Annotated in this window: 69 protein-coding genes and 1 pseudogene (1 of these 70 only partly in view); 49 read left to right on the top strand and 21 right to left on the bottom strand. The window is 40.7% G+C overall.

The genetic code is table 11. The annotated features are described in order from the left end of the window. Window positions 1-479, top strand: the end of a protein-coding gene (gene pbuX, locus MKY83_RS10420; protein ID WP_278175295.1) for a xanthine permease PbuX. The gene continues 841 nt to the left of window position 1, outside the view; only the last 479 of its 1320 coding nucleotides appear in the window; the start codon falls outside the window, past its left edge; its stop codon occupies window positions 477-479. Window positions 480-541: 62 nt separating this feature from the next. On the opposite strand, the gene MKY83_RS10415 is transcribed toward pbuX, so the two are convergent. After that, window positions 542-1396, bottom strand: coding sequence for a polysaccharide deacetylase family protein (locus tag MKY83_RS10415; RefSeq protein WP_342487351.1), 855 nt, complete (start codon window positions 1394-1396; stop codon window positions 542-544). Window positions 1397-1703: 307 nt separating this feature from the next. On the opposite strand from MKY83_RS10415, the pseudogene MKY83_RS10410 reads away from it, so the two are divergent. The 7 genes and pseudogenes from MKY83_RS10410 to MKY83_RS10380 all read left to right on the top strand — a co-directional run. Continuing rightward, window positions 1704-2030: pseudogene (locus tag MKY83_RS10410) on the top strand (IS5/IS1182 family transposase); the annotation flags it as partial. Window positions 2031-2344: 314 nt separating this feature from the next. Continuing rightward, complete coding sequence (locus tag MKY83_RS10405; protein WP_265208208.1) at window positions 2345-3445, top strand: 3-oxoacyl-[acyl-carrier-protein] synthase III C-terminal domain-containing protein; 1101 nt, start codon at window positions 2345-2347, stop codon at window positions 3443-3445. Continuing rightward, window positions 3442-3951 carry an isoprenylcysteine carboxyl methyltransferase family protein gene (locus MKY83_RS10400; RefSeq protein WP_321160722.1) on the top strand — a complete coding sequence of 170 codons (510 nt, stop codon included), beginning with the start codon at window positions 3442-3444 and terminating at the stop codon, window positions 3949-3951. Before MKY83_RS10405 ends, MKY83_RS10400 begins: the two co-directional genes overlap by 4 nt. A gap of 64 nt (window positions 3952-4015) precedes the next feature. Beyond that, window positions 4016-4123, top strand: coding sequence for a Fur-regulated basic protein FbpC (gene fbpC, locus MKY83_RS10395; protein WP_306172627.1), 108 nt, complete (start codon window positions 4016-4018; stop codon window positions 4121-4123). Between the two features lie 133 nt (window positions 4124-4256). Continuing rightward, entirely contained in the window at window positions 4257-7856 is a 3600-nt protein-coding gene (locus MKY83_RS10390) for a dynamin family protein (protein ID WP_342487350.1), read from the top strand. 41 nt (window positions 7857-7897) lie between these two features. Continuing rightward, window positions 7898-8161 carry a YpbS family protein gene (locus MKY83_RS10385; RefSeq protein ID WP_342487349.1) on the top strand — a complete coding sequence of 88 codons (264 nt, stop codon included), beginning with the start codon at window positions 7898-7900 and terminating at the stop codon, window positions 8159-8161. Between the two features lie 275 nt (window positions 8162-8436). Further along, a complete protein-coding gene (locus MKY83_RS10380) occupies window positions 8437-9324 on the top strand; it encodes a 5'-3' exonuclease (RefSeq protein ID WP_106065474.1) in 888 nt (295 codons plus the stop codon). A 138-nt stretch (window positions 9325-9462) separates the two neighbouring features. On the opposite strand, the gene MKY83_RS10375 is transcribed toward MKY83_RS10380, so the two are convergent. The 3 genes from MKY83_RS10375 to MKY83_RS10365 are packed head-to-tail and all read right to left on the bottom strand — an operon-like array spanning window position 9463 to window position 10719. Continuing rightward, window positions 9463-9588 (bottom strand): hypothetical protein, encoded by a 126-nt coding sequence (locus MKY83_RS10375; RefSeq protein WP_003215584.1) that lies wholly within the window; start codon window positions 9586-9588, stop codon window positions 9463-9465. Between the two features lie 44 nt (window positions 9589-9632). Then, window positions 9633-10028, bottom strand: coding sequence for a reverse transcriptase-like protein (locus MKY83_RS10370; RefSeq protein WP_342487348.1), 396 nt, complete (start codon window positions 10026-10028; stop codon window positions 9633-9635). A 1-nt stretch (window position 10029) separates the two neighbouring features. Next, complete coding sequence (locus MKY83_RS10365; protein WP_342487347.1) at window positions 10030-10719, bottom strand: queuosine precursor transporter; 690 nt, start codon at window positions 10717-10719, stop codon at window positions 10030-10032. 94 nt (window positions 10720-10813) lie between these two features. Between MKY83_RS10365 and MKY83_RS10360 the strand changes: the two genes are divergently transcribed. The 3 genes from MKY83_RS10360 (at window position 10814) to MKY83_RS10350 (ending at window position 12021) form a co-directional block, all read left to right on the top strand. Beyond that, window positions 10814-11485, top strand: a complete 672-nt coding sequence (locus MKY83_RS10360) for a ribonuclease H family protein (RefSeq protein WP_268485322.1) — start codon at window positions 10814-10816, stop codon at window positions 11483-11485. A gap of 1 nt (window position 11486) precedes the next feature. Continuing rightward, window positions 11487-11669 carry a zinc-finger domain-containing protein gene (locus tag MKY83_RS10355; RefSeq protein ID WP_003215998.1) on the top strand — a complete coding sequence of 61 codons (183 nt, stop codon included), beginning with the start codon at window positions 11487-11489 and terminating at the stop codon, window positions 11667-11669. Window positions 11670-11838: 169 nt separating this feature from the next. Beyond that, window positions 11839-12021, top strand: a complete 183-nt coding sequence (locus tag MKY83_RS10350; RefSeq protein WP_003215507.1) for a hypothetical protein — start codon at window positions 11839-11841, stop codon at window positions 12019-12021. Between the two features lie 45 nt (window positions 12022-12066). Here MKY83_RS10350 and cspD read toward each other — a convergent pair whose 3' ends face one another. Further along, window positions 12067-12267: a cold-shock protein CspD gene (gene cspD, locus MKY83_RS10345; RefSeq protein ID WP_003215784.1), complete on the bottom strand. Its 201-nt coding sequence runs from the start codon at window positions 12265-12267 to the stop codon at window positions 12067-12069. A 259-nt stretch (window positions 12268-12526) separates the two neighbouring features. On the opposite strand from cspD, the gene MKY83_RS10340 reads away from it, so the two are divergent. Then, window positions 12527-13228: an AIM24 family protein gene (locus MKY83_RS10340; RefSeq protein ID WP_044141159.1), complete on the top strand. Its 702-nt coding sequence runs from the start codon at window positions 12527-12529 to the stop codon at window positions 13226-13228. A 34-nt stretch (window positions 13229-13262) separates the two neighbouring features. Here the strand turns inward: MKY83_RS10340 and MKY83_RS10335 are convergent, their stop codons facing one another. Both MKY83_RS10335 and metA read right to left on the bottom strand, forming a co-directional pair. Then, window positions 13263-14414 (bottom strand): diglucosyl diacylglycerol synthase, encoded by a 1152-nt coding sequence (locus MKY83_RS10335; RefSeq protein WP_342487346.1) that lies wholly within the window; start codon window positions 14412-14414, stop codon window positions 13263-13265. Between the two features lie 228 nt (window positions 14415-14642). Then, window positions 14643-15551, bottom strand: a complete 909-nt coding sequence (metA, locus tag MKY83_RS10330; RefSeq protein ID WP_003215782.1) for a homoserine O-succinyltransferase — start codon at window positions 15549-15551, stop codon at window positions 14643-14645. A gap of 138 nt (window positions 15552-15689) precedes the next feature. Between metA and MKY83_RS10325 the strand changes: the two genes are divergently transcribed. The 12 genes from MKY83_RS10325 (at window position 15690) to MKY83_RS10270 (ending at window position 26500) form a co-directional block, all read left to right on the top strand. Next, window positions 15690-17372: a formate--tetrahydrofolate ligase gene (locus tag MKY83_RS10325; RefSeq protein WP_340960866.1), complete on the top strand. Its 1683-nt coding sequence runs from the start codon at window positions 15690-15692 to the stop codon at window positions 17370-17372. A gap of 74 nt (window positions 17373-17446) precedes the next feature. Beyond that, window positions 17447-17929, top strand: coding sequence for a glutathione peroxidase (locus MKY83_RS10320; RefSeq protein ID WP_003216059.1), 483 nt, complete (start codon window positions 17447-17449; stop codon window positions 17927-17929). 13 nt (window positions 17930-17942) lie between these two features. After that, complete coding sequence (locus MKY83_RS10315; RefSeq protein WP_106067078.1) at window positions 17943-18554, top strand: HD domain-containing protein; 612 nt, start codon at window positions 17943-17945, stop codon at window positions 18552-18554. A 30-nt stretch (window positions 18555-18584) separates the two neighbouring features. After that, the gene (locus MKY83_RS10310) at window positions 18585-19721 is read left to right on the top strand and encodes a conserved virulence factor C family protein (protein ID WP_106067077.1); all 1137 of its coding nucleotides are present in this window, start codon (window positions 18585-18587) and stop codon (window positions 19719-19721) included. 306 nt (window positions 19722-20027) lie between these two features. After that, window positions 20028-21704: a dihydroxy-acid dehydratase gene (gene ilvD / locus MKY83_RS10305; RefSeq protein WP_044141166.1), complete on the top strand. Its 1677-nt coding sequence runs from the start codon at window positions 20028-20030 to the stop codon at window positions 21702-21704. Window positions 21705-21785: 81 nt separating this feature from the next. Further along, a complete protein-coding gene (locus MKY83_RS10300; RefSeq protein ID WP_003215999.1) occupies window positions 21786-22220 on the top strand; it encodes a BrxA/BrxB family bacilliredoxin in 435 nt (144 codons plus the stop codon). A gap of 66 nt (window positions 22221-22286) precedes the next feature. Beyond that, window positions 22287-23075, top strand: a complete 789-nt coding sequence (locus tag MKY83_RS10295) for a class I SAM-dependent methyltransferase (protein ID WP_106067076.1) — start codon at window positions 22287-22289, stop codon at window positions 23073-23075. Between the two features lie 234 nt (window positions 23076-23309). Beyond that, window positions 23310-23927 carry a YpjP family protein gene (locus MKY83_RS10290; protein ID WP_044141170.1) on the top strand — a complete coding sequence of 206 codons (618 nt, stop codon included), beginning with the start codon at window positions 23310-23312 and terminating at the stop codon, window positions 23925-23927. Window positions 23928-23945: 18 nt separating this feature from the next. Continuing rightward, window positions 23946-24473 carry a phosphatidylglycerophosphatase A gene (locus tag MKY83_RS10285; protein ID WP_044141171.1) on the top strand — a complete coding sequence of 176 codons (528 nt, stop codon included), beginning with the start codon at window positions 23946-23948 and terminating at the stop codon, window positions 24471-24473. A 107-nt stretch (window positions 24474-24580) separates the two neighbouring features. Continuing rightward, window positions 24581-25375, top strand: a complete 795-nt coding sequence (locus MKY83_RS10280) for a thymidylate synthase (RefSeq protein ID WP_044141172.1) — start codon at window positions 24581-24583, stop codon at window positions 25373-25375. Next, a complete protein-coding gene (gene folA / locus MKY83_RS10275) occupies window positions 25372-25857 on the top strand; it encodes a type 3 dihydrofolate reductase (RefSeq protein WP_044141173.1) in 486 nt (161 codons plus the stop codon). The genes MKY83_RS10280 and folA overlap by 4 nt, the downstream gene beginning before the upstream one ends. A gap of 19 nt (window positions 25858-25876) precedes the next feature. After that, window positions 25877-26500 (top strand): 1-acyl-sn-glycerol-3-phosphate acyltransferase, encoded by a 624-nt coding sequence (locus MKY83_RS10270; RefSeq protein ID WP_185108237.1) that lies wholly within the window; start codon window positions 25877-25879, stop codon window positions 26498-26500. A gap of 36 nt (window positions 26501-26536) precedes the next feature. Here the strand turns inward: MKY83_RS10270 and MKY83_RS10265 are convergent, their stop codons facing one another. Then, window positions 26537-27175: a hemolysin III family protein gene (locus tag MKY83_RS10265; protein WP_044141175.1), complete on the bottom strand. Its 639-nt coding sequence runs from the start codon at window positions 27173-27175 to the stop codon at window positions 26537-26539. Window positions 27176-27189: 14 nt separating this feature from the next. Then, window positions 27190-28158: a sigma 54-interacting transcriptional regulator gene (locus MKY83_RS10260; protein ID WP_265208217.1), complete on the bottom strand. Its 969-nt coding sequence runs from the start codon at window positions 28156-28158 to the stop codon at window positions 27190-27192. Between the two features lie 181 nt (window positions 28159-28339). Between MKY83_RS10260 and ilvA the strand changes: the two genes are divergently transcribed. The 7 genes from ilvA to ypmT all read left to right on the top strand — a co-directional run bounded on the left by ilvA (window position 28340) and on the right by ypmT (window position 33168). Further along, window positions 28340-29608 carry a threonine ammonia-lyase IlvA gene (gene ilvA, locus MKY83_RS10255; RefSeq protein WP_065098427.1) on the top strand — a complete coding sequence of 423 codons (1269 nt, stop codon included), beginning with the start codon at window positions 28340-28342 and terminating at the stop codon, window positions 29606-29608. 36 nt (window positions 29609-29644) lie between these two features. Continuing rightward, window positions 29645-29896 (top strand): YpmP family protein, encoded by a 252-nt coding sequence (locus MKY83_RS10250; RefSeq protein ID WP_003215729.1) that lies wholly within the window; start codon window positions 29645-29647, stop codon window positions 29894-29896. 187 nt (window positions 29897-30083) lie between these two features. Further along, complete coding sequence (locus tag MKY83_RS10245; RefSeq protein ID WP_003215944.1) at window positions 30084-30926, top strand: DegV family protein; 843 nt, start codon at window positions 30084-30086, stop codon at window positions 30924-30926. 24 nt (window positions 30927-30950) lie between these two features. Further along, a complete protein-coding gene (locus MKY83_RS10240; RefSeq protein ID WP_340911255.1) occupies window positions 30951-31541 on the top strand; it encodes an SCO family protein in 591 nt (196 codons plus the stop codon). 69 nt (window positions 31542-31610) lie between these two features. Continuing rightward, a complete protein-coding gene (locus tag MKY83_RS10235) occupies window positions 31611-32372 on the top strand; it encodes an SGNH/GDSL hydrolase family protein (protein WP_065098210.1) in 762 nt (253 codons plus the stop codon). 9 nt (window positions 32373-32381) lie between these two features. After that, window positions 32382-32948, top strand: a complete 567-nt coding sequence (locus MKY83_RS10230) for a YpmS family protein (protein WP_065098209.1) — start codon at window positions 32382-32384, stop codon at window positions 32946-32948. 22 nt (window positions 32949-32970) lie between these two features. Continuing rightward, complete coding sequence (gene ypmT, locus MKY83_RS10225; protein ID WP_044141182.1) at window positions 32971-33168, top strand: protein YpmT; 198 nt, start codon at window positions 32971-32973, stop codon at window positions 33166-33168. Between the two features lie 30 nt (window positions 33169-33198). On the opposite strand, the gene MKY83_RS10220 is transcribed toward ypmT, so the two are convergent. The 3 genes from MKY83_RS10220 to MKY83_RS10210 all read right to left on the bottom strand — a co-directional run bounded on the left by MKY83_RS10220 (window position 33199) and on the right by MKY83_RS10210 (window position 34730). Beyond that, entirely contained in the window at window positions 33199-33864 is a 666-nt protein-coding gene (locus MKY83_RS10220) for a DUF4397 domain-containing protein (RefSeq protein ID WP_342487345.1), read from the bottom strand. Between the two features lie 119 nt (window positions 33865-33983). Further along, the gene (locus MKY83_RS10215) at window positions 33984-34244 is read right to left on the bottom strand and encodes a hypothetical protein (RefSeq protein WP_044141184.1); all 261 of its coding nucleotides are present in this window, start codon (window positions 34242-34244) and stop codon (window positions 33984-33986) included. Window positions 34245-34298: 54 nt separating this feature from the next. Beyond that, window positions 34299-34730 carry a MarR family transcriptional regulator gene (locus MKY83_RS10210; RefSeq protein WP_012010292.1) on the bottom strand — a complete coding sequence of 144 codons (432 nt, stop codon included), beginning with the start codon at window positions 34728-34730 and terminating at the stop codon, window positions 34299-34301. A 137-nt stretch (window positions 34731-34867) separates the two neighbouring features. On the opposite strand from MKY83_RS10210, the gene msrA reads away from it, so the two are divergent. Both msrA and msrB read left to right on the top strand, forming a co-directional pair. After that, window positions 34868-35404: a peptide-methionine (S)-S-oxide reductase MsrA gene (gene msrA, locus MKY83_RS10205; protein ID WP_044141185.1), complete on the top strand. Its 537-nt coding sequence runs from the start codon at window positions 34868-34870 to the stop codon at window positions 35402-35404. Beyond that, complete coding sequence (gene msrB, locus MKY83_RS10200) at window positions 35401-35832, top strand: peptide-methionine (R)-S-oxide reductase MsrB (protein ID WP_065098207.1); 432 nt, start codon at window positions 35401-35403, stop codon at window positions 35830-35832. The genes msrA and msrB overlap by 4 nt, the downstream gene beginning before the upstream one ends. Window positions 35833-35883: 51 nt before the next feature. Here msrB and MKY83_RS10195 read toward each other — a convergent pair whose 3' ends face one another. Next, the gene (locus tag MKY83_RS10195; protein ID WP_113768491.1) at window positions 35884-36912 is read right to left on the bottom strand and encodes an SDR family NAD(P)-dependent oxidoreductase; all 1029 of its coding nucleotides are present in this window, start codon (window positions 36910-36912) and stop codon (window positions 35884-35886) included. 243 nt (window positions 36913-37155) lie between these two features. Between MKY83_RS10195 and MKY83_RS10190 the strand changes: the two genes are divergently transcribed. After that, window positions 37156-37878: an acylneuraminate cytidylyltransferase gene (locus MKY83_RS10190; protein ID WP_065098205.1), complete on the top strand. Its 723-nt coding sequence runs from the start codon at window positions 37156-37158 to the stop codon at window positions 37876-37878. 28 nt (window positions 37879-37906) lie between these two features. On the opposite strand, the gene MKY83_RS10185 is transcribed toward MKY83_RS10190, so the two are convergent. Continuing rightward, window positions 37907-38869, bottom strand: coding sequence for a DUF3880 domain-containing protein (locus MKY83_RS10185; RefSeq protein ID WP_065098204.1), 963 nt, complete (start codon window positions 38867-38869; stop codon window positions 37907-37909). A 15-nt stretch (window positions 38870-38884) separates the two neighbouring features. After that, window positions 38885-39286: a hypothetical protein gene (locus MKY83_RS10180; RefSeq protein WP_065098203.1), complete on the bottom strand. Its 402-nt coding sequence runs from the start codon at window positions 39284-39286 to the stop codon at window positions 38885-38887. 207 nt (window positions 39287-39493) lie between these two features. On the opposite strand from MKY83_RS10180, the gene cgeC reads away from it, so the two are divergent. The 12 genes from cgeC (at window position 39494) to MKY83_RS10120 (ending at window position 48752) form a co-directional block, all read left to right on the top strand. Beyond that, window positions 39494-39814 carry a spore maturation protein CgeC gene (gene cgeC / locus MKY83_RS10175; protein ID WP_065098202.1) on the top strand — a complete coding sequence of 107 codons (321 nt, stop codon included), beginning with the start codon at window positions 39494-39496 and terminating at the stop codon, window positions 39812-39814. Window positions 39815-39831: 17 nt separating this feature from the next. Further along, window positions 39832-41127 (top strand): glycosyltransferase family A protein, encoded by a 1296-nt coding sequence (locus MKY83_RS10170; protein WP_044141191.1) that lies wholly within the window; start codon window positions 39832-39834, stop codon window positions 41125-41127. A gap of 158 nt (window positions 41128-41285) precedes the next feature. Then, window positions 41286-42662: a sigma 54-interacting transcriptional regulator gene (locus MKY83_RS10165; RefSeq protein WP_065098201.1), complete on the top strand. Its 1377-nt coding sequence runs from the start codon at window positions 41286-41288 to the stop codon at window positions 42660-42662. 117 nt (window positions 42663-42779) lie between these two features. Then, window positions 42780-44180, top strand: coding sequence for a lysine 2,3-aminomutase (ablA, locus tag MKY83_RS10160; protein WP_003215473.1), 1401 nt, complete (start codon window positions 42780-42782; stop codon window positions 44178-44180). 2 nt (window positions 44181-44182) lie between these two features. Next, complete coding sequence (locus MKY83_RS10155; protein ID WP_012010281.1) at window positions 44183-44464, top strand: YokU family protein; 282 nt, start codon at window positions 44183-44185, stop codon at window positions 44462-44464. 79 nt (window positions 44465-44543) lie between these two features. Next, window positions 44544-44768: a YozE family protein gene (locus MKY83_RS10150; protein ID WP_044141194.1), complete on the top strand. Its 225-nt coding sequence runs from the start codon at window positions 44544-44546 to the stop codon at window positions 44766-44768. Between the two features lie 144 nt (window positions 44769-44912). Next, the gene (locus MKY83_RS10145; RefSeq protein WP_012010279.1) at window positions 44913-45593 is read left to right on the top strand and encodes a hypothetical protein; all 681 of its coding nucleotides are present in this window, start codon (window positions 44913-44915) and stop codon (window positions 45591-45593) included. 250 nt (window positions 45594-45843) lie between these two features. Continuing rightward, entirely contained in the window at window positions 45844-46014 is a 171-nt protein-coding gene (locus MKY83_RS10140) for a YozD family protein (RefSeq protein ID WP_003216084.1), read from the top strand. A gap of 50 nt (window positions 46015-46064) precedes the next feature. Further along, window positions 46065-46673 carry a phosphatase PAP2 family protein gene (locus tag MKY83_RS10135; RefSeq protein ID WP_044141195.1) on the top strand — a complete coding sequence of 203 codons (609 nt, stop codon included), beginning with the start codon at window positions 46065-46067 and terminating at the stop codon, window positions 46671-46673. Window positions 46674-46727: 54 nt separating this feature from the next. Continuing rightward, the gene (locus MKY83_RS10130) at window positions 46728-47045 is read left to right on the top strand and encodes a YodL domain-containing protein (protein WP_044141196.1); all 318 of its coding nucleotides are present in this window, start codon (window positions 46728-46730) and stop codon (window positions 47043-47045) included. Window positions 47046-47157: 112 nt separating this feature from the next. Continuing rightward, window positions 47158-47853: a purine-nucleoside phosphorylase gene (deoD, locus tag MKY83_RS10125; protein ID WP_012010274.1), complete on the top strand. Its 696-nt coding sequence runs from the start codon at window positions 47158-47160 to the stop codon at window positions 47851-47853. 68 nt (window positions 47854-47921) lie between these two features. Next, complete coding sequence (locus tag MKY83_RS10120) at window positions 47922-48752, top strand: M15 family metallopeptidase (RefSeq protein WP_044141197.1); 831 nt, start codon at window positions 47922-47924, stop codon at window positions 48750-48752. A gap of 50 nt (window positions 48753-48802) precedes the next feature. Here MKY83_RS10120 and MKY83_RS10115 read toward each other — a convergent pair whose 3' ends face one another. Both MKY83_RS10115 and MKY83_RS10110 read right to left on the bottom strand, forming a co-directional pair. Further along, window positions 48803-49054 (bottom strand): hypothetical protein, encoded by a 252-nt coding sequence (locus MKY83_RS10115; RefSeq protein WP_003216113.1) that lies wholly within the window; start codon window positions 49052-49054, stop codon window positions 48803-48805. A 92-nt stretch (window positions 49055-49146) separates the two neighbouring features. Further along, window positions 49147-49845, bottom strand: coding sequence for a class I SAM-dependent methyltransferase (locus tag MKY83_RS10110; protein ID WP_044141198.1), 699 nt, complete (start codon window positions 49843-49845; stop codon window positions 49147-49149). 151 nt (window positions 49846-49996) lie between these two features. Between MKY83_RS10110 and MKY83_RS10105 the strand changes: the two genes are divergently transcribed. Further along, window positions 49997-51382 carry a S41 family peptidase gene (locus tag MKY83_RS10105; RefSeq protein WP_044141199.1) on the top strand — a complete coding sequence of 462 codons (1386 nt, stop codon included), beginning with the start codon at window positions 49997-49999 and terminating at the stop codon, window positions 51380-51382. A 243-nt stretch (window positions 51383-51625) separates the two neighbouring features. Here MKY83_RS10105 and MKY83_RS10100 read toward each other — a convergent pair whose 3' ends face one another. From MKY83_RS10100 to MKY83_RS10090, 3 genes are all read right to left on the bottom strand, one after another. Beyond that, complete coding sequence (locus MKY83_RS10100) at window positions 51626-53119, bottom strand: sodium:solute symporter (protein WP_044141200.1); 1494 nt, start codon at window positions 53117-53119, stop codon at window positions 51626-51628. Further along, on the bottom strand, window positions 53119-53322 hold the full coding sequence (locus tag MKY83_RS10095; RefSeq protein WP_044141201.1) for a DUF3311 domain-containing protein: 204 nt from the start codon (window positions 53320-53322) through the stop codon (window positions 53119-53121). Before MKY83_RS10095 ends, MKY83_RS10100 begins: the two co-directional genes overlap by 1 nt. Before the next feature lie 237 nt (window positions 53323-53559). Beyond that, window positions 53560-54177 (bottom strand): nitroreductase family protein, encoded by a 618-nt coding sequence (locus tag MKY83_RS10090; protein WP_044141202.1) that lies wholly within the window; start codon window positions 54175-54177, stop codon window positions 53560-53562. Window positions 54178-54316: 139 nt separating this feature from the next. On the opposite strand from MKY83_RS10090, the gene MKY83_RS10085 reads away from it, so the two are divergent. Together MKY83_RS10085 and MKY83_RS10080 are read left to right on the top strand one after the other, a co-directional pair. Beyond that, window positions 54317-54649, top strand: a complete 333-nt coding sequence (locus MKY83_RS10085) for a winged helix-turn-helix transcriptional regulator (protein WP_044141203.1) — start codon at window positions 54317-54319, stop codon at window positions 54647-54649. A 75-nt stretch (window positions 54650-54724) separates the two neighbouring features. Then, on the top strand, window positions 54725-54940 hold the full coding sequence (locus MKY83_RS10080; protein ID WP_044141204.1) for a hypothetical protein: 216 nt from the start codon (window positions 54725-54727) through the stop codon (window positions 54938-54940). Between the two features lie 40 nt (window positions 54941-54980). Here MKY83_RS10080 and MKY83_RS10075 read toward each other — a convergent pair whose 3' ends face one another. Continuing rightward, window positions 54981-55454 carry a hypothetical protein gene (locus MKY83_RS10075; protein WP_003216069.1) on the bottom strand — a complete coding sequence of 158 codons (474 nt, stop codon included), beginning with the start codon at window positions 55452-55454 and terminating at the stop codon, window positions 54981-54983. Between the last annotated feature and the right edge of the window lie 53 nt (window positions 55455-55507).

The raw sequence follows: 55507 nt of genomic DNA, 5'->3' as shown, positions 1-55507 counted from the left end.
GTGGTATCTTTAATGCTTTTCCTTACACAGCCTACTCGCAAAACGTTGGGTTGATCCAGTTGACAGGGGTCAAGAAAAATCAAGTCATCGTTGTGACAGGCGCATTGCTCATGCTATTTGGACTTTTTCCTAAAATTGCTGCATTTACGACGATTATTCCAAAGTCAGTTCTTGGCGGCGCAATGGTTGCCATGTTTGGGATGGTCATTGCCTACGGTATTAAAATGCTCTCGCGTGTGGATTTTGCCAAACAGGAAAACCTACTGATTGTTGCATGCTCAGTTGGGATCGGCTTAGGTGTCACCGTGGTGCCGCAAATGTTTGAGCATCTGCCAGAATCAATCAAATTATTAACAAGTAATGGCATCGTGGTCGGCAGCTTTACCGCTATTTTGCTTCATATTATTTATCACATGATTCCTTTTAAAAAAGAAACCGGGCAGGACCTGATGGAAGAGCCTAAGAAATCTGTTGTGTAAACACTTCTCTTGGAGCTGAAAGCCCGCATCTTTTGGATACGGGCTTGTTGTGATTAGCGCTATTAATGTTGTACCGGCTGCATTGTTTCGTTAATGACTGCAAATGTATAGCCCCTTGCTTTTAGCTGTGTAATCAGGCTATCTAAATAGTTTGTGGTAGAGGGTTGATCATGCATTAAAATAACTTTTGGTTCCCATGGTTTATTTTTCTCAAACATTTGCAGTTGATTCAATACCTCTGGAACATATTGTGAGTTTTTATATCTCCAGTCAAGGCTATCAATCGTCCAATCCCAGTAAATAAAGCCATTTTGGTTTAAACGTACTTTTTGATGATATGTTAAATTTGGAACACTGCCATAGGGTGTTCTCACAAGACGGGTGTAAACGCCTGTAACAGAAGCAAGAATGCGCTGAGCTTCTCTCATTTCATTTGCGGGAGACTCACTGTTCTGATAAAAGCGGTTTATATCATGCGTCATGCCATGAAGCCCTAATTGATGTCCTTCTTGATAAAGTCTTTTCACAGCTGCTTGGTGTGCTTGGATTTGCGGTCCAAGCATGAAGAATGTCGCCTTCACGTGATGTGCTTTTAATACATTTAACAGCTGATTTGATGTAGCAGAAGGACCATCATCAAATGTTAAAAAGACCGTTTTATTCGTTGTCTGTTGGTTTGGATTGGTCTTAAAATGTGTATCCAATGTTCTTGTAGAATGATCTTTTGCTTTCAGACTGATGCTTGTGTCTCGGAAGTCACTGCTGGCAACAATTTTTGCTTGCCCATGTGTCGCCTGCAAATGGGGTTTAGACATATCCCAGATAAAAAAGAGAAACAGTGTAAGAAGCACTAAACCAATTATCTTCGAGAGAAGTATCGTGTTGTAGGGTGTCTGTTTTTTGGACACCTTTTTCATTACAATCACTCCAGTCAATTAAATTTTGTGCCGAATCATGTAGTAGATTCTATCTTTTTTCACTGTTTTTCATGGTGTTCATATTGATTAAGTATACAGGAAAAAAACGCCTTTTTATATATAATAATCAAATAAATTAGCATTTTATGGTTATTGATTTGTATTGATCAGAAAAAAAGGTGATCCATTCATGTTTAAATGAAATAATTCCGAAACGTTGATATTTATACGCTAAGATAGCATCAGATTTAACCATTAATGCGAAGCGAAGGGAGATTCCGTATGAAAGTGTTGTATAATGACGATTTCATTGAAAAAAAAGATGCTCATGTGGATATTGGAGATAGAGGCTATCAATCGCGAAAAACATGGAGAAAAGCTCTTACCCTTACAAAATAAAGAAGAAACAAAAGAGATCAAAGTCAGTACAACTAAATCAGAGATTGGCTACTATGTAAAAGGTGAACGTGAAAAGTCATTTGCTTATTCCTTTCATACAGCTTGTGATTCAAAAGGATTTATTTTTGGATCACTGGTCACAGGTGGAAATGTTCATGATACTCGTATGTTAGATTCACTCGTAAAACAGGTGACAGAGAAAATCGGAAAACTAAATGTAGACACGGTAGATGCTGAATGTCCAGCGTACCCCTTTATAATTATGTGAAAACCCCACTTTTACTTGAAGTAAAGGTGGGGTTTGTCTACGGTCTGCACTTCTCTTTTAGAGGTGTTTTTTTGCATAAAAAAAGCAGGTTCGCTTGGCTTGGAACGAACCTGTGAAGGAGGAAAACTACATCATGTTTTCACCTATATTATCCAATATTTATCAATTGTCGTCAAGACAAAAAGTTAGACGGAGGAAAATGTTTTGACTGAATTGTGACGATTTGGCATGTATATCCTTTTTTCGATAGGGGATATTAACCGAAAAAAGAGGTGAAGCCGATGGCGTATATTCTTTCAGTTGGAACGAGTCACCCGAAGCATCACGTGGATCAGAAAACCGCTGCCGAATTTGCAAGGTCTCAATTTAAACGATCGTTTAAAGATATTGACCGCCTGCTGAGAGCTTTTCAAAATGGAGAAATTGAGAGCAGACAATTTGTTCAGCCCATTGAATGGTATCAGACGCACCACTCTTTTGAAGAGAAAAACAATATCTATTTGGAAAAGGCATTGACTCATGCAAAGGAAGCGATCATACATTGTCTTCAAGAGCAGGCGTTTCTAAAAAAACCAGTCCCGGTTGAAGAGATTGATGCATTGTTTTTTATTTCAAGTACCGGCTTATCAACCCCAAGCCTTGATGCAAAGCTCATGAACGTCCTTCCTTTTTCTCCTTATACGAAACGAGTACCGATCTGGGGCTTAGGGTGTGGGGGCGGTGCGGCAGGGCTGTCTCGGGCTTATGAATACATAAGGGCATTTCCAGAAGCAAAGGTACTTGTCGTTGCCTGTGAGCTGTGCAGTTTAACTTTTCAGCCGCAAGATCAATCAAAAAGCAATTTAATTGGCACCTCCTTGTTTGGAGATGGGACGGCAGCGGTTCTTTTAGCTGGAGAAAAAGCTGCTCTTGAATATGCCCATTTAAAAACGGTCCCTAAAGTATTAAGCACGCAATCCGTCACGATGAAAGATTCTGAGGATGTGATGGGCTGGGACTTTACAAGTGACGGCTTTCGGGTTATTTTCTCCCGCGACATTCCGTCTATGATTTCCGGCTGGTTAAAAGAGCAGGTGGATCAATTTTTAGAGGAGCATGGATATTCAACTAAAGACTTGTCCGTTTTTCTAGCCCATCCAGGAGGAAAAAAAGTGATTGATGCCTATGTTGAGAGTCTATCTTTACGAGAGGATCAGCTGTTTTCTTCAAAAGAAGTACTCAAACAACACGGAAATATGTCCTCTGCCACAGTTTTGTATGTCATCAAGCATTTCCTAAAACATCAATCAGCTGAAGCGGGGGAGATGGGCCTTTGCGGTGCGCTTGGTCCGGGCTTTTCCTCAGAGCTGCTGCTTATGAAGTGGGAGGAGGTCTTGTCATGATCATTTGGCTTGTCATCGGTTTCTTCGTTTGTCAAAGGCTCATTGAAATGCTTGTGGCCAAAAGAAATGAAAAGAAAGTAAAAGCAATAGGTGCCATAGAATTTGGTGCTGGTCATTATCCCTATATGGTCGCTATGCATATGGCTTTTTTTCTCTCACTTATAGTTGAGATAAGGCTTTTACATAAAGGGCCATCCCAGTATTTTCTTGTACTGCTCCTTTTCCTGATGGCTACACAGGTCATTCGGTACTGGGCATTGTGCTCCCTTGGGACGTACTGGAATACGAAAATTTTAGTCGTGCCAAACGCAATGATTGTAAAAAAAGGTCCGTATCGCTGGTTGAAACACCCTAACTATGTAGTCGTGGCGATTGAGCTTTTGCTGATCCCGCTATTGTTTGAAGCGTATGTGACTGCCATTTTGTTTACATGTTTAAATGCATGGATGATGACTGTAAGAATTCAAACAGAGGAGAAAGCATTAAATCAGTATTTGCTAAATTAATATTGAAAATCATTATCAATTGTGCTACACTTTCATTAATGATAAGCATTCTCAATCATGAAGGATGGACGGTGATCACATGACAATGATATTCTTACTCGGTACGGTGTGTGTATATAGCCTATTAATTGGCTTCGTATTAAAAGGTGTGTCCAAAAAATCTGCTTCCTGATTTCAGTCAATTGCGACTGATCGGGCAGCAGATTTTTTTTATTTCCTCAGATGAGAAGAAAATTCTCTTTATTTTGTGTAAAATGGTATCACATACATAACTGACTTTTCTAAAAACAAAGGGGTTTATCGTCATGAAAGACTTGTCTATTCGAGATTCGCTCGTTCAAACTACAGGCGCTTTATATCAAAGCTTTCTCAAAAGGGATGATCATGAGCGCGCTGCCAAACTTGCATCGATTATCAAAAAGGAAGCAGCAGAAGAAGTATATATCGCATTTACCGGTCACTATTCTGCTGGAAAGTCATCACTTGTGAATCATCTGCTTCATGATCACATTTTGCCAACGAGCCCAATCCCTACAAGTGCAAACTTGGTCGTCGTGAGGAAAGGCGAAAGTGAAGTGCAGCTTCACACCTCTGATGGCCGTTTTGCAAAAATGAACGGCTCTTATGATAAAGAAGCAGTACAGCGTTTCTGTAAGGATGGAGAACAGATTGAGATGGTGGAAATTAGCGGTGACTATAGAGGTCTTGAAGAAAAGGTGGCACTGATTGATACGCCAGGAATTGATTCAACGGATCATGCCCACTTTATGTCTGCTGCGTCTATTCTTCATCAAGCAGATGCTCTTTTTTATGTCGTTCACTACAACCATGTTCATTCTGAAGAAAACATTCGTTTCATTCGCTCCATTAAAGAAAAAGTGCCAAATCTTTATTTCATCGTGAATCAAGTGGACCGGCATGATGAGCATGAGACAGCATTTGAAGACTACAAAAATCAAGTGGTTGACATGCTCCTTAAAGAAGGCATTGAAGAAGATCATCTATACTTTACATCTGTAACCGATGAGACGCATCCAAGAAATGAAATGATTCGTTTAATCAAAAAACTGCAAGAATTACAGACGTTGCCGAAAGCATCACTTCGGGCTTATACGGAGCAGAAAATTGAGCATGTCTTAAAAGAACACATTGACTCGTTAAAAGAAGACCTGCAAGGTGAGGAGCTTGGGTCACAGCTCCAAGAAAAAAGAAAAGAAGTAAATGAATTGGAAGCGAAAAATCACTTCATTGAAAATGGAGCCAAACAGTTAGAAAAAGAAGTATCTACTGAAGTCGAGAGCATTTTGAAAAATGCCAACCTAACTCCATTTAAAATGAGAGAACTCGCAAGCGACTATATTGAATCAAAAGCATCTGGCTTTAAAGTGGGACTGCTTTTTGCTAAAAATAAAACTGAGCAGGAAAAAGAAAAACGCGCAACTGACTTCTTAACAGATGTCAAAGCGAGAATGAAGGCAGAAGTGGACTGGCATATTGCTGAGCTACTAAAAAAAGAAGTCAAGAAACATCAACTTGGTGAAGAGTTATTAAATCAAGTGATGGCGTTTGAAACACCTGTACAAGAATCACTTCTTAAAAGTGTGATTCATCATGGAGCAACGTTCTCCAATGAATACGTACTGCAATATGCAAAAGATGCTGGCGAAGCCTTGAGAAGACAGGCTAAGCAGCAAGCGATGCCACTGATTGAACAAATGGTGGAGTCGCTGAAAGCCAAGCTTATGGAAGATAAAGCAGAGCAGCAAGTCAAATGGGTTCAGTCTGCAAAAGAGCTCCAAACGCTCGAGCAATGCATCGAAAAAAATGAACAAATGAAGCGAGATATTCAGCATGTATGGGATATTTGGCAAAATGGAACGGATGAACAGATCGAAGAAGATTGGTTTTATGCGAAAAAGAGACAAATGCAGCATGACCAGCTAAAGCAGGATCAAGCGACCATTCATCCTGAAGAGAGCGACCAAGAAAAACCGAACAAGCAGATTGATCAACCTCAAATGCGTCAGTCACAGCATGTCACGACGGCACAGTCGATTGCCCAGTTTGAGCAGCTTTCTCAGATTTTATTGCCATTAGATGCGCTCCAATCTCAAAGAAAGTCCTTTGAAAAACGAACAAAACGGCTGCAAGCGAAAGAATTCACACTCGCTTTATTTGGGGCTTTTAGTTCGGGGAAATCTTCCTTTGCAAATGCCCTCGTCTGGAGAAAGGTGCTGCCATCCTCTCCCACACCAACAACGGCAACCATTAACAAGCTGACGCGGCCGACGGAAGATCACCCGCATGAAAGTGTCAAAGTGGTATTCAAAACAGAACAGGATATATTTGAGGAGCTCAATCAGATCCTAGGATTTCCGATCTCAGAAGAAAAAGGGGAGACGTTTACATCCAAGCTCAAACGAACGCTCAAAAAAAGACAGCTTGAACAAGATCACCGCGTCATTGTTGAACATTTTTTACAAGCACATACCCGTTTCGTTGATCAGATTACGAAGCAAACGCCGCTTCATGTCACCCTTCAAGAACTGAGGCCATATGTGGCGGAAGAAGCTGTTTCTTGTGTGGTGAAGGAAGTGACGGTTTATTTGAGTACACCTCTAACAGATAAAGGGCTGACTATTGTTGATACGCCAGGCGCTAGCAGTATGAATAAGCGTCATACAGAGATCGCTTTTCAATATATGAAGGACGCAGATGCGCTTCTTTATTTAACTTACTACCAGCACTCTTTTTCGAAGGCAGATCGGTCATTTTTACGTAAGCTTGGGCTTGTAAAAGATTCATTTAGCATGGATAAAATGTTCTTTATTATCAATGCAGCTGATCTCGCAAAGGATCAAGCAGAGCTTGACACCGTCTTTGACTATGTAAAAAATGAGCTCACAAAAGAAGGCATAAGAAACCCAAACCTTCATCATGTGTCCAGTAAGGAAGAGATCGAAGGAAAGGGAGAGACAGCTTATAATCAATACGCAAAGCTTAGAAAGCAGCTCGACTATTTTATAGAGGAAGAATTAACGAAAGATGCGATCGAGCTGTTGTATTTTGAAGCACGTACGTTATGTAGAACAGTCGACAAACTGCATGCGACGCTGCATCAGTCAGAAGATGAGAAGCAAGAGGAAAAGAAAAAGATAAACGCATCCTATGAAGCAATTCTTGATCAAATGAGTCATATTAAACAATCTAAGCTAGTGACAGAAAGCGTGAAAAAGGACTTACATGAACAGCTCTATCATATTGTGCAGCGCCTATCACTATTTGCGAATGATCTGTTAAAGACAGCCTTTTATCCTGGAATATCTCAAGGGAATTTCGGACAGCAATTGAAAAAAGCACTTGAGAAGGCACTAAAGGATTATGAATTTGAATTTGTACAGGAGTTAAAGGCACTTGATATCCGGATGGAATCGTTTATTCATCAATACTTCCAAGAGGAGTGGGAAAAAGGATTGCAGGCGGCATGTGCAGAAGACCCTTACTTTTCTTTCTCACTGTCGCCGCCAGAAGAGAAAAATGCTGAGCTGAAACAAATTGAAGTCGAAGCTGAACTGACGCCATTCGAACCGCTCTTAAAGAAACAAAAATCAGCGAAAGCTTTCTTTGAACAGAATGGAAAGGCTGCGTTTATTGAAGCGATTCGAGACATTCTTCATCAGTTAACCACGAAATGGGCTGATAAAGAAAAAGAAGAATTACTGAGCAGGTACGACATGATGGTGAAGACGTCTACGGAAAGATATGAAACAGAAGCGCTCGAGCAGCTAAGTGAACAAAAACAAACATTTATCACGAGCCTAACGACAGATGCCAAAGAGCAGGCGGTTATTGAACAAGTTTATGAACAAACAACCGAATGGAAGAACCAGTTGAAAACCATTTGATTCATGGTAGACTAAATAAAAAAGAAAGCAGTTGATAGAAAATGACGAGCGTACACGAAGAGATTTCAGCACACTCACAAAAACAGCATGCTCATATTCAGTCCTTTCTTGAGCTTGAACAGAAAAGAGAACAAGCAATAGAGTCGGCTGTCGTCAAATGTGAGCAAAACGAGCCATTTACAACAGACGAGATCAACGCCATTACGTCGAAGATGAATGAGCTTGCACGAGGCGGTATTGTTCCGCTACGTAAGCTTGTGACGAATGATATGGTCAGGGAGTATGTCGAGCGGAAACAGAAGTAAAGAGTAAATCTCTCTTTTTTGGTCATCTTAATGAATGTACCGAGAAAGGGGAATGATCATGAAAAAAAAGCAACAGACAAAGCAGCAGGATGAGCGTGACCCTAAACAAAAAGACATGCCGTCCTATGCAGAAGCAGAGTCGAAAAAAATGCAATACGGTCAAAAGTAAATGGGCTGCCTCTTCTTTTCTAAAAGAAGAAGGCGCCTTTTTTATGTCTAGTTTTGCGTTCTGTGATAGAATAGGAGTATTGTTTTGAAAAAGGGAGTTTATAAGAATGAATAAACACGTACTGCTTGTAGATGGAATGGCGCTTTTGTTCAGATCGTTTTATGCAACGGCTGTCCATCGCAATTTTATGATAAATGACCACGGTGTGCCGACAAATGGAGTCAATGGCTATTTGAAGCACTTATTAACAGCTGTACAGACATTTGAGCCAACTCATATTGTGTGCTGCTGGGATATGGGAAGCCAAACCTATCGAAACGAATTGTTTCAAGATTATAAAGCGAATCGAGGAGAGGCGCCTGTCGAGCTCATTCCGCAATTCGATTTAGCAAAAGAGGCTACAGAAGAACTAGGAATTGTGAACATTGGTTTAAAGGGCTTTGAAGCAGACGATTGTATTGGTACACTTGCTGCGCTTTACGAAAAAGAAGCACGCGTGACTGTCCTAACTGGTGACAAAGATTTGCTGCAAATTTTGAATGAACAAGTGACTGTTGCCTTGATGCAAAAAGGAATTGGCAATTATAAGCATTATACAAAAGCCTTATTTGAAGAGGAAATGGGAATCTCGCCAAAGGCACTCATCGATATGAAAGCACTTATGGGAGATGCAAGTGATAATTATCCAGGTGTCAAAGGAATCGGAGAAAAAACTGCTTTAAAATTTATTCAAACATATGAAACGATTGACGGTTTGTTAGAAAATGTCCATGAACTAACGGCTGCACAGCAAAAAAAAATGCAAGCAGGATTAGAAGATTTGAAGCTTTCTCGTCTATTGGCAGAGATTAAATGTGATGTCCCGCTCAGCTGTCCAATGGATGAGACGAAAATGAACATCAATCAAGAACGTGCTGCTGCTATGCTGAGGCACCATCAAATCAAAGGAATCGAACCGATGATGAATCGTTTAAGTACAATAGAGATTAGCTAAAGCCGATCTCTTTAGCGTGTAGACAAACCCTCGCATTCGGTGTCAGGTCTGCGTTTCGGTGCTCACGAATGTTCAATTCGCTCCGCTCCGGTACTCGGCCTTCCTAGACTGCAAAGGTTTTCTATCACGCTGACAGGTTCATCTTTTTGTATTGCTTTTCTTCGCTCTATTTTCCAGCTGAGATAGTGGCTGTTTATCTTTTGTTTGCGCATCACCTTGTGGGGTTGTCCCATTTGTGACACGACCTTTATTTTCTTTATCCAATCAGTATCACCTCACACACATTAGCATAACCGAAAAAAAGCGATTCATCCTTTAGATAGGTGAATCGCTTTTCTAGCGAGCTGATCTGCTACTTGATTTTCCTTACTCGGAATCCATTTAATAAAAAATAAATCAAACTGGCTTTGAAGCTCGATCATCTCTTTGATAAAGTGCTGAAAGGCTGGATTTTTAGCAAATCCTGCATTCGCTGCCCGGTCAACTACTTGTGAATCTGTTCGAAATGAAACGGTACGCAATCCTTTTTCTACGCATATTTTCATCCCCTCGATCAGAGCAGAAAATTCTGCTTCGTGATTGCTCATGGGTTCAAGATGAATGGAAAAGGATTCAGCCTTTCCATCATATTTGATGAAAATGCCGATGCCAGAGGGACCTGGATTCCCTGCACTGGCACCGTCAATGTATATTTCTGCAGGCACATCATTTCACCCTTTCATCAAGCGGAACCATTTTTTTCGCTGCATACGCGTAAGGTGTTGCAATTGCAGCGACGATAAATTTAATGACATATGTCGTGATGAAGATTTCTATCCATACATGAAATGGATACGTGCCAAGAAAGGCAATGGTCGTGAAAATCAATGTATCAAGAAGCTGGCTAATCATCGTACTTCCGGCATTGCGCACCCAGAGCGCGCCATCGGAAGGAAATATCCGGCGAATAAACGAATATACATAAACATCTAGCATTTGACTGATGATATAAGCAGCGAGACTGCCAAGTGCAACCCTTGGCATAAAGCCAAATATGGTTTCCAGCGATGATTGTGAGATATCAGATAGAGCGGGATGGAAAAGCAATGCTTCCTGCATGACAACAGTTAGTGTTAAAAGGGTGGCAAAACCAATCCAGACAGCTTTTCTCGCTTCATTTTGTCCATATTTTTCATTCAATACGTCCGTTGCAAAGAACACACTGCCATATAAAATATTTCCAAGTGTTGCCGTTAAGCCGAATAATTCAACGGTTTTGACAACTTGTAAATTTGCGGCAACCGTCGCAAAGCCAATCCAGACAAAAAGACCCATCTTGCCAAATCCTTTATAAAATAGAAGAACAATGATAAAATTAATGATCGCAAATAAGATCCAAATACCTTCATTAAACAAGTGACATGAACTTCCTTTCTCATTGTAAAATGTAACTTTTTGATTATAGCATAACGTATGTTTACCTTAAAAGCACGGGAAGGCGATGTGATCGATGAAATTAAGAGCACACTACACAATGAAAGTGAAATCAATTGGGTCCGTTGCTTTTTACCAAGAAGATTGGTTGGAGCTAAAAGAGACCTTGAGGTTAGCAAAACATATCGACAAAAAAGAACCCCAGTCACTTCTGTCATTTGAAGATGAAAAAGGGGCTATGTGGTCTATAAAAGAGCTTGAAAAGCTAAATGAAGAATTAAAGCTTGAACCGGATCAGCTTCAAGTCTATTTTGATGCAAGTTTTCACAAAGAAACAGGTGACTCTGGTCTTGGGATTGTCATCTACTATAAGCTAGGAAAAGACGCTTATCGATTGAGAAAAAATCAGTCTTTCCAAGGGAGTACCAATAATGAAGCAGAGTATGCGGCTTTATTTGAGGCAGTGAAAGCTTTAAAACACCTGGGGGCAAGCAGAAATTCTGTCACGATTAGAGGAGATTCACTTGTTGTCATGAATCAGTTAAAAGGAGAGTGGCCTTGTTATGATGATGTACATAACAAATGGCTTGATCGAATTGAAGCGGCTTTAAAAGAGCTGAAGCTGACGCCAACCTATGAAGCCATCGATCGGAAACAAAATGCAGAAGCGGATCAGCTTGCAAGACAGATTCTTGCAGACGTCCCAATCGAAAGTACATTGAAATTAGAAGCAGACGGAGCTGAATAATGTGGATAAAAAAACAGCAGTACAAGAATTGACCGATCTTCAAGACACGTATTGTTCAGATTGTTTGATTAAGAAGCATTTTCGAAAAGAATTTGGCAAAAAATACGCCCATTCCTTTTGTATACAGCAATGCACCGTTGGAGAGAAGATAAAAGAATATGGTCAGACTCTGCTCAAAAAATAAACGGACGCACCGGTTTTCCCTGCTCAAACATTCGCTCTTGAAAAAAAACGGATAGAATGTGTAAAAAAAGAACATATTCCGAAAAATGAGCCGATATAACTATAGAAAGTTTTGGTTGAGTTACTTTTTGACTAAGTGACGGATATTAGAGGAAAAGGGGAAGGCCGGTATGAATAATAAGGAGTTCGAAACGGTATTACATCGAACATTTCAAGAGGTGTACAGCGATCTAGAGCAACTTGTAGATGTAGCAAAGAAGGGAAGACCTTTTCTCGAAAAAGATATCTCTGAAATTGAACAACGACTGAAGCAAAATATTTTAGCAATTGAAATTCAGCTGAAAATCAAATAAGAGAGGCATAAGCCTCTCTTTATTTTGCATCATTGATTTGGTTGATTAGATTTTTGTTACGTTTGCAGCTTGAGGTCCACGATTACCTTCAACGATTTCAAAAGAAACTTCTTGTCCTTCTTCTAAAGACTTGTAACCGTCACCTTCGATAGCTGTGAAGTGAACGAATACATCGTCTCCGCCTTCAACTTCAATGAAGCCGAAACCTTTTTCATTATTGAACCATTTTACTTTACCGTTTTGCATATTGCTTTTTCCTCCTAGTACTGTAGCATACCTTTTGGCATACTAAAAAAAATTTTCATCACCTAACGACTTTGCAGTTGTTAAATGATGGTTCCACTATACACCATCAAAAGTAAAGCGTCAAGCGGGAGAGCCAAATTTTGAGCAGAATGTTTGATTTTTTTTGACAAATAACAATAATAGCTAAACCGTCCCCATTTTCTGAAACTTTATGCACAGTTTGTCCGTATATAAAAAAAATATAGAAAGAGGTGCTATCATGAATCGTTATACACTCGAAGAATTTGTTCAGAATACGCAGCAGGAAGATAAGGGAGAAGGGGTCTTCGAACTTGAAACACCAAGACTTTTAGAAATTAATTTGACTGATACCATTTGGGCAAAAACAGGTTCCATGGTTTCGTACCGAGGCAAAATCAAATTTGAACGTGAGGGCGTGTTTGAACATGGCGTCTCAAAGATGTTCAAAAAAATGCTGTCAGGAGAAGGCACTTCACTCATGAAGGCAACAGGTGATGGAAAATTATATGTGGCAGATCAAGGCAAAAAAATCTCAATTCTTCGTTTGGCTCAAGGCGAATCCATTTTTGTGAATGGGAATGATTTGCTCGCATTTGAGCCTTCAGTCCGCTGGGATATCAAATTGATGAAAAAAGTATCGGGGATGATTGCAGGCGGATTATTTAATGTCAAATTAGAAGGACCAGGCCTTGCTGCGATTACGAGTCATTATGAGCCGCTCACATTGATTGTTCAGCCGGGTGACTCTGTCTATACAGATCCAAATGCGACAGTTGCATGGTCAGGGGATTTAAAAACTGAATTTGTAACAGATGTTTCATTCAAAACCTTTATTGGCAGAGGAAGCGGAGAGTCTATTCAAATGAAATTTAGCGGAAGCGGATTTGTTGTCGTGCAGCCGTTTGAAGAAGTGTACACAACAAATGGAAATCAAGGATAAAGAAAAAAGGTGTCCGTCATTGACGGACACCTTTTTATGATAATGCGCGAGCATACGTTTTGTTATTCGTGATGAGATCTGATTGCTCAACGATATCTTCCAAAATGGTTTGAGAAGAATGCTTTGAGTGAAGATTTTTCATGTTTTGTTTCATGGTTTCTAACTTTTCTTCATCTTGAAGCAAGTTGGTCACAGATTCTAAAATGTCTTCATGTCTGTTGATGACGATGGCTGCACCATAATCTTCAAAGAAATGAGCATTTTCCTTTTCTTGTCCAGGGACAGGCTTGTAAAGAATGACTGGGACGCCGATTGCAGTTGCTTCTGTTAAAGTAATGCCACCTGGTTTTGTGATCATACAATCTGTTACTCTGAACAATTCATCAATTTGTTCCACATATCCAAGCGCCTTCAATTGATCTGGATGTGCTTGTTCAAGATCGCTTAGTGATTGTTTCAGCGCTGCGTTCTTTCCGCATACAACAACAATTTGTACTTCACTGTCTAGAAGCAACGCTTCACATAATTCCTTGACATTTTTCAGTACACCATGAGCACCGGCCATAATCAGAAGAACTTTTTTGTTTGATGATAATCCATATTTTTTATAAATCTTCGATTTTGGCACGTCTGCTTCAAATTGTGGTCTAATAGGAATGCCTGTCACTTTGACATCGCTTGGACGTGTGCCGATTTCCACTAATTTTTGTTTCACATAATCGGTTGCAACATAGTACCGGTCGATGTTTTCATGTACCCAAATCTTATGAAGACAGAAATCTGTCATGACATTAAATGTCGGGATGACTTTTCCTGTTTTGTTCCGGTATTCAGGAACAACAATCATCGGGAATGTAATAATAATGATATCCGGATTGTGTAATTGAATAAGTTCATCAAGACGCTTATTTCCCATTTTTAAATAAATGTTAAATTTGCGTTTATTGTAAATTTTATCTACACCGTAATAAAACAAGCGATAAAATTGTTTCCCAATGGAAAAGCTCTTCAAGTATAAATATTGAGTCACTTCCGACACAATGGGATTTGATTCTTGATACAAATTAGAAACTACAACATGCTCAAAGCCTTGAGATTTGCACTCATCATACAGTGTTTTAGCCACCTGCATATGTCCATTTCCATAATTTGCGGTCAAGATTAATATTTTTTTATTGGTATTCAAGAATATTCACCTCAAATGTAATCAACAACAACAAAACTTCGTACGAAAACTATTAATCTCATAGGTCTACATATACATAAAGATAACATATAAACAGCGAGAGCATATCATTCGTTACGAAAGAATTAAACTAATTTTAAAAAACAACAAGACTAAATTGATAATGGAAGACAGAGCCATTTGTATTTTAACACATTTTGGCCATTTATCATCAGACTACAGTCTATTTTATTCCCAAACGTATGGTGTTTCTTGATAAACATAATAATTGAGCCAATTCATAAACAGTAAAGTGGCATGGGCTTTCCATCGATTCACTGGGACTAATGTGTCACCATCTTCTATAAAATAGTGGACAGGTTTTTGGACTGTATCATCCTTCAACAAATCTCTTTCATATTCCTGCTTCAATGTGTCCGTATCATATTCAGGATGTCCAGTTAAAAATACTTGTTTATCATCATCTGAAACAATTAAACAAACACCCGCTTCTTCAGAGACACTCAATACTTTTAAATTCGGCGTGTTTTTTAATTGTTCTGTATTAATATCTGTATGCCTCGAATGTGGGACATAGTATACTTCATCGAAACCTCTGACTAATCTTTCTTTTTTCTCTTTCACAAGATGCTCAAATACACCAAATTTTTTCTCAGCAAGCTTGATTTTCTCAATACCATAATGGTGATATAGGCCTGCCTGTGCACCCCAGCAAATGTGAAGAGTAGACGTCACATTCGTTTTACTCCAGTCCAAGATGTCCTGCAGCTCTTTCCAATAGGAAACTTCTTCAAAAGCTAAATGCTCAATTGGTGCGCCGGTGATGATCATTCCATCAAATTTCTTATGGCGAATCGATTCAAAGGTCGTATAAAATTCATCTAGATGCTCTCTCGACGTATTCTTCGGTGTATGCGTACTTGGAATCAAAAACGTAAAGTACACTTGCAAAGGAGAATTTCCGAGCATTCTTAGCAGCTGCGTTTCAGTTTGTATTTTTTTTGGCATTAAATTTAAGATCACGATATTCAAAGGACGGATATCTTGCTTGAATGCCCTTGTCTCATCCATGACGAAAATGTTTTCGCTCTCTAGTATTTGTTTTGCCGGCAGATGAACTGGTATGTTAATAGGCAACTCGCCACCCCCTGAATCAAAGCTAATTTCACTTCATTATAGGAACTTTCTGGCGATATTTCAATGTTTCAATTATGTTACAATGAAAAACAGAGCAAAAACAAAGCTGTTTCTCGAAAAAAAGGAGGCCGTTTATTTATGATCACAAAGCATTTATCAGATATTGACATCGCCCAAAAGGCAAAGCTGAGACCTATTCAAGACATCGCAGCAAAGCTGCAAATACATGACGAAGAATTAGAATGCTATGGTTTCACAAAAGCGAAAATATCTTTGACTATTTTTGACCGTTTAAAAGAACAAAAAGAAGGACATGTGATCCTTGTCACATCGATCAATCCAACGCCAGCAGGTGAAGGGAAGTCCACCGTCACAGTCGGGCTCGGTCAAGCCTTTGAAAAAATAGGGAAAAAAGCAATCATTGCAATGCGAGAGCCTTCATTAGGTCCTACAATGGGCATAAAAGGCGGTGCAGCAGGTGGAGGATATTCACAGGTGCTACCAATGGAAGAAATCAATCTTCATTTTACAGGAGATTTTCATGCCATTACTTCTGCACATAATGCCTTATCTGCGTTCATTGATAACCATATCCATCACGGAAATGAACTTGGCATCGACGCGCGCCGCATTGTATGGAAGCGAGTGCTTGATTTAAACGATCGTGCTTTAAGACAGGTCGTTGTCGGACTTGGTGGACAGGTAAATGGGTATCCTAGAGAAGACGGGTTTGACATCACGGTTGCCTCCGAAATGATGGCCATCCTTTGTTTAGCAGAAGACTTAACCGACTTGAAAAAACGTCTTTCTTCTATTGTTGTTGCCTATAATCAAGATGGGGAGCCAGTCACTGTTGGTGCACTTGGATATGAAGGTGTTTTGACGTTACTTTTAAAAGACGCACTCAAACCGAATCTTGTACAAACGATTGAAGGAACTCCGGCCCTCGTTCATGGCGGTCCTTTTGCCAATATTGCGCATGGATGTAATAGTTTAATTGCAACTAAAATGGCGGCGAAATTAGCCGATTATGTCGTAACAGAAGCTGGATTTGGAGCAGATCTTGGAGCGGAAAAGTTCCTGCACATTAAAACAAGAGCTGGTGATTTCAAGCCTGGTGCAGTTGTCATTGTGGCGACTGTCAGAGCATTAAAGATGCATGGCGGAATGAAGAAAGCAGAACTCAAAGAAGAGAATGCACAAGCCGTATTAAAAGGTATACATAATTTAGAAAAGCATATTGAAACTGTGCAAGCCTTCGGTCTTCCGTACATTATCGCAATAAACAGGTTTATCACTGATACAAAAGAAGAGATTCAAGCGATAGAAGATTGGTGCCTTGCACATGACCATCCAGTCAAAGCTGTGAATGTATGGGAAGAAGGTGGCGAAGGCGGGACAGCACTTGCCGAAGAACTCGCAACACTTATTGAAAAGAAGAAGAACAGCTTTTCCTATTTGTATGAAGAGCATGATTCCATCGAAGAAAAATTATCTAAGGTTGCCAAAGTGGTTTACGGAGCAGACGGGGTCACACTCACTTCAAAAGCAAGAAAGCAGCTGGCAGCCATCGAGGAAAACGGCTGGGGGCATTTACCGGTGTGTATGGCAAAAACGCAATATTCACTTTCGGATGATCCAGCTTTAATTGGGAGACCAAAAGGTTTTACCATTACGATTCGTGAGTTAAAACCATCTGTAGGAGCAGGATTTATTGTTGCTTTAACCGGAAGCATTCTGACAATGCCAGGATTACCTAAAAAACCAGCGGCGCTCGAGATGGATTTATTAGAAGACGGCAGTGTGACAGGACTCTTTTAACCGGAAGCATAAAAAGCGATTTTATAAAAGAAGCATGTTACGATAGGGAAAAGTGAATCCTAGGAGGCTATGAGATGTCAATTTATGATATTCAGGTCAAGACCATTAACGGTCAAGAAAAATCAATGGCAGATTACAAAGGAAAAGTACTCATTATTGTCAATACAGCAAGCAAATGTGGACTAACTCCTCAATTTAAACAACTGCAGGAGCTATATGATCAATATCATGAAAAGGGCCTTGAAATTTTAGGATTTCCATGTAACCAATTTATGAACCAAGAACCAGAAGGAGAAGAAGCCATTCAAGAATTCTGTTCTTTGAATTATGGGGTGACCTTCCCTATGTTTGCGAAAGTAGATGTCAATGGTGACAACGCGCACCCGCTCTTTAAACATTTAACAAGTCATGCAAAAGGTGTACTTGGCACGAAAACAGTGAAATGGAATTTCACAAAATTTATCGTGGATCAAAACGGAGAAGTCACTGAGCGGTTCTCTCCGAAAACATCACCAAAAGAATTAGAAAGCTCCATCATCGCTCTTTTGGACAAATAAGGTGCTTACCGTCATGCAGAAAAAACAATTGGAGGCAGCTGCCTCCTTTGTTTCAGATCGGCTGAAATATGAACCGACTGGACACGATGCGGCTCATATTGATCGTGTGCGGCAGCTTGCCCGCCAGATTGCAAATCAAGAAGGCGGCTCTCTTTTTGTGATTGAAATGGCAGCGATTGTTCATGATATCATTGATGAAAAACTGTCGAGTGAATGGAAGCTTTCACCACAGCAGCTTGAGCATCAGCTCCTTTTTTGGGAAGTTCATACGCGAGATATTCGTTATATCATGGACATCATTACAACGATGTCTTTTCGTCATCGACATAAGCAGAATAGACCAATAACGTTAGAAGGGGCCATTGTTCAAGACGCAGATCGGCTCGATGCGATAGGAGCAACCGGTATTGCGAGGGTGTTTACTTATGCAGGCGCAAAAGGGGAACCCCACTATTCAAAGGACACGCAGCAGGGCTCCGTGCTAAAACATATGGAAGAAAAACTGCTCAAATTAAAAGACTTAATGAACACTCATGCAGGAAAGCAGCTTGCTGAGGATCGGCACGATTTGATGAGCCTATTTATCAAGACATGGAAAGAAGAATGCGGCCTTACAGATGAGTAGGGTCTTTATGTGTGTAAGGAGGATGTATAGATGAAAATAACAGCGATAGAACCGACGCCAAGTCCAAATACGATGAAGGTCATTTTGACAGAAGCACTTGCCGGCGGTAAAAGCAACAACTACAAAAAGGATCAAAAAGACGAAGCGCCAGAGATGATTAAGCGTATTTTGAACATTGAAGGTGTAAAAGGTGTTTATCATGTCGCAGACTTCTTAGCGGTTGAGCGTAATGCAAAGTTTGACTGGCAGGGCATCTTGCAGCAGGTCAGAGAAGCCTTTGGTCAAGAAACAGAAGGCCTTCAGGAAGGATCGCAGTCTGGCGGTGACACATTTGGCGAAGTCAAAGTGTTTGTCCAAATGTTTAATGGGATTCCGATGCAAGTCAAATTAACAGACGGTGAAAGAGAAGAGCGATTCGGCATGCCTGAACGCTTCCAAGCAGCCATTTTAAAGCTCAGAAGCAGTTCAGACAATGTCGTATTTGAACGTGTGTGGAAAGAACATGGCGTTCGTTTTGGCGACTTTGCAGATATCGGTCAGGAAGTGACAGAAGAGCTGCAGGCAGCCTATGATGATGAGCGTTTAGCTCGCTTAACAGAAGCGGTCAAAGAAGGGCAAGAAGCTGTAGATCGACAGGTGAACCGTAAGGCATATGACGTGACAGAAGAAATGCTGCGTGAGGAAGATTGGAAAAAGCGCTTTGCCCATCTAGAGCAAATGCAGCCAGAGCAAAAGGATATACCTGTTTTAATGAAAGCAATGGAGGACCCTAAAACATCGATTCGCAGACAAGCCGTTGTGAATGCTGGAATGATTGAAGATCCTGCTATTCTGCCTATTTTATATAAAGGGCTTAAAGATAAAACAGTGACGGTCCGCAGAACTGCTGGAGACTGCATTTCAGACCTTGGTGACCCGAGCGCTATAGAAGCAATGATCGAATCATTAAAGGACCCAAGTAAACTTGTTCGCTGGCGTGCAGCGATGTTTCTTTACGAAGAAGGTGACGAAACAGCACTTGACGCATTAAAAGAAGCTGAGCAAGACCCAGAATTTGAAGTCAGCCTTCAAGTGAAAATGGCGATTGAGCGCATTGAGCACGGAGAAGAAGCGAAAGGCTCAGTATGGAAGCAAATGACAGAAAGTAGAAAAAATGCATCAGAATGATGAGACTTATGAACAAGCTGCCAATGATAGGCAGCTTGTTTTTCTAAAATCATAGACAGAAAAATTTTTTTAGAAAAATTATTTTGAATATTGTTGAAATATACGAAAAAACTCTATATAGTAGTACCAATATAGAATATTGGAGGTCAGATTTTATGACACGAACCTTGCTGAGCGCTAGATTCAGCAGCCATGTTGGTCATCGGTCATTCATCGGTGGCTAAATAAACAGAAAATTTGTAAAATAAAATCAACTCAAAATCATACAGTCAACAAGACTTGTAGTATAGGAGGCTTTTTAAACAGATGGCAGAACTTCGTAGTAATATGATTAAACAAGGAATTGACAGAGCACCTCACCGAAGCTTACTAAGAGCAGCGGGGGTAAAGGATGAGGACTTCGGCAAGCCATTTATTGCTGTATGTAATTCCTATATTGATATTGTCCCAGGTCATGTCCATCTTCAGGAATTCGGAAAGATTGTGAAAGAAGCCATTCGTGAAGCTGGCGGGGTCCCATTTGAATTTAATACGATTGGGGTCGATGATGGAATTGCAATGGGTCATATCGGGATGAGATATTCACTACCAAGCCGTGAAATCATTGCTGACTCTGTCGAAACCGTTGTATCTGCTCACTGGTTTGATGGAATGGTTTGTATTCCTAACTGCGATAAAATTACACCGGGGATGATGATGGCAGCAATGCGTGTCAATATTCCGACGGTCTTTGTCAGCGGTGGACCGATGGAAGCGGGTAGAACAAGTGATGGCAGAAAGATTTCTCTTTCTTCTGTATTTGAAGGCGTCGGTGCTTACCAGTCAGGTAAAATTAACGAAGAGGAATTAAATGAATTAGAACAGTTTGGCTGTCCGACCTGCGGATCTTGTTCAGGTATGTTTACAGCAAACTCAATGAACTGTTTAGCAGAGGCGCTTGGAATTGCTCTTCCTGGAAATGGAACGATTTTGGCGACATCACCAGAGCGAAGAGAATTTGCGAAAAAGTCAGCAAAACAACTAATGGAGCTCATTAAAAAGGATATTAAACCACGTGATATTGTGACTGAAAAAGCAATTGATAACGCATTTGCATTAGATATGGCACTTGGTGGTTCAACGAATACAGTTCTTCACACACTGGCGATCGCAAATGAAGCAGGTGTTGAATATTCACTTGAACGTATCAATGAAGTAGCAGAGCGTGTGCCTCATTTATCAAAACTTGCTCCAGCTTCGGATGTTTATATTGAGGATTTACATGAAGCAGGCGGCGTCACAGCTGCGCTAAATGAATTGTCCAAAAAAGAAGGCGCACTTCATTTAGATACAATGACCGTCACAGCGAAAACACTTGGTGAGAACATTGCAGGTCATGAGGTCAAAGACTATAACGTCATTTATCCAATCGATAAGCCATTTACTGAAAAGGGCGGTTTAGCCGTTTTATTTGGAAACCTTGCGCCTGATGGAGCCATCATTAAAACGGGCGGGGTACAAGATGGAATCACACGTCACGAAGGACCTGCAATCGTATTTGAATCCCAAGAAGAAGCTCTTGAAGGCATCATTAATAGAAAAGTAGAAGCAGGACATGTTGTCATCATTCGCTATGAAGGACCTAAAGGCGGACCTGGTATGCCAGAAATGCTTGCTCCTACTTCACAAATTGTCGGGATGGGACTTGGACCAAAGGTTGCTTTAATTACGGACGGACGTTTTTCCGGCGCTTCTCGTGGTTTGTCTATCGGACACGTCTCTCCTGAAGCAGCTGAGGGCGGCCCGCTTGCCTTTGTTGAAAATGGTGACCATGTCGTCGTCGATATTGAGCAGCGCATTTTAAGCGTAGAGGTTCCAGAGGAAGAATGGGAAAAACGAAAAGCGAACTGGAAAGGCTTTGAGCCAAAAGTGAAAACGGGCTATCTTGCCAGATATTCAAAACTTGTGACCTCAGCCAATACAGGCGGAATCATGAAAATTTAATCTGAAATAGAACATTTGAAAATTGGCTCTCTCTATAGTATCCTTTATTCACAACATAAGGATTTTAGAGGGGGCTTTTTTATGTCAATGGCATATGAAGAATATATGCGTCAGCTCGTTGTGCCAATGCGCCAAGAGTTGACAAGTGCAGGATTTCAAGAACTAACGACGGAAGAAGAAGTAGAACAAACGATGCAAGAAGCTGAAGGAACAACATTTGTTGTTGTTAATTCTGTATGCGGCTGTGCTGCCGGCTTAGCACGCCCAGCAGCGACTCAAGCTGTGATGAAGGCAGAAAAAGCGCCCGACAAAATCGTCACAGTATTTGCTGGGCAGGACCGGGAAGCAACAGCAAAAATGAGAGAATACTTCACTGGTGAAGAGCCATCATCTCCTTCTATGGCCCTTTTAAAAGGAAATGAACTCGTTCATTTTATCCCACGTGACGAAATTGAAGGTCATGAAATGGAAGATATCATGAAAAATGTCTTAACTGCATTTGAAAAACATTGCTAATACACGTGTTGAAATGCCCTGGAACTAGATCAGGGCATTTTTTCTTGATCATGATGGAGGAACGATATGCTCATTACAACAAGCTTTAGAGCAAATGAACAAACGATTGGAACAGCAAAGGCACTTGCAGAGGATTTACATGGTGAGTATGTAGAAAGACGCAAACAATCTGTCAAACAGCTTGCGATAAAACGAGGAGATGTCCTTGTTGTCGGGAAAGAAAGATTTGAATGGTATCAGCCAAATGGTGAAAAGTTCTTCTTTCATCCAAGCTCAGCGATGTTCAGGGTGAAGCGGATCTTGCGCGAAGAAAAGGATCCCTTAATTGAAGCAGCACAGCTAAAGCCGGGCGATTCCTTTTTAGATTGCACACTGGGCTTAGGGTCTGATGCGATAACTGCAAGCTGTGCGATAGGCAGGAATGGAAGGGTCGTCGGTATTGAAAAGAATCCCATTACGGCATTACTTGTGCGAGAAGGACTGAATACATGGGAGACGGGGATAGAGGAAGCTGATGAAGCGATGAAACGGATTTCTGTTATTAGTGGAGACAGTATCGAGCAACTAAAGAAGTATCCTGACTGTTCATTTGATATCGTCTATTTTGATCCGATGTTTGAGGAAACGATTCAAGAATCTACAAGTATAGCGCCGCTGCGTCATGCGGCAGAGCACGACTTTGATCACGAAGCAGCCGTGCAAGAAGCATTAAGGGTGGCAAGAAAAAGAGTGGTGTTAAAAGATCATTGGAAAAGCACACGATTCACAGCGGACTGTTACCAATTTCATGTCATCAAACGAAAAACAGCCCAATTTCATTATGGATATATCGAGAAAGAAAAAAGCCCTCTCTAAGGGCTTTTAATCCGTAATCTCCATATAGACAAAATAAAACAGTGTCAGCAAGGAAGCTGTGACGAAAAAGCCTTCAAGCATACCCATTCCTCCCAAATTTTAGTTGCCTGTACTGTCATTGTAAACGTTTTATTATAAAAAAGAAAGTCTCAAATCAGTGACCAAATTGAATGACTGAAAATTCATTATATGCTAGAATAGCAGTATGATAACTTATGGAAGGAATTAGATATCATGAAGATGTGGATGAGAAAAACGCTTGTTGCGCTCTTTACAATTGCAACTTTTGGTTTGGTCTCTCCTCCGTCGGCTTTGATGACAGACAAGCCATCTGAACTTTCTTCACCTGATAAAACGCCTTATACAGCGGTTTATGATACATCAGATGAATTGCGCAGCTGGGAACGATCGCAAGAGGCAAGCAAAGAGCAGGTAGACCCCTTTGAGCAATATAAGGAAGAGGTTCTATCAAGTGCAGAAAATCAATCCTTTCTCAAATTCGGCCGTAAAATCACACCTGTCATTGAAGACGAGTACAGAGAAGAGATTCAACCGAAAATTGAACAAGTGTTAACCGATGTTTTAACAAATTTCAAAGATGACGAAAAATTTCAAGATGTTGTGTTAACTGATCAGCCTTCAAGCGGAAATGGCGAAAAAATCTTTCACATATACAACCGGAAGACTGGAGAAGATTTGCTCCGTTTTCATGTGAGAAGAGATCAGCCGCCACACAGCGGATATTGGTTTAACTTTCACTACCATACAGCAGAAGATGGATTCCAGACGCATCATGAACTCGGTAATATTTACTGGGACAAAAACACCCCGCCGAGCTGGATGAGCCACTAGAAGGAGATGTCATGCCAATTGAAAAAGTATACAATGAACGAAATGGTGCAGATTACAAAACGAATGTTAAACGAACGCGGAGTGAAAATTGAAGATATTGCACACATTGTGCTAAAGCTTCAAGAAAAATATCATCCAAACCTTCCACTTAGTGTCTGTATTGAAAATGTTGAAAAAGTGTTGAATAAAAGGGAAATTGTCCATGCTGTTTTAACAGGACTTGCCCTTGATCAGCTGGCTGAAAAAAAGCTGTTGCCAGAACCTTTGCAGCACTTAGTTGAAACAGATGAGCCGCTATATGGAATTGATGAGATTATTCCGCTTTCCATTGTCAATGTATATGGATCAATCGGTTTGACCAACTTCGGTTATTTAGATAAAGAGAAATTTGGTATTATCAGGGAATTAGATGAAGGTCGTCCAGGTGAAGTGCATACCTTCCTTGATGATCTTGTCGCCGCGCTTGCCGCAGCAGCAGCTAGCCGTATTGCTCACTCACACCAAGATATTAAGGACGAAGAGCAGGATCGAGTGAATCAAGTATAAAAGAAAAACATGTCTGCTCATTATTATGCAGGCATGTTTTTTTGGTGTTTAAACAAAAGCAGAAATAAGGTAAACTACAACAAGAACATAAATAAAGGATGAAAAAAATGAAACAATACAAAGAGTTATGCCGTCATGTATTACAGCACGGGGATGAAAAAGGTGACAGAACGGGAACAGGCACAATCAGCACGTTCGGTTACCAGATGAGATTTGATTTGCAGGAAGGATTTCCGCTGTTAACAACAAAGAAATTGCACCTGAAATCAATTATTCATGAGTTACTGTGGTTTTTAAAAGGTGATACAAATGTCAAATATCTTCAGGAAAATGGTGTCCGTATTTGGAACGAATGGGCAGATGAAAATGGCGAACTGGGCCGTGTATACGGAGCGCAGTGGCGATCTTGGGCTAGCGGGGACGGTGAGACTGTGGATCAGATCACAAAGCTGATCCACGATATCGAGCATAATCCGAATTCAAGAAGACTGATCGTCAGCGCTTGGAACCCGGCTGAAATTGATCAAATGGCACTGCCACCATGTCATTGTCTGTTTCAATTTTACGTATCAAACGGGAAGCTTTCTTGCCAGCTTTATCAAAGATCGGCAGATATCTTTTTAGGCGTGCCATTTAATATTGCTTCATATGCTCTTCTCACGATGATGATTGCCAAAGTCACAAATCTTGAGCCAGGAGAGTTTGTTCATACGCTAGGAGATGCACATATTTATCAGAATCATCTTCCGCAGGTGAACATGCAGCTAGAGCGCGAGGAACGCACGCTTCCGCAGCTTCGCATCACAAGAGATGTGAAGAGCATCTTTGATTTCACGTTCGATGATTTTGTACTTGAGAACTATGATCCGCATCCGCATATCAAAGGAGAAGTCAGTGTATGATTTCGATGATTGTGGCGACAGGAAAAGACAGAGTCATTGGTCAAGATAATCAAATGCCTTGGCATTTACCAGCTGATTTAGCGTATTTTAAGAAGGTCACAGGCGGTCATACGATTGTCATGGGCAGAAAAACGTTTGAATCAATTGGACGAGCGCTGCCTAACCGTCGAAATATCGTTTTGACAACAAGTTCTTCTTTTGAAGCAGAAGGATGCGAGGTTGTCCATTCCATTGCCGATATTTTGGCAATTGGGGAAAGCGAGACAGAGTTATTTATCATCGGCGGGTCTAAGCTGTATGAAGAAATGATGCCATATGCGGATCGTCTATATATCACGCATATTCACCATGCGTTTGAAGGAGACCGCTACTTTCCTGATTACAATGAAAACGAATGGACGGTTGTATCACGCGAAAAAGGCCATCGTGACGAAAAGAACCCCTACAATTATGAATTTGTCGTATATGACAAAAAAGGATAAATGAGTAGGAGGAGTACGGTTGTTTCGTTATTGGGTTTTAACGCTTTATGTTGTTGTATCCTTTTGTAAAAGTTTGAGGCATTTGCATGCCCATGAATTAACTGATCCACGCATTTCCTATACGAAACGAATGCATCTCATTCATGAGCATGCAAAAAGGTTTGCCCGGGGATGTATTGACCAGTCAGGATCAGTCATGACCATTCACCAGCAAAAGAAGCTGCCAAATGGACCCGTTATTTATATCACACAGGCACTGAATCCAGTCACGACGACATTATTGATTGGTCACCTTGAGAAGCCATTTGCTTTCATGGCAAAGCCGAATCTTTTTCGATATCCGATTTTAAAACAATGGCTGAAGAAGATGGCGGTTATGCATCAGAATCAATCTGATGATGCCTTGTTAGAAGAAGCAAAGGAAAGAATCTTATCGGGGCAGAGTGTATTGCTTTCAGAAGCACATCGTCACATGGCAGAGGCACTTGCTGAAGATTGTGATTGTCCGCTTGTACCGATTGAAACAAGTGGAACGGATCGTCTATTAGCTGGAAAAGTCGTGAAAAGGCTGCGGCCTGTTAACGTTGATATTCATATTAAAGCGCCTGTCATGATGAGCGATTACGCCCAAAAGCGCGCATAAAAAAACCAGCATCCATTTTTCGGATGCTGGTTTTTTTCATGCAGCAGGAATGTTCACACAATAGAAGAGAATGCAGAAGAATATCGACGCACTTCCGCCGAGCACAAAGCTGTGCCAAATCGCATGATGATAGGGGATTTTACGCCAAATATAAAAGATGGTTCCGACCGAATACAAAAGACCGCCTAATAGTAAGAGGCCAAATCCTGCGCCCGTTAATTGAATGTAAAGTGGTTTAATGGCAATGATAATCATCCAGCCCATTAATAAATAAACGAGGGTGGACACAATGATAAACCGTTTGACGAAAAAGATTTTAAAGACAATTCCGCCAGCAGCAAGAGCCCAAACAATCGCAAGAAGCGTATAGCCGAGTGCGCCTTTTAATGGTCCTAGTAAAAAGGGCGTATAGGTACCAGCAATCAATACATAAATAGCCGAGTGGTCGAGGATTTCAAATACATCTTTTGTTTTTTTGTGCCGAATGCTATGAAGCAAGGTCGAGCTTAAATAAAGCAGCAACATGGACGCGCCAAATATCGAAAAGCTGATGATCTCTGTGACAGTGCCGTATTGAACAGCGAATAACACGAGAAAAACAATGGCTGGTATGGATAAAATAACGCCAATGCCATGTGTAATGGCGTTGGCAATTTCTTCTTTTACAGTAAACAATGGATGTCCTCCTTTTATTGAACCGGTATATAACCATCAAGTGACTTCAGGAATGAAAGACCTTCAAGTGTAATCTTCGTGCCGGCCCTGCCTTTTCCTTTCGTCACGTATGCTTTTTTCTCAAGATCATCTAATCGGCTCCTCACCTGCTGAGGGGTCAGCGGAATGTCGCCTTGTTTGCTTAATTCAGATAAGATGCGTCTGCTGGCTGCTTCACCTTTCTCATTGAGAGATTTAATGGCTTCTAGCAGGAAAACAAACTCTTGTTTTTCCATTAGTGTGAGCTGATGATCTTCCTTTTTTCCTTTTACCTCCGGCGAAAGAGGGGTTAACACAAAAGGCGGCAGGTGGTGTAAAAATACCGTTTGCCCCTCGAGAATGACTGCAGCATAATGAACGATATTTTTGAGTTCCTGTACGTTTCCTTCAAACGGATACTCCTGCAAGGTTTCCCAAACACTTGGATCAATATCAGGCGCCATGCTCAGCTCCTGAAAGAAAGCAGTTGTTAACACAGGAATGTCAGTTTTTCGATCTGCTAATGAAGGTAAAGGCAAATGGAAAACATTTAAGCGATAAAACAGCTCAGGTAAAAAGGTAGATGAAACCCTCAATGCCTCTATTGATAAAGACGAAGTGGTAATGATTTTTGTTGCAGGAGAGATTTCCAGAAAACGAATGACCTGATGCTGCATAGGAATACTTAATGCGGCGATTTCGTCTAAATAAAGGATTTGACGGGTCTTTTCCGTGAAGGCTTTCTGCAAGGTATCTTCATCTAAAATGGGGCAATATAGATGTTTCAGTGAAGCGTTTGGAGCCGATGCATGAGCAATTTCATGGGCAAATCGTGTTTTGCCTGTGCCAATGTCTCCTGTGATCAAGACCGGCTGCTCGTGCTTTGTGAATTGCTTTGCCAGGTGAATGGCACGCTTCATTTCTTGATGTTCTCCATATATAGACGTAAACGAATGTGTGGTCATCGGGTGGTTCCTTTCTTTATGGTTCTTATTGGTTCAATTGTAACACCCAATAAAACCAAATGTACAGAAAAACGAAAAAGTTTATGAAATTTATACTTGATCCATGATCTATCGGTTTATTTTTTGAATATTCATGTTATAATGACAAATTAAATAAGGTTAAAGAGAAAGGATCTTGTACATGAAACCGTTGCTCAAAGAAAACACGCTAATTCAAGTGAAAGATATTTTAAAGGCCCATCAAAATTTGAAGGATGTTGTCATTCATACACCTCTTCAAAAAAATGAGCGACTTTCTGAACGATATGAATGTAATGTCTACTTAAAAAGAGAGGATCTGCAAGTAGTTCGTTCCTTTAAATTAAGAGGCGCTTTTAATAAAATGAGTCAGCTTCCAAAAAATAAACTAGAAAACGGCATTGTCTGCGCAAGTGCAGGAAATCACGCACAAGGTGTTGCCTATTCTTGTAAATATCTAGGCATCCACGGGAAAATCTTTATGCCTGCTACGACACCAAGACAAAAAGTATCTCAAGTGGAGCTTTTCGGCAAAGAATATGTTGAAATTATCTTAACCGGAGATACGTTTGATGATTCATATCATGAAGCAGTTAAATGCGGAGATGAAGAGAAGCGCGAGTTTATCCATCCGTTTGATGATTTGGATGTGATGGCAGGACAAGGAACGACTGCTGTAGAAATATTAAATGATATCGAAGTGGAGCCTCACTTTTTATTTGCAAGTGTTGGAGGTGGAGGTCTGTTATCTGGAGTTGGTACATATATCAAAAATATCGCCCCAGAAACCGAAATCATTGCCGTCGAACCGCTTGGCGCAGCTTCACTCCATGCTTCCCATGAAAAGGGCAAGGTTGTGACACTTGATTCCATTGATAAGTTTGTAGACGGAGCAGCGGTTCAGCGGATTGGCGAAAAGACGTTTACATCGCTACAGTCTGTTGTCGATAAAATTAGTCTTGTACCTGAAGGAAAAGTATGTACAACCATTTTAGAGCTTTATAATCAATGTGCGATTGTAGCAGAGCCGGCAGGCGCACTTCCGATCGCTGCGCTGGATGCCCATCGCGAGGAGATTAAAGGGAAAAATGTTGTCTGTATTGTCAGTGGAGGAAATAATGATATTGGCAGAATGCAGGAAATCAAAGAACGGTCGATGATCTATGAAGGGCTTCAACATTATTTCATTGTCAATTTTCCGCAAAGAGCAGGTGCGCTTCGAGAATTTTTAGATGAAGTATTAGGGCCAAATGATGATATCTCCCGCTTTGAATATACGAAAAAGAATAACCGAAGCAAAGGACCCGCGCTTGTTGGCATCGAATTGAAAGAAAGAGATGACTATGCGGCGCTCATTGAACGGATGAATAAAAAAGGATTCCATTATGTTGAAGTGAATAAAGATCAAGATTTATTCCACCTATTTATTTAGGCGTAACAGAACATTGGAAAAGAGGATTGATCGTTTGTGCTGCTCAAAACAATATGTTTTAGACGGATGGATGGAGCTCAGATCAAGGTAACAGAAGTTCCTGTACTAAAGGGAGATGAGCCGTATCGTTTCATGCTCACCTTTAGACTTGAAGCTTTCTTGAAAAAAGTCTATGTATCTAAAGGAAAGAGAGCTGTGTACTCTTTCAGAGAGGATGTGAAACGTAACGTCAAGTGGAGCACATATGAGCAGATCTATCAGGAGCCTACACTGAAACACAATGCGTAAAAAGGAATCTTTGTCAAAGGGAGTGAGCGGCTGTTTTAAAATGGCTGCTGCTCAGCTTGGCAAGGATTTTTTTCATGAAAAGAAGAAAATGTGACAATTTCCAAAACGTCATGACAGTTGTTTTCAAGTAAGCACGAAATAAGGTAATATCATAAGTAAAGACTAAGACAGCAAGGATGAGACGATAGTGAAACAAATTAAAATTGTAACAGATTCAACTGTGGACCTTCCGCAAGAAAAAATCAATGATCTTTCCATTCACGTGATTCCGCTCAATATCTCCATTTCTGGGGTTGATTATATTGACCGAGTAAATATACAGCCAGATGAATTTATTGAAAAAATGGAGGCTGCTGAGGAATTGCCGAAAACGTCTCAACCTGCGATCGGTCAATTCGTCGAATTATATGAAAGGCTGACGGCAGATGGAAGCGAAGTCATTAGTATCCATTTAACGGGTGGGATGAGTGGTACGGTTCAAACTGCTGAAAGCGCTTCGAAAATGGTAGACGGAAACATCACGGTGATTGATTCAAACTTTATTTCATATGGATTAGGGTTTCAAGTCACCAAAGCAGCTGAACTTGCACAAAATGGTGCAAGCCGTGAAGACATCATCAAAGAAATGGATAAAATCCGACTTGGAACAAAGCTATTTGTCACAATTGATACATTAGAAAATCTCGTGAAAGGTGGAAGAATTGGAAGAGGGAAGGCGCTGATCGGCTCACTTCTACACATCAAACCAATTGCCAGCTTAACAGACGGGGTATACACGCCAGAAGCGAATGTGCGAAGCTATTCTGCTCTTGTCCGCTATTTAACCAAACAGTATGTACAGGCGGTGAAAGGAAAAACAGTTCAAGCCATTGGGATAGCGCATGCAGATGCATTAGAACTCGCTGAAAAGCTTAAATCAGCGCTGCTTGATCATACACCTGAAGCACCTGTTGACATCGCCTACACAACACCGATTATTTCGTGTCACACTGGAAAAGGCGCAATAGGCTTTACTTTTTATACCGATTGACTTGAAAAAGGGGATGGACGTACCATGCTTAAAAAAAGGGGAGCCTCACTTGGTGCGCTTATTATCATAAGCGTGCTTCTTTTAGTCTCATGTTCAAATGGACAAATCAAAGATGCGTTAAATTATCAAATACAGCCGTTTGAATATGAAAATCAGGATGGACAAAAGGTGTCATTGGATGATTTGAAGGGGAAAGTATGGGTGGCAGATTTTATTTTCACAAGCTGTGAAACGATCTGTCCGCCGATGACTGCGCATATGACAGAGCTGCAAAAACGGTTAAAAGAAGAAAAATTGGATGCGCATATCATTTCCTTTAGCGTGGACCCGGAGGTAGATTCACCGAAAAAGCTAAAAGAATTTGCAAAAGCATATCCTTTATCCTTTAAAAATTGGGATTTCCTCACTGGCTATTCACAGTCTGCGATCGAAAAATTCGCAATGAAAAGCTTTAAAACCATTGTGAAGAAACCTGAAGATGAAGACCAAGTGATCCATCAGTCATTGTTTTTCCTAGTTGATCAAGAAGGGAAAGTGATGAAAAATTATGATGGTGTACAAAACACACCATATGATGACATCATCAAGGACATCAAAACGCTGATCCGAAGCTAGCATAAAGATGTTCAAATGAGCAAAAACATGATACACTTTTTTAATCAGAAAAAGGAGGGACATCATCGTTTGAAGGCTCGTTTGATTTTGATTGTGATGTCTCTAGCTTTTGTTCTTTCTGCATGTTCCGCGCAAGAGGCTGGCATAAAGGATAAACTAGAAGACACACAAGACGTAAAAGAACATATTACCATCGCAGCGGTTGGAGATTCTTTAACAGAAGGAATCGGAGATCAACAAAAAAAAGGATATGCAGGCATGACTCGTGACAAGTTAGAAGCGGTGGACGGCGTGCAATCTGTCACATTAAAAAACTATGCCATTAAAGGCAGTAGAACGGTAGATTTATTAAAAAGATTAAAAGAAAAAAAGGTGCAAGACGGCCTGAAAGATGCTGACTATATTTTCTTTACGATCGGCGGCAATGACTTAATGCATGTCGTTCGTCAAAATGTGCTCAATTTGACGTTTGCTCCTTTTCAAAAAGAGCAGGGGCCTTTTGAGGAGCGCTTTAAAACCATTCTTGCTCAACTGAGAGAACATAATGACCATGCGAAGATCATGTATGTAAGCATGTATAATCCTTTTAAATTCAGTCTCACTGAGCTAAGAGATATTGATGAAGTCGTCAAAGACTGGAATGCCGTCGCCAAAAAAGAACTGAAAAAAGACGGCAACGCTGATATGATCAATGTGGCCGATTTATTTGAAGAAGATTCTGATGAAAAATTACTGGCAGATGATGATTTCCACCCAAACCAAAAGGGGTACTCTCTTATGGCAAATCGTTTATTCTCCAAAGTGAAAAAAGAAGGACTGCCGAAGGAATAGGGTGAACGTATGAAAAAGTGGAAAAGCTTATTTTTTATTTTACTTGCAATCAATCTATTGATTGTACTTGCCTGCGGTATTTTGATGTTGCTGCCAGGCGGTCAATCCGCTTCAACTAAAGAATTGAAAAGCGAGTATTCTTTTAATATATCTAGCTCAAAGGAATCACTCACTAGCTTTATCAATGATTACTTGAAAAATCAAGGGTCTAGTGATATGCCAGACTTTCATGTGGCGATCGATCAAGATGTGAAAGTAACAGGCGCCATTAAAGCTTTCTCTTCGACGATTGATGCAAACGTCTCATTTACGCCAACTGTCGAAGATAATGGTGATGTGCTTTTGAAAGTGGATGGCCTTTCAATTGGACAATTGAGCATTCCGATTAGTTTTGTTCTAAGCTACATGGGTCAGTTCTATGAACTGCCAGAATTCGTTCATGTGAAACCGGATCAAAAAACGGTTGAAGTGCGCCTTTCAGAAATGCCGCTGACGAATGATATGTATGTAAAAGCAAACAAAATTGATCTACAGAACGATGAAATTGAGTTCTCATATTATCATCCAAAGCAATAGAAAGTGAGTCAGGAGTGAAATCATGAAGCGAGTCTATCAATATTTTAGTTTACTGTCGTTTTTATTTGCTGCGTATTTTGGCATGACAGCTGCCACTGATTTAAGAGCAGAAAATATCGATCAGTTTTACTTAAATATTGCCTATTGTGCATTATTTCTAGGTATCATGATTCTTGCTTTTGATTTTCAAAAGCAAGAAAAAGCTGAAGATGTCTCGTAAAGAGCCTTTCCTTTATGGAAAAGGCTCTTTTTATATTTGCTGAGACAAGACCACCTTCGCCATGAGCTCTGGCTCTCCATTAGCAAATCCATGAAGCAGAATGAGGTATGCGCGATTGACTTGCAGATGAACTTTTGGGATATCAAGCAGTATACTTTGAGTGCCGGCGGCTTTCAATTCAAAATGATATTTATTCGGGGAGAAATGATGAATGTGAGTGCTGTTTACATAGTGAAGCTCCTTAGCTAACACCCCTTGATCACGTTCATATATATCAATGGAAGGAAGGTCTGGAGAAAGGTGGACAAATGTAAGGGCTGACAGATCCTCATGTTGAATTAGAGGGTCTTGCCGCTCTGTCAGCAGCGCAAAACCTGCATGCGCACCTGTGATACATAGGGTATAAATCTCGTCACGTTTAATCATCATACGAGAATGAAGAACTCTTTGTTTTGTAGCTAGCTTGAACACTTCTATCTCATACATCCCCTCATCCCACTCCATATAAGCTGTTAACTGGCTGTAAGGCATTTTTTTCAAAACCTCATTCCGGTTCACATAAACAGCGAGCTCACTAAGATCTGGGGCAGCGTGAAAGAGCCGAACAAAGGCTTTGGATGAAGGGCTGCTTTGAGGGTGCTCGAAGCCCGCAGCGAGTGGACGGTATGGATGGTTATGATAAAAGAGCTGCTGCATGTATCAATCCCTACTTTCTTATGCGATGGTGTTTTTTGTAGCGTATGCATGAAAAAGACGATCTGTATAGGCAAAAGAAGCATAGAAAAAAGCCTGACGTTTTCCGTCAGGCCCGCATGTTAAGAAGGAGAAGAATATTGATGATATTCAGCTAGCTTAATGAACGTTTTTTCATCCTCAATGAGACCACAAACACCGCACTGGACCTTTATTTGAGGACCTTGATAGCTCATGTGAAAAGGAGAAAGCTGCTCTCCATCGTATCTTTCGACAACTTCTCCGGTCGCAGGGTCCAGCTTCACAGGTTCTGAAAGCTGCTCAATCAGATTAAAGCGCGTTCTGTTCGTTTTACAGTTTGGACAAAGATAAGGGCTTGTCATGGTTCATTCCACCTCTTTTTATCCGTAGCATGTCCAATGCGCTAAATTCTATGCTTAATCCTTTTGACTTTTATCCAGCTTTTTAAATAATTTAATCATTGTTTTTAGTTCCTCGTCGTCGAATGACTCAAATCGCTCCATAAAGTATTCTGTTTTCTTTTTCTCAAAATGCTCAGTAATTTCCTTACCCTTATCGGTTAAGTGGATTTTAATGATGCGGCGATCCTCTTTAGAACGGATACGGGTGATCCAGCCCTTTTCTACGAGTGTGTCGGTCACAGCTGTGATATGGCTTGCTGACACCCCTAGAATGGACGCAAATTCCGTTACTTTTTTTGCACCTTGCTCACGAAGCAGATTTAAAATAAGAAATTCATTCCGAGATAATTCGTTTTCGAGCAGGCTGTTAATCTCATAACGGATCTGCTTAAATACGGTTCTCAGTAAAGTATCCATTTCATACATCATTTTTTTTCTTTGTTCCAATCATCAAACCCCCATTATATTGTAAAATACGACAAAATGCTTTCTTATATTTTAGGTATACAAGTCGTATCATTTTCATTATTTTTCATCATGTTATAATATGATGATACCATTTTTTAAATGAAGGGGGCACTAATATGTCTGAAAAACAAGAATTAGCCACATTTGCAGGAGGCTGCTTCTGGTGTATGGTTAAACCTTTTGATGAACAGCCAGGCATTATCAAAGTTGAATCAGGGTATACTGGCGGACATACAGTGAATCCGACCTATGAAGAAGTATGTACAAATACAACGGGACATAGAGAAGCGGTTCAAATCACGTTTGATCCAGACGTTTTCCCGTATGAAAAGCTATTAGAACTGTATTGGCAGCAAATAGACCCAACAGATGATGGCGGGCAATTTGGTGATAGAGGAGAGTCCTACCGCACAGGTATTTATGTTCATCATGACGAGCAGAGAAAGCTTGCAGAGGCATCGAAAGAGAAGCTGAACGAAAGCGGCACTTTCCAAAAGCCAATTGTGACAGAAATTTTAGATGCTGCTCCTTTTTATCCCGCAGAGGAATATCATCAGCATTATTATAAAAAGAACAAAATGCACTACGAACGATATCATGTCGGTTCTGGCAGAGCGGGTTTTATTGAGTCCCATTGGAGTGATAAATCATGACAAACGATAAAGAAAAACGACTAAAAGAATTAAACCGAATGCAGTACGAAGTCACACAAAATAATGGCACTGAGCCGCCATTTCAAAATGAATTCTGGGATCATAAAGAAGAAGGCATTTATGTAGATATCATTTCAGGCAAGCCGCTTTTTTCTTCTTTAGATAAGTTTGATGCCCATTGCGGCTGGCCGAGTTTTACAAAGCCGCTTGAAGATGAGGAAGTAGCGGAGAAGGTGGATAAGAGCCATGGGATGGTGCGGACAGAGGTGCGCAGCAAGACAGCAGATTCTCATCTAGGGCATGTCTTTCCTGATGGACCAGGACCAAATGGTCTTCGGTATTGTATTAACTCAGCCGCTTTGAAGTTTATCCCAAAAGATGATCTTGAAAAAGAAGGCTATGGGGATTTGAAACATCTATTTAATTGATCTATTGAAAAATCGTCACATGGAAAGCATCTGCTTCCGTGTGACGATTTTTTATTTTTTATGATGCGTGTGATGTAATTGTTCAATGATGCGGAATAGCTTTTCTTTTGTAATGAGAGGCGCTTCATTGGATGTGTAATTAGTTAAGTCGACTTTTTGAAAGTCAGCGTGCAGTTTTGGTCGTGGTAAAATGGCATAAAATTGTTCATGCTCAAATAGTGCATCTGCTTCGTGCGGAAATGTAAGCTCTTCGTGAAGCTTTTCTCCAGGTCTTTTCCCGACAACGAGAACTTCCGGAGATGTGACATTGATTTGAGTAGCATATTCATGAAACGCTTTTAAGAGATCAGCAAGCTGTAATGACTCCATCTTGAGAATGAACGTTTCGCCGCCTTTCATCATGATGGCTGCTTGAAGTGTGAGGGAGACAGCCTCTTCGATGGACATAAAAAAACGTGTCATATGAGGATCAGTTACGGTCAAAGGTTTTTCATTTAACAACTGCTGAAGCATGATGGGAATGACGGAACCTCTTGAGCCAAGCACATTGCCAAAACGCACAGAGCAAAACATTGTTTTTTGGTTCGCAATACTTTCGTTTGCTTGGAAAAATAGTTTTTCTGAAATCAATTTTGTTGCACCCATGGCATTTGTCGGAGAAACTGCTTTGTCAGTGGAGATGTTGACAACATGACTGACTTCATGTTCAATTGCGGCTTCAATGATGTGCTGCCCGCCGATAATATTTGTTTGTACGGCTTCAAACGGATTGTCTTCACAAGTGGGTACTTGTTTTAAGGCGGCTGCATGGAAGATGATATCAACGCCTTTGACGAGCTGTCTCACTCGGCTTGCATCTCGTACATCGCCTAAAGCGAAGGCAACTTCTGGGTGATCCCCATACTCATTTTTCATCATGTATTGTTTGCTGTCATCTTTGCTAAAGACGATAATCTTCTTTGGAGAGCATGATGTTAATTTTTTTACAATTTGACGGCCGATCGAACCTGTACCACCTGTGACTAATATCGTTTTGTCACGAAAAAAAGCCTTCAAACTCGTTTCTATTTTTTTGGACATATCTAATCCCCCAACTCTCATTTCTCTACTTTGCATCATATGTGAAAGAGTGGTATCCGTTTGAGGAAAAGAACCACTTTCTATCTAAATTAGGTGAACACATTATAACCATCTGCTTGACGTTTTAATAGAATATGGAGAGATAAGAGAATAAGTAGAAAAATGAGAGACCTGAACACTTCAGTACTGCGATCAGCTCGGAAGATAATGAAGAGAGCTGTGCGCGAGGGGAGAAGGGAATACATGTATAGGGGAAATCGTATTTTAGCCTTGATACCAGCTTTTAGAAGCAGGCGCGATCAGCATGATGAACACATTCGCGTATTGGCGGAGCGGCCGCTCATCTATTGGACCATTCAGCCGTTACTGCAAATGATTGAGTTAGACGAAATCATCGTCTCTACAGAGGATGTCAATACACAAATCATTTCTTCTCACTACGGGGCTCGTGTGATTGAACTGCCAGACAGTCATGTAACAGAACAAACACCGTCACTCATAGCGGTGAAACACGCGCTTGCTTATTTAGAGCGTGAGGGGAAGACCTTTGATATTGTTCTATATTTGCATCCATCGTCTCCTTTAAGAGAGCCGGAAGATATTGAGAAATGCTTGCAGCTTCTAGTAGAAGGGAGCTATGATTGCATGGCATCTTTTACAGAGGCGCTAGAAAACCCAAATGAAACATGGACACTGCATGAGAATAATGAAGCCACTTTATATAAGGACAATCATTACTTTTTCATGCCAAAGCATGAGCAGCCATATACGTATGGTCGTTTAAATGGAGCAGTGTATGCTTTTCATGTTCCATATGCAAAAGAATGCATTCATTCCTTTTTAGAAGGATCTGTTGGAGCGTATATCATGGATCCCGAAAAATCACTCGTGGTGAAACAGGAGGAAGACCTTGAGAAAGCGGAGAAAGTCTTATTGGCTCGCCGAGATGCGGAGGGTTATGTATAAGATGAATTTCAACGAGAAAAGCGCCCAGTCATAGGGCGCTTTTTACGATTTCATAAAGTCTGTGTGGAAATGACTCAAATGTATTCCAGGAAACGACTTGTTCGTAATTGTTTCGTGCGATTGCTTTTCTTTTCTCAGCATTTGATCCATAATATTCAACCTGTTCCAGCAAATCGTCCTCATTTTTATAAAAAGCAAAGCTTGAAAAAGCTTGAGGCGGTTGTAGATCCGTCAATTGAAAGCTTCCCGCTGCAGCGATATCAAACGCTCTGTTGTTCAGACTTACATTTTGAATCATGGCTTTGTTTTTGTTATAGGCAAATTGAGCCGGTCTGTGCGGATTAAGAACAATCGCTGATTGCAGATAGATGTCTGCCATTTGCTGAGGGCTTAGCCAATTGGTCATTAATGTGAGATCTCGATCATGCCTTCGTGACTTATTTAAATGACGATGCCATTCCTTACCTGCAACGAGAATCCGCCATTTTTTCTGTTGTAAGAGTGTATCAATGGCTTTCATACGGTTGGGATAAGGGTAGCCAATGAGTGCAATGTCGTAGATGCACATCTTTTCAGACGATTCGTTTCTTTGAAAAATACGTGTATTTGCCGGAATGGGAAAGTAGTAGGCGTCAACTATGCCCAATTGCTTGTAAAATGGCAAAGCTCCTTCATCAATTGTTAATATGAGCCGCGCATCACGCGTGCAAGCAGCTGACACATCTGTATAAAAGGGATCTTCTGTCATCCACAAAACGATCGGGATCTTTTCTTGTTTGAATTGATGAAGCACTTCGCTCGGAACATGATCACCGATCATCATCAAAACAAAATCCGGAGAAAATGTCCGGATTTTGTGCATGTGAGCGGGTAGAGTTTCTCGGTCGATCTTTACACATGAAAAGGGGGAATCAATGAAGCTCTCTTCTACCCATTGATCAAACATGTGATAGATTCCGCCGTAGCCAGAGCTGATATAAAGAAACTTCATGATGACCCTCTCACATTAAGATGTGAACGTAACACTTTCAACTTTATCTACATCTAATAAAGTCGTTGCAGAGCCTGTTGGTGTAACTGAGCTTTCTTGTGTAACAAATACAACACCCGTTAAAGCATTGAATGCTACGAATTGAACTGGCCCGATTAAATCTCCTGAGTCAGTGACAATGCTAATGACGGTTCCTGGTGCAAGTCTTGCAAAAATCCATCTTGCTGGCTGAGATACATCGAGTGTTGTAGCAGAATCTGAAGGTGATGCCTCGGCTGCCACTTCACTTAATAAATCATTTAATTTTTCTTCCATTTGTACTCCTCCTTCTTCAAGATTAACTGTTAATGTACGAGTAAGCGGTTTGAAAAACACTTTCAATAGTTCTTTTTTTAATTCGGCACGCTTGTCGCTCATTTTTTTCCCATCCTTTCTTCATCAATTCAAACTCACCCCTATGTATATGCCGTTCATTTTTTTTGGTATAAGCAGAGCGCTGATTCCTTGTTCTTTTTATCATTTAATCACTTCACACATTTTTAAAAATGTTTTCAAATGCTGAGGCTAAATGAAGTGAATCTCATACTCTAGTAAAGATTAAATGCGAAGAGAGAGGGATTATGAATGGAATTTGATCAATTATTAAATGGTTGGAACGAAGAATTACTAGAAACAGAAGGAGTACTTGAAGTCATCTTGATTTTACTTCTTCTTCGTCTTTTAGAAGAAAGTGAGGAAGAGAGTGTGTCAGATATTAAAGAATTACTTCGTCCGTGGCTTGAACTTGGCATTCCAGTGCCACGCGTTCATTTAGTCAATGGAGATGTCCTTCAAAACGTAGTTGTTGTGCAGCTCTTTGATACAGTAGCGGTCTTTAAAAACGCGACAAATCAGCTGAGAGTGAATGTACCTTACGTGAACATCGTCAGCTGGGGGGCTTTTTAATCTAACTAAAAAGGATAATGATCATGAAAGTATCGGTGATTTTAACAAGCTACAATAAACCTGATTTCATTGATCGTGTGCTAAAGAGTATGGTGGAACAAACGTATTCAAATTGGGAGCTTCTGATTATGGATGATGGCTCAGAACAAGGCACCATCCAAAAGATCCAGCCCTATTTAGACGATGAGCGCATTCATCTGTATTCACGCACGGTTCATCCTGCAAAACGGCTGTTAACCGTACGGTATGCGACGCTTATTAATGAAGCGCTAACCCGTATAACAGGTGAGCTCATTTGTTATTTAACAGATGATACTGTGTATCATCAAGATCGTTTGCAGAAAATGGTGGATGTTTTTCAGTCGAAGCCTCATATCGATATCGTGTATTCCTCGCAGCGGGTCGTGCATGTTAATAAGCAATTAGTAGAGACGATGAGTTTTGTGCGTGAAGCAGACCAAATATTGGAGCATGCGTCCTTTCAAGTGGACCATTGTTCGGTCATGCACAGAAGGCGTTTGCTTCCGCTCATTCATGAAAAATACGAACAATATTGGGCTGATGAGCCTAAATACTGGCATCATGCAGATTCTGTTTTTTGGATGAGGCTGAATGATTTTGCTGCTTTTTTTCCATTAAGAGATGTACTTGATACAACGTATAAAACGCCTCATTCCTTTCATCATTTGTTTTCGAGTATGCCGTATGATCTCATTGACGGAACGGTGATTGAAAAGGAAGGGGGTTACTACCAAATCGCAGGCGGGAATCTTCATGAAATTGAAAGGTGCTGGGTGAACGAAAAAAACAGGCGCGCCATACGGGTTCCGTCGTTATGTGCAATGAAATATGAGATGAAAGACATGCTGGTAGTACCTAATTATACAGTTGTCACGGCAGATCATGGGAAAACGTTTTATTATATTGAAGGTCAGAAAAAAAGGCGGTTTGCTTCAAAGCGTGACGTGCAATATTTTCAGTTTCATCCTAAGGATATCTATACGATTTCAAATGAACGGCTTCAGATGTATGAAGAGGGCGGCATGATTCAAGTGTCACCAGTATTTAATCCGCCAAACAGGCGGCTCTTTAAATGGAAACAAGATGTCTATTTACTGATGCATCATACTTTTTGCCGTATTGACCCTGGGGTTGTAAAGCGATTTGCTTTTTATCATCAGCCAATTAATTTATACCCTTCCCAATTTACGTTATTCGAGGAAGGAAAGTCGATCGTGCCGCTGTATATGGAATCGCTGCAAGAATTCGATATGTCTCTTTATCAAACATCAGGGCGAAAGCACTCCTCATAAGAGGGGTGCTTTTTTGACGCTATTGACAAAAAAAGCAGGAAGTTACAAGGAAAAAGCGAAACATGAAAGGACAGGAGAACGTGTGATGAAGATGATCAAGCCGCTGAAAATCCGGCAATAGATGCCGGTTTTTCGGCACTGAAAGTGAGGGGGAAAGAATGGGGAAGGTTGTCGAAAGAGCGGACTGGTTTGAATTAATTTTAGAAGCCATTGATGAAGCAATCCATGTTGTAGATGATCAAGGAATGACGATCTTTTACAATCATAATGCCGCTAAGTTTGACTGTTTACAAAAAGAAGAGGTGATTGGCAAGTACATCCTTGATGTGTATCCCTCTTTAACAGAAAAAACAAGTACACTCATGCATGTTTTGAGAACAGGGAAGCCCATTTATCATTCGCTGCAAACCTATTTGAATAAAAACGGCGAAAGAATTGAGACCGTCAACACGACATTGCCTATTATTGAAGACAGCCAGTTAATAGGTGCGGTCGAAGTCGCAAAAGATGTATCGAAGCTGTCAGCCCTTTCAAATCGTTTAGATCAAAAAAAACGAATACACGATGCGGCTGGGGCTGAACAAATGCATGATTTTTCTTCATTTTTAACAAATGATCCACTCTTAAAAGAAATGCTTGAAAAGGCAAAAAAAGCTGCTGCTTATCCGTCATCAGTTGTTGTCTACGGGGAAACAGGGACAGGGAAAGAAGTGCTCGTTCAAGCCATCGTTCATGAATCTGACCGGAAAAACAAAGTGTTCATTCCGCAAAACTGTGCAGCACTCCCAGAATCGCTACTTGAGAGCCTATTATTCGGATCTGTCAAAGGGAGCTATACAGGCGCAATTGATCGCAAGGGGCTCTTTGAATTGGCTGATGGAGGCACGCTTTTTCTTGATGAGCTGCAAGCGATGCCGATCACGTTGCAGACGAAATTATTACGTGTGTTAGAAGATGGCGTGGTGCGCCGCATTGGGGATGCAAAAGCGATTCAAGTAGATGTAAGACTCATTACGGCACTCAATATGGACCCATTTGAAGCGGTGAAAAAGCAAATATTAAGAGAAGACTTATTTTATAGACTGCATGTGTCATCTTTTCATATCCCGCCACTTCGTGAGAGAAAGCAAGACATCCCGCTGCTTTCCCGCCATTTCATTCAAACCTATCATCAGCAGTTTTCAAAAAACGTCAAACGCCTTTCTGAAGAAACAAAGCAATTGTTTATGGCTCACCACTGGCCAGGAAACGTTCGAGAATTAAAACATACCATTGAGCATGCCGTATTGATGATGCCAAAGGAAGCAGAAGACATCACACCTTCATACCTTCCTGCTCATTTACGTACGCAGAATCTTGAGGAAGAAACACTCGATGCCTCCTTAAAAAGTCAGGTTTCTTCATTTGAACAAACACTTATTCAAGAAGCTTTAAACAAGCATCATGGCAATATTAAAAAAACCGCCGCCGCTTTAAAAATCCCTCGACAAACACTGCAATATAAACTGAAGAAATATGCAGATGCCGAAATATAGGCATCACCATCCATTGAATACCACGGGTAAAGCTCCTTTTATAAAGAATAGGGGCATTTTCCCATGTTGGCACATAACTTGCATAGTATAAGGTGAATGCTGATAGGGGGAATGGATATGAATCAAAAACTATATGAACCGGCGCGTCATTGGAAGGACATTGAGCTTTGGAAAGATGTACCTGAGGAAAAATGGAACGACTGGATTTGGCAGCTGACGCATACCGTGAAAACGCTTGAAGATTTAGAGAAAGTCGTAAACTTAACAGAAGAGGAAAGAGAAGGGGTGAAGATTTCCACCAAAACCATTCCACTCAACATTACACCCTACTATGCCTCATTGATGAATCCAGACGATCCAAGATGTCCAGTACGTATGCAATCTGTGCCAATTGCTGAGGAGCTTCATAAAACAAAATATGACCTGGAAGACCCGCTGCATGAAGATGAAGACTCACCTGTCCCGGGGTTAACGCATCGGTACCCAGATCGTGTGCTCTTTCTTGTAACAAATCAGTGCTCCATGTACTGTCGCTATTGTACGAGAAGACGTTTTTCCGGCCAGATCGGTATGGGCGTGCCAAAAAAGCAGTTAGATGCTGCCATTGGATATATTAGAGAAACACCTGAGGTGCGGGATGTGTTAATTTCCGGCGGAGATGGGCTCTTAATCAATGATCAAGTGCTTGAATACATTTTGAAAAACTTACGAGACATTCCGCACGTTGAGATCATTCGGATAGGAACCCGCGCGCCGGTTGTCTTTCCGCAGCGCATTACAGATGAGCTGTGCGAGATTTTGAAAAAATATCATCCGGTTTGGCTGAATACCCATTTCAATACAAGCATTGAAATTACAAAAGAAGCAAAAGAAGCGTGCGAACGACTTGTAAATGCCGGCGTTCCTGTTGGTAATCAGGCCGTCATCCTCGCAGGTATTAACGACAGTGTGCCGATTATGAAGAAGCTGATGCACGATCTCGTGATGATACGGGTCAGACCTTATTATATTTATCAGTGTGATTTATCTGAGGGAATTGGCCATTTTAGAACACCAGTATCAAAAGGTCTTGAAATCATTGAAGGCTTAAGAGGGCATACGAGCGGCTATGCCGTGCCAAGCTTTGTTGTGGATGCACCAGGAGGCGGAGGAAAGATCGCCCTGCAGCCCAATTATTTATTATCGCAAAGCCCTGACAAAGTCGTCCTTCGTAACTTTGAAGGTGTCATCACCTCTTACCCTGAACCAGAGCATTACGTCGCAGGTCAGGCAGATGCGTATTTTAATGAAATTTATGAAGAGAAACAAGATCCCGCAATTGGTATTACCGCACTTTTTGAGGATGAAGCGAAATCGTTTACGCCAGAGAATTTAAGCCGGATGAAACGAAGAGAAGCATATGAGACAAATCCTGAGCATGACACACTCAAAAACAAACGTGAAAAACGAGATGAATTAAAAGAGAAAAAATATCAAGCGCAGCTCAAAAAAGATCAAACTGTAAAGGAGGAGAAATAACCTTGCTGACATGTGATTGGTGTGAGGAAAACAAAGCAAACGCAGAGCAGACAACCGTCTATTGGGAACTGATCACTGGCACACAATCCATTGAAATCATCGAAACACCGTCCATTTCCTGCACGCACTGCGGTATGACATATCAAAAGGATGAGACGGTCAAAGAGATAGAGGATCAATTAATTTTAGTGGATCAGACAAAACTTCCAGAAAAAATTTCATACGAAGAATTAATGAGCATGGAGCGGTTATTAAAGCGAAATTACTTTGACTTTTCATCATAAGTTGTACCTCCGCCTATACAAGTCATCAAATTGCTGTATAATATAACAACAAAATAGAGTGTCGCGGAGGGAAAAACAGGTGAAGTCGTTTTACCATTATTTAATGAAGTACAGACATCCAAAACCGAAAGATGAAATCAGCCATTTTGCAAATGCTGCTTATGAGGATCACAGCTTCCCGAAAGCGTCCACTGATTATCATGAGCTGTGTGCCTATTTAGAATTAAACGGCGATTATTTAAGCTCAATGACAACATTTGACGAAGCGTTTGAGCAATATGATGTAGAAGTCAAAAAAAAATAACACACAACCGCTTTTTCCAGATGGGAGAAGCGGTTTTTTGATGAGAAATAAAATGGCGTTTTGCATGGTGTGGTTGCCCATGCAGAATTCCTTGCGCCGGCATACGATACGTTAAGACCAAAAGTCGGGCAAGGGGGAGACAGAATGAAGGCGAAAGCACCAAAATATCAAGTAGGGGATATTGTCGTCGTTGTCATGTACGGCACAGTCGGAACGATTACAAAAGTCCATCAAATTGACCAGCACTATTTGTATGAGGTCAATCATAATGAGGTGCTTTATTTTGAAACATCACTTCAGCTTTACGATGAGTACGACGGGGTGATTGTGGATACAGAAAAGCTGGACATTGAATATGAGTTCCTCATTGGCGATGTTGTATATGTAAAAGATTACGGAAAAGAGCTATTTAAAATTATTGGCCATCGGACTGAAATATGGCGATACCTTGATGACGGCTGGGAAGATGTCATTTACGAACTCACAAGGCTAAAGGACGGAGAGTGGCTGGAAACAGAAGAGGAAGACTTAACGCTTGTCCTGAGGAAATATGAAATGGACCAGTTCGTGCATCAGCTTCTTTTTGTGCATTACGTCGGTGAAACCTCAAAAGAAATGGAAGAAGATATGGTGCAAACGGCTCTATTACAATTAGAAGAGAAACAAGAAAGCGAAGCATCACTAGAATTTCTCGCTGTATCTATAGTGGATGAGCTTCTTGATATTTATAATGACTATAAAATTCTCTACGAATTTTTCGAAGATCCAGAATACAAGGACATGATGGATTTTATATTGGAAAGTTTACACGAGCATTTTGGTTAAAGAAAGACTTGCCCTAACACGAATAAAAAATAAGGCACACAGAAAAAAACAATCACATAAAACCATCCCCTCAAGATACGGCCCATCACCTGATCAAACGTTTCTCCATCTAATATGCTGAACCATTTCATTGCCTCAAACCCCTTTTCTTTTTGTTTATTGCATTTATATGTATGGAATGAGCCATTATGACAAACTGTAATAAAAAACAGGCGTCGTTCATACATCATAAAAAAGGAGGCGGAATGTCATGAAAGAAGCAGATTTGGTGATCGATACAGAGGAAATTGCGGAATTCTTCTACATGGAGCTGGTCAAAAGAGGGTACATACCTGCTGAGCTGGAAACGTTTGAGCTGGCTGACATTACGTTTGAATATATGCTGAAAAAAACAATGATAGTTGAAGAAGAGGCGTGGTAGGCACTATACTTTGAAGAGATTCTGAAGAGAGAGGGAGGAGAATCTTTCACGTGTATATCCTATTTCTTTTGATTTTATTTGGCGCCATAGCTGCGCTCATGGTATCTGGAGCTGGTCAAGCATTGGACAACCAGATCATCTTATGGTTTGAGAGCATCAGACTCCCTTTTTTAAATGATGTCATGCTGACTTTGACGGACTTTGGCATTAGTGCGCTTCTCGTGCCCATCATGCTCATTTTTAGTGTCGTCCTATTCATGTATAAGCGCTATTACTCTATCATGATGCTTTTTCTATTATTTCTCACAGAAAAAACCATCAATCATGAACTAAAGGGGCTGTTTGCTAGAGAACGCCCGACCTTTGATCATCTTGTCAATGAAACGTATTACAGCTTTCCGAGCGGACATTCGATGAATGCAGCCACAATCTATCCATTTATAGCTTATCTATTCGTTGAACTGATTCCATGGCTGAAAGAAAGACAAAAAATCGTCTACTTGATCACAGGGATCTGTGTTCTTATGATTGGGATCAGCAGAATGTATATCGGCGTTCATTTTTTGACAGATGTTGCAGGCGGTTTTGCGATAGGACTTGCTTTATTTCTCATTTGTAAAAAGATTGACGAAAAATTGTCTGTCATTCGACAAAAATAGAAGAAGGAAATTGACAGATCCCAGCCAATTTTATATAAAAGGGGAGGGATTTGAATGCAATTGACGTTGAGATTTTTTCAAAAGAAACCTTCAGCATTTCACTTAACCATTTATCAGACACCTGAATATGGCGCTGCAAGCGGGCATCAGCCTGTGTACCGGACAAAGATTGGCGGCAGAACACACCTGGATGTTCTGGAAAAAGCATTCTCGACATTTAATGTACATGATACAGTCCCTAGTGATTACAATGCACGGTTTATGACAACAGGCGATATTGTTGTGATTGATGATAAGAAAAAAGGAAAGTGCTATTATCAGCTTTTTCCGGCAGGATGGAAACGCAGTGAGCGACTGTTGACGATGAGTTAAATAGAGAATTTCGATGCCAGCTTGAGCTTCAGCTGGTATTTTCTTTTTTGGGCTCAATCGTTTATACTAAATAGGACAAATCACATAGTAAACGTAAGTGGAGGCTAAAAAAATGAGTGTACATATTGGAGCAGAAAAAGGACAAATTGCAGAAACGGTATTGCTGCCAGGCGATCCGCTTCGTGCGAAATATATTGCAGATACATATTTAGAAGATGTCGAATGCTATAACGAAGTGCGCGGAATGTATGGTTATACTGGGACCTACAAAGGAAAGCGTGTTTCTGTACAAGGGACCGGAATGGGCGTACCTTCTATTTCGATTTATGTGAATGAACTCATTCAAAGCTATGATGTTCAAAACTTAATCCGCGTCGGATCTTGCGGGGCTATCAAAAGGGATGTCAACGTACGTGATGTTATTTTAGCTCAGACATCTTCAACAGATTCACAAATGAATCGTGTGGCGTTTGGACCGATTGATTACGCACCTTGCGCTGATTTTGGACTGCTTAAGAAAGCATACGACACAGCAGAAGCAAAAAATGTCGCTGTACGTGTCGGTAATGTATTTACAGCAGACCAATTTTACAATGAAAAACCACTTGAGCTCATGGCTCAATACGGAATTCTAGCAATTGAAATGGAAACAACCGCTCTATATTCGCTTGCAGCAAAATTTGATCGAAAAGCGTTATCCATTCTGACAGTGAGTGATCATGTTCTCACAGGAGAAGAAACAACGGCTGAAGAGCGTCAAACGACATTTGACGAAATGATCTTAATTGCGCTAGACTCCGTTTTATAATAGTATAAAGGGTGTGCTACGATGTAGCGCATCTTTATTTTTTTAGAAGAGCAAAAGGAAGGTATGTCATGAAGAAAAGCTATAAAATACTCTCAATCGCATCGATTCTTGGTTTGACAGCCGCACTATCGGGCTGCCAGTTGCTGGATCAAAAAAGCGGTACATCTGAATCGAACAAAACAAACGAACAAAAGAGCGCAGCAAATTCATCTACCCAGCAAAACTCAAACAATACAGCAGATTCATCGGATCAAGAGCTGACATTAAAGAGTGAATATTTCAATGACATCAAAGTGGTAAGCGGGCTGAAAACCATTCAAAATCCTGCAAACGTGCTAGCACTTGTCAACAAAGAATACGCATTACCAGGAACCTATAAACCTTCTGACCTCGTTGTACCAAAAGTAGAATTCTCTTTTTCAGAGGATATTGAAAAACGATATATTCGTAAAGAAGCAGCGGAAGCACTTGAGACATTATTCAAAGATGCGAAAAAGAAAAACTTCGAGCTGGCTGCCGTATCTGGCTATCGCTCCTATGACCGTCAAAAGGTCATTTTTGATAGTGAAGTCAAGTTAAAAGGCAAAGACAAAGCGCAAGAAGCAGTAGCTTTACCAGGCGAAAGTGAGCACCAAACAGGCCTTGCGATGGACATTTCCTCAAAAAGTGCCGGTTTTGACATCTCTGAAAAGTTTGGTGAAACACCTGATGGCAAATGGGTGGCTAAAAACGCCTATAAATATGGTTTTATCATTCGTTATCCAAAAGGAAAAGAAGACATTACAAAATATGAATATGAACCGTGGCATCTGCGCTATGTTGGAAAAGAAGCAGCAAAAGCGATGCATGATCACGATTTAACATTTGAAGAGTACATGAACAAAGTGAAGAAAATTTAATCAAAGTAAAAGGCCTCCCAGCTATTCGGGGGGCCTTCTTTATTCTTCTTTTAAAAAAAGAACAATCCTGCTAATGCGAAACCTGTAATGAAACCAAGCCCGATGCCATAAGCGGCACCCCAGCCGTAATACCCTCCGTAATAACCAAAGCCAAAGCCGCCGCGAGAACCGCCGACTGGACGAATATACACTTTGCGGTTTGTCACCCGCTCAATGCGTCCGACATGTACTCTGCCATTACGATCTGTGATTCTAGCGACTTTCCCCATATGCTGCTGACAAAGCTTTTGATAGCGCTCCATATTTTTCCTCCTTATGACAAACTCTATTCACTCTTATCCTATGCGAGAGACCTCATAGAGTTTGGACAAAACATATAGGAGATTCGCTCATTTTATACGGTACATTCAAATAGAATGTGGCTTAGCTGCTTTCGGTGCGCTTGAATCAGATCGTAGTGTGTTTGCATCGTTTCGTAAAGAGAAGGCGGGATATATTCAGATAATTCCATTTCCGTCGGCTCCTCTTGTACCATGTGTTCATCAAATGAGAGAATGCGAACGTCATGAAATCCTGCTGCTTTTAGCTGCTCCTTCCATTCTTCAAGTGAAAAGAGTGCGTGAAACCCATAAAAATCTCGAACGGCGGCAAGCTCCTTCTGTGTAAGGGGAGCTTTTAATACCGCTTCATTTGCAATCATTTGACTTCCAGGGGAAAGCACGCGTTTGATCTCAGCAAGTGCAACAGGAAGGTTGGTGAAGCTCAAAACAGATTCACTGATCAGAAGAGTGAACGCTTCATCTGGAAATGGCAGCTGTTCAATCGATGCTTGCAATGCGCGGATCGGCAGTTCTTCTCGCTCAAATCGCAAATTGGCCTTTTCAATCATCAAAGGGTGTGTATCAATCGCCTCTACCTGATAACCGATATTGCCTAAATATGCCGCCGTTTGTCCTGTCCCGCATCCCGCATCCAGTATGCGCGCATCAGGCATCAATTTTATATGCTCAAGCATCGTTTTTGTTAACTCAATTCCACCAGGATGGGCACTAGATACGCCAAAATAGGCAAGCATTTCTACATAATCACTCATAAAATCCCTTCTTTCCTTATCAAGTTCCTCTTTAAAGATTATGCAATGTAAGGTCAAATGGCTTATCTTTTCAAAGAGAACTTCGATCCTTTGGTTGACGGATGATGCATCGTCCTTGATAATAATGAAAGGAGATAAAGGTGGTGTTTTTTTGAAAAAACAATTTAAGATCGTCATCGCTATTTTGGTGACAGCGGCACTGTCCTCAGCGATTACATTTGTGATCACAAAACAAGGGACTGTCAATGTCTCAGGAGATGAGAAGTTTAGTAAACTCATGGCTGCGTATACGAAAGTAAAAGATGAGTATTACGAAAAAACGGATGATCAAAAACTAGTAGATGGTGCGATTCAAGGAATGATCGCATCACTTGATGATCCATACTCTACATATATGGATCAGGAGGAAGCCGAAGGATTTAACAACACCATTTCTTCATCATTTGAAGGAATTGGTGCACAAGTAGAAGAGAAGGATGGACAAATTTTAATTGTCGCACCGATTAAAGGCTCTCCTGCTGAAAAAGCCGGGTTGAAACCTCATGATCGTATTTTAAAGGTGGATGGAAAAAGCACAAAAGGCATGTCGGTCAATCAAGCAGTCTCTCTCATCAGAGGGAAAAAAGGAACGGATGTCAAGCTGCACCTTAACCGTCAAGGAGTGGGAAATGTTGATGTGACCATCACAAGAGACACCATTCCAGTTGAAACAGTGTATGCAAAACTCACAAAAGACAAAATAGGGGAAATCCAAATTACGTCCTTTGCTGAAACAACGTCAAAAGAGTTAGATAAAGCCATTGATGACCTCGAGAAAAAAGGGGCAAAAGGGTTTGTCATTGACCTGAGAGATAATCCTGGCGGCATTATGACAGAAGCGATTGAAATGAGTAATGACTTTATCGATAAAGGGAAAGTCATCATGCAAGTTGAAGAAAAAGGGAAGAAAGAAGAGTACAAGGCTGAAAAAGAACGTAAAGTTCATCAGCCGGCAGTTGTCCTTGTAAATGGAGGCTCAGCCAGCGCTGCAGAAATCATGGCGGCGGCTCTGCACCAATCTTCAGGTATCAAAATTATTGGTGAAAAGACATTTGGTAAAGGAACTGTTCAAAATGCACAAAGCTATAATGATGGTTCTAGCGTCAAATTAACCATTGCCAAGTGGCTGACACCGGATGGTTCGTGGATTCACAAAAAAGGAATTGAACCACAGGTTAAAGCATCGCTCCCAAGTTATGCAAAGCTGCCATACTTAAGCCCGAAAAAAACGTATCAGTTGAATGACAATGGAGATGAAGTCAAAGCGGCTCAAAAAATGTTTCAAGCGCTTGACTACAAAGCAAAAGCAAATGGTGAGTACGATCAAGCCTTCCAGACGATCGTCAAAAGCTTCCAAACAGACAACGATCTGAAAGCAGACGGAATTCTGACGGGAGATACAACGACAGTACTGATGACAAAGATCCAAAATAAGCTAAAGAACAATGATACTCAAATGAAAAAAGCCATTGAAGTCTTGAAAAAAGAAATGAAATAAAGAAAGAGCAGTCCTCTTAGGGGGACTGCTCTTAGATTGTTGACAAAGTGCTAAAATGATGTTTATTTTAGCACTTTGTCTTCTTTTCACCGTGATAGAAAACCTTTGTAGTCTAGGAAGGGCAGCTACTTTTGCGGAGCGAATTGAACATTCGTGAGCACCAGCGCGCAGACCTGACAACGAATGCGAGGGTTTGTCTACATGCTGAGAGCAGTCCTCCTAGGGGGACTGCTCTTTCTATGTTTACGCGTTGTTTCCAATCGCTTCTGTTTTGTCTTGATCTTTTTCAAATAGATCATTCATGACAGAATTGGATGTGACCTTCTTTTGGAAGAATGGATTTAAGATTAGGATGACCACAACGTTTGCTAGTAAACCAAGAAAACCTTCATAAAGACCGAACGTGACTTGTGAGATATTGGCTGTAAAGGTGACAATGATGCCAACAACTAGCCCCGCAATCGTTGCTTCTCTCGATTGTTTTTTCCAGAACAAGCTGATCGCAATGGCTGGGAAGATTTGAACCATCCCTGAAACACCAATGAGCTGAAGCGTCACAAGTGCTGTTGGGAAGAGCATTCCGAATAGAAGAGCCAGTCCGATCACGATAAACACCATTGAACGAGTGATGATGGTCAATCTTTTAGGTGATACATTCGGATGAATTAAGTCACGATATAAATTATTGGCAAATAAATTCGATGCACCAATGGCCATGATCGAGCATGGAATAAGGGAAGCCAGTGCAATCGTTGAATAAGCAAGACCCTGCATCACGCCGCCATATGATGTTTGAATTAAATGAAGAAGTGCAAATCTTGGATTCGTATCTTCTGGTAAGACCAAAAAGGCAATAAATCCAAGGAAGATGACCAAAATCAATACGATGTTATAAAGAGGCAAAAACATGCTGTTTTTACGGATAGCATCTGCACTTTTTGCTGTAAATACGCCTGTTGCCGCATGTGCCCACATAAACAAAGCAAGGGCAGAAACACCTGAAGCGGTAATGAACCATAAAATGCCTTTAGGACCCCCGTCAGGAATTGTCAGAAGCTGTGGCGCTTCCTTAGCTAACGTATTCATCATCGGAGTCCAGCCGTTAAAATGAATGATTGGCAGTGAAACCACCATAAACAGCATGATGACCCAAACGAGAATATCCTTAATAATGGCTGTATATGTAGGGCCTTTAATCCCGCTGAAAAATGTATAAAGTGCGACTAAAATAAATGAAATAATAACAACTGCATTCACATTAATATAACTAGTTCCAGCGACAGTTAACGTATCTTGAATCCCGCTCAGTTGAAGACAAATATAAGGAATGAGCATAAGTACTCCAATAATTGCAATTAGACTGGATAACAGCTTGCTGTCAAAGCGCTCACGTGCATAATCAGCGAGCGTTGTGAGATTGTGATTTTTCGCCACCGTCCATAGCTTTGGTAAGAAGAAATAAGCAATAAAATACGCTAGAACTGAATAGGGGATAGCGAAAAAAGCGACACTTCCAGCTGTATAGGCTGTACTAGTGAGCCCTAAAAAGGTATAAGCTGTATATAAATCTGCACCAACGAGGAACCAGACGAGCAGCCCGCCAAATTTTCTCCCGCCGACAGACCATTCCTCTACTGACTGTCTGGATGATTTATCACGGCCAGCGGCAAATCCAATGACCACGACGATGAAAATGATACTTGCTGTAATCAATAAAGCTGTCAAATTTCCTTGCATTAGTCAGTTCCTCCATTTGAATGTTGCATCCGGTAAATGATGAATGTACAGACTGGTGTGAGAACAATCCATAGTAAGAGCCAGAAGTGGAAAAAAGGCAGGCCTATCACAAATGGATGGATACGATTCGCAAAGGGCAGCAGTGCGAGCTGTCCGATGAATGGAATCGCTATAAGTAGTGCGAGCATCAATTTTTTATTCATGATTTCCTCCTGAATTTTTTGTAATTTCATAATAATAACAGTTGTCAGATTAGATCACAAGACCATTTTCAGAAAAAACAATCATTTTGGAGAATATCATACTAATATAACGCTTTCATTCTTAAAAAGGAGAAAAAGTGGAGATGGAAAGGGGTAAAGCGAAAAGAAAATATGCAGAAATAATATTTAAACCAAATAAAAAAAGCCCCAGCATGAAAGCTGAGGCCTTGCCATTTTTTAAAGAAAATCAGATACTTCTTCGATGTCGAAACGATTGCTTTTATGAGCTTCTTTCGCTGCTTTACCAACTGAAATCAGCATGACTGGCTCATAACGTCCGCTTACATTGAATTCTTTGATATAGGCGTCTTTACTGAAACCACCCATTGGACATGTATCATAGCCCATTGCTTTTGCAGCAATCATTAATTGCATAGCAGCTAATGAAGCATTTGAATACGCAGCTTCACGTGCATACTGCTCGCTTTGGTATGCGCCATTGATTTGAGTCATCAATGTTTCTTTGATGTCTTCAGTAATGAACCCTTGTTCTGCCAGCTCACTGTAGATTTTTTCTCCATTTTGATTCGCTTCAAGATCACCTAGTACAGCAATAACAGCTGATGCTTGTGAGATTTGCTTTTGGTTATAAGCGATTGGAAGTAACTTCGCTTTGGATTCAGCACTGTGGAAAACAGTAAAATGCCAATGCTGAAGGTTCCACGCAGATGGTGCTTTTGTTGTGATATCAAGTAGCTCTGTTAGCTCTTCTTTTGTCATTTCATGAGTTGTATCATACTCTTTTACTGAAGCTCTTTGTTTTAAAATGTCAAACGTTTTTTGATCAGTCGCCATATGGATATTTCCTCCCGTTTTTGCAAATAGTATGGTACAATAACTAAAAAAGTGAGAAACTTACTTATTGTAACTAGTGATATTTTAAATTGTATACCGTTAGTTTGTCAAACAATCATGAAAAGAAAGGCTGAAATTTATGGAATTTCAATTATGTCCACACATTCAGCAAGCTTTTTTACTGCTAGGCAAAAGGTGGAATGGTCTCATTATTCATGTATTGCTTGATGGTCCAAAGCGATTCAAAGACATGACGGACATTATCCCATCTATCAGTCAAAAAATGCTCGCAGAGCGTTTAAAGGAACTTGAGCAAGAAGGGATTATAAAGCGAACTGTATTGCCTGAAACGCCTGTTAAGGTCATTTATTGTTTAACTGAAAAAGGAAATGCGCTAAATGATGTGTTTCATGAGGTATCTAGGTGGGCAGGGGAATATACAGAATCTCATGAAAAAAAGGAACAAGCCTAGTTTCAGGTTTGCCCAAACGTTTTGACACCTGATGAATATGCTGATCTTAGGCACATGACAAAGGAGGAGAAATGCATGTACCCTCATACTCCGTATTTCCGAGGCGGCGCCCCTGGCATTCCGCCATATGAATCCAGAGTCCCTTTGTTTTTTGGTTTTGGCGCTCCTTTAGTCGGCGGACTGCTTGGCGGATTTTTAGGAAGTGCGATTTTTAATTATCCCCGTCCCTATTACCCACCACCACCGCCTGTTCCACCACCTTATGGCGGAGGATATCCACCATACTATTAAGAAAAAAGAGTAAGCCTGCTTCTATATCAAAGCAGGCTTTTTATAAAGGAATATCGATTTCAGAAATCCCCGGATCATCATGCTTTAAAAACATAATCTCCAAAATACCGTCCTGATACGAAGCCTTCGTTCCTTTTCTTTTGACAGCAGCAGGGAGGACGACTTTCTTCTGCGTGCCTTCCTCAGGAAAATGATCAATAAACAGCAGGTTGGCTGTATGTTTGATTTTTACTTTTTCTGTGCTCGGCCGAGCAAGCTCAATCTTAACGAACACGTGATCAGTGGTTTCGAACACTTCCACTTCGGGTTCTTTTTCTTTTTTGACGTCTGTTTCTCTCGTTTTTTGATGTTGAGAGAGTGGGTCCTGAAAAGGGAACTGAGCAGGATAATTGGATCCGAATACACTTTCCATCACTTGATTGACGTACTGCTCGACGTCTTTAGGGTCTGAATTCTTTAAGGCTTCTTTTGAAAATTGCTTTTGAAAAGGGAATAATCGGTTCCAGTCAAACATGCAAATCATCCTTTCTAAATGCCCTGAATTAGTATATGCCCATTCGCTTGAGT

This window comes from Bacillus sp. FSL M8-0266 (assembly GCF_038613425.1).
Lineage (GTDB): Bacteria > Bacillota > Bacilli > Bacillales > Bacillaceae > Bacillus > Bacillus pumilus.
Note: the sequence above shows the minus strand (reverse complement) of the source record. Positions and strands in the feature narration are given on the sequence as shown.

Excerpts from the sequence above, each read along its gene's own strand:
- MKY83_RS10415 (WP_342487351.1), bottom strand. The coding sequence starts at position 1,396 with ATGAAAAAGGTGTCCAAAAAACAGACACCCTACAACACGATACTTCTC.
- MKY83_RS10405 (WP_265208208.1), top strand. The coding sequence starts at position 2,345 with ATGGCGTATATTCTTTCAGTTGGAACGAGTCACCCGAAGCATCACGTG.
- MKY83_RS10400 (WP_321160722.1), top strand. The coding sequence starts at position 3,442 with ATGATCATTTGGCTTGTCATCGGTTTCTTCGTTTGTCAAAGGCTCATT.
- fbpC (WP_306172627.1), top strand. The coding sequence starts at position 4,016 with ATGGACGGTGATCACATGACAATGATATTCTTACTCGGTACGGTGTGT.
- MKY83_RS10390 (WP_342487350.1), top strand. The coding sequence starts at position 4,257 with ATGAAAGACTTGTCTATTCGAGATTCGCTCGTTCAAACTACAGGCGCT.
- MKY83_RS10385 (WP_342487349.1), top strand. The coding sequence starts at position 7,898 with ATGACGAGCGTACACGAAGAGATTTCAGCACACTCACAAAAACAGCAT.
- MKY83_RS10380 (WP_106065474.1), top strand. The coding sequence starts at position 8,437 with ATGAATAAACACGTACTGCTTGTAGATGGAATGGCGCTTTTGTTCAGA.
- MKY83_RS10360 (WP_268485322.1), top strand. The coding sequence starts at position 10,814 with ATGAAATTAAGAGCACACTACACAATGAAAGTGAAATCAATTGGGTCC.
- MKY83_RS10350 (WP_003215507.1), top strand. The coding sequence starts at position 11,839 with ATGAATAATAAGGAGTTCGAAACGGTATTACATCGAACATTTCAAGAG.
- cspD (WP_003215784.1), bottom strand. The coding sequence starts at position 12,267 with ATGCAAAACGGTAAAGTAAAATGGTTCAATAATGAAAAAGGTTTCGGC.
- MKY83_RS10340 (WP_044141159.1), top strand. The coding sequence starts at position 12,527 with ATGAATCGTTATACACTCGAAGAATTTGTTCAGAATACGCAGCAGGAA.
- MKY83_RS10325 (WP_340960866.1), top strand. The coding sequence starts at position 15,690 with ATGATCACAAAGCATTTATCAGATATTGACATCGCCCAAAAGGCAAAG.
- MKY83_RS10320 (WP_003216059.1), top strand. The coding sequence starts at position 17,447 with ATGTCAATTTATGATATTCAGGTCAAGACCATTAACGGTCAAGAAAAA.
- MKY83_RS10315 (WP_106067078.1), top strand. The coding sequence starts at position 17,943 with ATGCAGAAAAAACAATTGGAGGCAGCTGCCTCCTTTGTTTCAGATCGG.
- MKY83_RS10310 (WP_106067077.1), top strand. The coding sequence starts at position 18,585 with ATGAAAATAACAGCGATAGAACCGACGCCAAGTCCAAATACGATGAAG.
- ilvD (WP_044141166.1), top strand. The coding sequence starts at position 20,028 with ATGGCAGAACTTCGTAGTAATATGATTAAACAAGGAATTGACAGAGCA.
- MKY83_RS10300 (WP_003215999.1), top strand. The coding sequence starts at position 21,786 with ATGTCAATGGCATATGAAGAATATATGCGTCAGCTCGTTGTGCCAATG.
- MKY83_RS10295 (WP_106067076.1), top strand. The coding sequence starts at position 22,287 with ATGCTCATTACAACAAGCTTTAGAGCAAATGAACAAACGATTGGAACA.
- MKY83_RS10290 (WP_044141170.1), top strand. The coding sequence starts at position 23,310 with ATGAAGATGTGGATGAGAAAAACGCTTGTTGCGCTCTTTACAATTGCA.
- MKY83_RS10280 (WP_044141172.1), top strand. The coding sequence starts at position 24,581 with ATGAAACAATACAAAGAGTTATGCCGTCATGTATTACAGCACGGGGAT.
- folA (WP_044141173.1), top strand. The coding sequence starts at position 25,372 with ATGATTTCGATGATTGTGGCGACAGGAAAAGACAGAGTCATTGGTCAA.
- MKY83_RS10260 (WP_265208217.1), bottom strand. The coding sequence starts at position 28,158 with ATGACCACACATTCGTTTACGTCTATATATGGAGAACATCAAGAAATG.
- ilvA (WP_065098427.1), top strand. The coding sequence starts at position 28,340 with ATGAAACCGTTGCTCAAAGAAAACACGCTAATTCAAGTGAAAGATATT.
- MKY83_RS10240 (WP_340911255.1), top strand. The coding sequence starts at position 30,951 with ATGCTTAAAAAAAGGGGAGCCTCACTTGGTGCGCTTATTATCATAAGC.
- MKY83_RS10230 (WP_065098209.1), top strand. The coding sequence starts at position 32,382 with ATGAAAAAGTGGAAAAGCTTATTTTTTATTTTACTTGCAATCAATCTA.
- ypmT (WP_044141182.1), top strand. The coding sequence starts at position 32,971 with ATGAAGCGAGTCTATCAATATTTTAGTTTACTGTCGTTTTTATTTGCT.
- MKY83_RS10220 (WP_342487345.1), bottom strand. The coding sequence starts at position 33,864 with ATGCAGCAGCTCTTTTATCATAACCATCCATACCGTCCACTCGCTGCG.
- MKY83_RS10215 (WP_044141184.1), bottom strand. The coding sequence starts at position 34,244 with ATGACAAGCCCTTATCTTTGTCCAAACTGTAAAACGAACAGAACGCGC.
- msrA (WP_044141185.1), top strand. The coding sequence starts at position 34,868 with ATGTCTGAAAAACAAGAATTAGCCACATTTGCAGGAGGCTGCTTCTGG.
- msrB (WP_065098207.1), top strand. The coding sequence starts at position 35,401 with ATGACAAACGATAAAGAAAAACGACTAAAAGAATTAAACCGAATGCAG.
- MKY83_RS10195 (WP_113768491.1), bottom strand. The coding sequence starts at position 36,912 with ATGTCCAAAAAAATAGAAACGAGTTTGAAGGCTTTTTTTCGTGACAAA.
- MKY83_RS10190 (WP_065098205.1), top strand. The coding sequence starts at position 37,156 with ATGTATAGGGGAAATCGTATTTTAGCCTTGATACCAGCTTTTAGAAGC.
- MKY83_RS10185 (WP_065098204.1), bottom strand. The coding sequence starts at position 38,869 with ATGAAGTTTCTTTATATCAGCTCTGGCTACGGCGGAATCTATCACATG.
- MKY83_RS10180 (WP_065098203.1), bottom strand. The coding sequence starts at position 39,286 with ATGAGCGACAAGCGTGCCGAATTAAAAAAAGAACTATTGAAAGTGTTT.
- cgeC (WP_065098202.1), top strand. The coding sequence starts at position 39,494 with ATGGAATTTGATCAATTATTAAATGGTTGGAACGAAGAATTACTAGAA.
- MKY83_RS10170 (WP_044141191.1), top strand. The coding sequence starts at position 39,832 with ATGATCATGAAAGTATCGGTGATTTTAACAAGCTACAATAAACCTGAT.
- MKY83_RS10165 (WP_065098201.1), top strand. The coding sequence starts at position 41,286 with ATGGGGAAGGTTGTCGAAAGAGCGGACTGGTTTGAATTAATTTTAGAA.
- ablA (WP_003215473.1), top strand. The coding sequence starts at position 42,780 with ATGAATCAAAAACTATATGAACCGGCGCGTCATTGGAAGGACATTGAG.
- MKY83_RS10145 (WP_012010279.1), top strand. The coding sequence starts at position 44,913 with ATGAAGGCGAAAGCACCAAAATATCAAGTAGGGGATATTGTCGTCGTT.
- MKY83_RS10140 (WP_003216084.1), top strand. The coding sequence starts at position 45,844 with ATGAAAGAAGCAGATTTGGTGATCGATACAGAGGAAATTGCGGAATTC.
- MKY83_RS10130 (WP_044141196.1), top strand. The coding sequence starts at position 46,728 with ATGCAATTGACGTTGAGATTTTTTCAAAAGAAACCTTCAGCATTTCAC.
- deoD (WP_012010274.1), top strand. The coding sequence starts at position 47,158 with ATGAGTGTACATATTGGAGCAGAAAAAGGACAAATTGCAGAAACGGTA.
- MKY83_RS10120 (WP_044141197.1), top strand. The coding sequence starts at position 47,922 with ATGAAGAAAAGCTATAAAATACTCTCAATCGCATCGATTCTTGGTTTG.
- MKY83_RS10115 (WP_003216113.1), bottom strand. The coding sequence starts at position 49,054 with ATGGAGCGCTATCAAAAGCTTTGTCAGCAGCATATGGGGAAAGTCGCT.
- MKY83_RS10110 (WP_044141198.1), bottom strand. The coding sequence starts at position 49,845 with ATGAGTGATTATGTAGAAATGCTTGCCTATTTTGGCGTATCTAGTGCC.
- MKY83_RS10100 (WP_044141200.1), bottom strand. The coding sequence starts at position 53,119 with ATGCAAGGAAATTTGACAGCTTTATTGATTACAGCAAGTATCATTTTC.
- MKY83_RS10095 (WP_044141201.1), bottom strand. The coding sequence starts at position 53,322 with ATGAATAAAAAATTGATGCTCGCACTACTTATAGCGATTCCATTCATC.
- MKY83_RS10090 (WP_044141202.1), bottom strand. The coding sequence starts at position 54,177 with ATGGCGACTGATCAAAAAACGTTTGACATTTTAAAACAAAGAGCTTCA.
- MKY83_RS10085 (WP_044141203.1), top strand. The coding sequence starts at position 54,317 with ATGGAATTTCAATTATGTCCACACATTCAGCAAGCTTTTTTACTGCTA.
- MKY83_RS10080 (WP_044141204.1), top strand. The coding sequence starts at position 54,725 with ATGTACCCTCATACTCCGTATTTCCGAGGCGGCGCCCCTGGCATTCCG.
- MKY83_RS10075 (WP_003216069.1), bottom strand. The coding sequence starts at position 55,454 with ATGTTTGACTGGAACCGATTATTCCCTTTTCAAAAGCAATTTTCAAAA.